We start from the raw sequence: 55,511 nt of genomic DNA on the forward strand, positions 1-55,511 counted from the left end.
ACGACTTCGAACGCGCCCAGGGTCAGGACTTCGTCGTCGACGCGGTCCTGGAGCTGGACCTCGCCCCGGCCTCGGCCAGCGACGACGTCACCGCGACGGTGCACTATGGCGAGCTGGCCGAGCGTCTGGTCGCGGTGGTGACCGGCGAACCGGTCAACCTGATCGAGACCCTGGCGGACCGGCTGCTCGCGGTCTGCCTGGCCGACGAGCGGGTGGACACCGCCACGATCACCGTGCACAAACCGGAGGCCCCGGTGCCGCACACCTTCACCGACGTGGCGGTCACCCTGACCCGGACGCGAGCGAAATGACCCGTGCCGTCCTCTCGCTCGGCAGCAACCTGGGCGACCGTCTGGAGCACCTGCGCACGGCCGTCGCCACGCTCGGCGACGCCGTCCTGGTGGTCTCCGGGGTGTACGAGACTCCACCGTGGGGCGACGCCGACCAGCCCGCGTACCTGAACGCGGTGCTGCTGGCCCAGGACGGGGCCGCGACCCCGCGCGACTGGCTGGAGCGGGCCCGGGCCGCGGAACGCGCGGCCGGCCGGGTCCGTGACCCGCAGCGGCGGTTCGGGCCGCGCACTCTCGACGTGGACGTCATCGCGGTCTGGGGCGACGACGACGAGCCGGTGCTCAGCGACGACCCCGAGCTGACCCTGCCGCACCCCCGGGCGCACCTGCGGGCGTTCGTGCTGCGGCCGTGGATCGACATCCAGCCGTACGGGCGGCTGCCCGGGCACGGCTGGCTGACCGACCTGCTGACCACCGGTCCGGCGGCGGGCGACGTGCTGGATCTGCGTGCCCGGCCGGAGTTGGCGTTAGAGTCGAGCGCATGACCGAGTGGAGCCGGCCGGCATGACGCAGGCGAAGTCCCCACCACCGGGTGGGCCGGGCCCGGACGGGTCGCGGATGGGCCCCACCCGGATCTCGAGTCTGGTCGTGGCCGCTCTGGCCGCCGCGGCCGTGGCCTGGCTGCTGATCAGCACCCTCTACTACAGCGGCATTCCCCGGCTGCCCTGGCTGCCGGTGGTGACGCTGGCCGCGCTGGCCGTGCTGGAGGCGTACGCGGCCGTCAACACCCGGGGCCGGATCGAGCGCAAGCCCGGCCGGGAGCCGGTCAACCCGCTGCTGGTGGCCCGGTTCGTGGTGCTGGCCAAGGCGTCCGCGCTGGCTGCCGCCATCTTCGCCGGCTTCTACGCCGGGCTGACCGGCTGGCTCTTCGTGGAGTCCACTCGGGCGGCCGCGGACGATCGGCCGGCCGCCGGTGGCGGTCTGCTGGCCTCGCTGGCGCTGGTCGGCGCCGCGCTCTGGCTGGAACGCTCCTGCCGGGTGCCGGAGCGCCCGGACGACGAACGTGAGCCCGACCAGCGGGAGAGCCACCCCGGCCAGCGCTGACCATGGGGTTACGCCCGGCTCCGGGCGCGGGTACGGTGCCTGCGATCGGAGAGCAAGGGCCGCCCACGGCCCGTCCGCACGCCGGACGGGGGACGGCCGGCCACTGGGAGGCAGCGTGATGGGGTACGAAGAAGCGGGCCGGGACCGGTCGGCCGAGCCCTCGTCCGGGGTGCCCGCCGCCGTACTGGAGAACGTCTTCGACGACCCCACGCACGGTGAACCGGGCCGGGACCGGGTGGGCGTGCACGTGTGGTGGGAGTTCCTCCTGGTCGTCGGCCTGGTCGCGCTGGGTTGGCTGCTCTGGCGGGAGGACTCGGCGGCCCTGCGCGCCGACAACCTGCGCACGTTGCTGGTCGACGCGGTCGGGCTCGGGCTGCTCGCTCTCGCGGCCGGGCTGAGTCTGCGCACCGCCGCCCCGAACCTGTCCGTCGGGCCGGTCGCGGTCGCGGCCGCCCTGCACTACGCGGAGCAGGGCGATCGGGGCCTGGCGGCGTCCGTCGGCCCGGCCGTCGCGGTCGCCGCGCTGGGTGGGCTCGCGCTCGCCCTGGTCGTGGTGGTGCTGCACGTGCCGGGCTGGGCGGCCAGCCTGGCCGGCGCGGCCGGCGTGGTGGTGTACATCGAGCGCCGGTCCGCGGCGGTGCTGGTGCAGGGCGACTACGAGCCGGGGCGTACGGCCGGCTATCTGTTCGCCGGCTTCGCCGCGGTGGCGGTCCTCGGCGGGCTGTTCGGCGTGATCCGGGCGATCCGTCGCCTGGTCGGCCGGTACCGGCCGATCGCCGATCCGGCCCGTCGGCGGGGGGTGGTGGCCGCCGTGGTCACCGCCGTCGCGCTGGTCGGCTCGACCGTGCTGGCGGCGCTCGGTGGCGTGCTGATCGCCGCGAACGGCTCCGGCTCGGTCACCCCCGACACCGGGCTGGACTGGACCGTCCTGGCGTTCGGGGTGGCGCTGCTCGGCGGCACCAGCGCGTACGGCCGCCGGGGCGGGGTGTTCGGCACCCTGCTGGCGGTCAGCCTGGTCGCCGTCTTCCAGGCGTACGCGCCGGAGCGGGGCTGGACGCTGAGCAACTGGGCGGTCGGCGGCGCGACGCTCGGCGTCGGGCTGCTGGTTACCCGTCTGGTCGAGACGTTCGGGCGTCCCCGGCCGGGCACCACCGACCGACCCGAGCCGGTCGCCGACGGCACGATCAGCGCCGGCTGGACGATGCCGCGGTCGCAGTCGGTCGACAACTGGCCCCCGACGCTGCCGACGCCGGCCGCACCCGAGCCGGCCGACCCGTGGCGGGAGCCGCGGTGGGAGGACAGCCCACGCCGGTGGGACGCCGACGAGCGGTGAGCCGTGTCGCGTCGACGCGCCGGAGCTGATCTCGCCCGTTAGGCTCGGCGGCATGACCGACTCACCTGCCGCCACCCCCGGCGGAACCTCGTTCGAGGCACTCGACGCGCTGTCCACCGAGGAGTTGCGGGAGCGGGCGTTCGCCCTCGCCCGGGAGCGTCGCGACGTGGGCTTCTACTGGTCGGTGCTGCGGCACCTGCCGAACGCGGACGAGGCGACGGTGCTGGACGGCGCACCGAACTCGATCGGCCCGACCATCGACGAGGCGAACGCGTTGTGGCGGGAGCTGACCGGTCACGGCTACGAGGAGTCGGCGCCGCTGCTGCGGGCCGCCTTCATCGACTACCTGATGAAGCACTGAGCCGCTCGGGGCAGCCCAGGTCCGTCCGATCCACCGGTTCGGGGCCTGGGCGGATCACGTCGCTCTTTCACCGCTCCGGCCCGGTCGGCCGCTACGGCACGGCCGCCGGCACCGGCGCTCTCGCCGTACTGCTGCTGGTGGGCATCGGCGGCAGCCCGGCGTACACCGGTTGGGCCGCCGCCCAGACCGACCCGGATTCGGCCGGCGCCTTCTACCTGCGTCTGCTGGCCTGGCCGGCCTGGCGGCTGGACGCGGACGGGCAGGCCGGCGGGTTGTTCGCCGCCGACCTGCGGGCCGTCGCGCTGGTGGTCCTCGCGGTGGCCCTGCTGTATCTGCTGCCCGCCGCGCAGGTGGCCCGGGTGCCCGGCTCGGTCAGCCAGTTCCTCTCCGGCTGGGCCGCGTACGTGCTGGCCGGCGGGCTCGCCGCCGTGCTGGCGGCGCTGCTCGGACCCGACCCGTCGCTGCTGGCCGCCCTGCGGGAGGCCAGCACCGGGGCGGGCTACGGCTTCCTCTCCGGTTGGATCATCGGCACGGCCAGCCTCGGCGGTCGCGCCTGAGGTGCCGGCCGGGCAGTCCCGGCCGGCACCCGGTAAGCCCGTCCGCCGGCACCGGGTCAGCCCGTCGGCCGGCCGAGGTCGAGCAGGCGCTGCCGGCTGAGCGTCCCCATGGGCCGGCCGTCGTCGGTCACCACGAGCCGGTCCCGGCCGGAGGTGAGCAGAACCGCCAACGCGTCGTACGCGGAGCCGTCCAGCGCCACGGTGGGCAGGTCCGCCGCCGCGTCACCGGTCAGCGGCTCCAGTGACTCCCGCGTCAGTGGGGTGACCACCAGCCGACGGATGCCCCGGTCCGCCCCGACGAACTCGCGCACGAACGGCGTGGCGGGTGCGCCGAGCAGGGCGGCCGGCGTGTCGTACTGCTCCAGGTGCCCGCCCTCGGACAGCACCGCGATCCGGTCGCCGAGCCGTACGGCCTCGTCGAGGTCGTGGGTGACCAGCACGATCGTCTTGCGGACCTCGGCCTGGAGGCGGAGGAACTCCTCCTGCAGGCGGGTCCGGACGATCGGGTCGACGGCCGAGAACGGCTCGTCCATCAGCAGCACCACCGGGTCGGCGGCGAGCGCGCGGGCCACCCCCACCCGCTGCCGTTGGCCGCCGGACAACTCCTGCGGGTAGCGGCCGCCGAACTGGGCCGGGTCCAGTCCGACCAGGTCGAGCAGTTCGTCGACGCGGGCCCGGGTCCGGTTGCGGGGCCAGCGCAACAGGCCGGGCACGGTGGCCACGTTCGCGCGGACCGTCTGGTGTGGAAAGAGGCCAACGTTCTGGATCACGTAGCCGATCCGGCGGCGCAGCCGCACCGGGTCGACGTCGGTGACGTCCTCGTCGCCGAGCATGATCCGGCCCGAGGTCGGCTCGATCAGCCGATTGATCATGCGCAGCACCGTCGACTTGCCGCAGCCGGACGGGCCGATCAGGACCACCAGTTCGCCGGCCTTCACCTCCAGGCTGAGCTTCCGGACGGCCTCGGTGCCGTTCGGGTAGCGCTTCTGGATGCCGTCCAGGGAGATCGATGCCGCGCGAGGGGATTCGGCCACGTCGGGGCTCTCCGGGGTAACGTCCACGTATGTCCTTCCGCCTGAGCTACCGGGCCGACCCGGGTAACCCCTGGTTCTCCTGGCAGTACGTGCGGGACAACTCTGACACGATCCTCGCCGCGGTGCGCGAACACGCCTCCCTCACCGGGCGCGCGGTGCTGATCGCGGTGCTGATCGCCCTGCCGTTGTCGGTGCTGGCGTACTGGGTCCGTCCGCTCGCCGGTCCGATCCTCGCGGTCAGCGGGGTGGTCTACACGATCCCGTCGTTGGCGCTCTTCGCGTTCATCGCGCCGTACCTGGGCACCGGGACCACCACCGTGTTGGTCGGGCTGGTCCTGTACGCGTTGCTGCTGATCGTCCGCAACGTGGTGGCGGGGCTCAACCAGGTGCCGCCCGAGGTCGGCGAGGCCGCCGAGGGCATGGGCTACGGCCGGTGGGGCCGGCTGTTCCGGATCGACCTGCCGCTGGCCGTGCCGGGCATCCTGACCGGGCTGCGGTTGGCGACCGTCTCCACGGTGGCGCTGGTCACGGTGGGGGTGCTGGTCGGGCACGGTGGCCTCGGGCAGTTGATCTTCGCGGGTTTCCAGAACAACCTCTACAAGGCCGAGATCATGACCGGCTCGGTGCTGTGCGTGGCGCTCGCCGTCGTCCTCGACCTGCTGCTCGTCCTGGTCGCCCGGCTGGTGACCCCCTGGACCACCCGGAGGGTGCGGTGACCGTCGCGGCGAACCCGATCGGCCAGGCGGTGGTCTGGATCAACGACCCACTGAACTGGACGAACCCCGGCGGCATGCTCGACCGCCTCGGCGAGCACCTCACCATCTCGGCTCTGGCGGTGGCGCTCGGCTGCCTGGTGGCCTGGCCGCTCGGGCTCTGGCTGGGCCACGCCGGGCGGGGTGGCGGCCTGGTGGTGCTGGTGTCCAACGCCACCCTGGCCATTCCGACGCTGGCACTGCTGACCATCCTCCCGGTGGTCTTCTCCAGCGGCTTCGGGCGTACGCCGGTGGTGGTGGCGCTGGCCGTGTTCGCCGTGCCGCCGCTGCTGGCCAACGCGTACACCGGCGTACGCCAGGCGGACGCGGAGGCCCGCGACGCCGCCCGGGGGATGGGTCTGTCCGGCGGGCAGCTGCTGCGGCGGGTGGAGCTGCCGCTCGCGGTGCCCTACCTGGCCGCCGGTTTCCGGACCGCCGCCGTGCAGGTGATCGCGACCGCCGCGCTGGCCTCGTTCGTCAACGGCGGCGGCCTCGGCGAGATCATCCGGACCGGTTTCGGCCTGGGCATCGCCGGCGGTGGCGGTCAGATCGTGGCCGGTGGGGTGCTGGTCGCCGGGCTCGCGCTGCTGGCCGAGGTGGTCCTCGGTGGCGTCGAACGGCTGGTCACGCCCCGTCCGCTGCGGCGCGGGCGGCAGCGCACGGGCCAGCCCCGGCCGGCGGACGCCACCGGCCGCGCCTGACCCGCGTCCGGTTGGTCCGTCCGGGTAAGACGCCGCGAACCACCGACCGGCGGGCGCGTCGGTCGGTGACGATGAGGTGACGAAGTCCATCCCAGGTTGTCGGTCGCTTCCGGAGGATGTTGGGTGGATATTCGCGGGCGACCAACAGTCAGGATCGCCCGTCGGACACGCGGCCGGCCCGGGATGGGCCGCGCCGGGACACGGAAGGCGGGCACATGCGCGCACGTACACGTCTGGCGATCGGCGCTGTCGGCGCCATCGCCGGGGCAGCACTCCTCACCGGATGCGGGGACGCCGGCTCGTCCGGCACCGACGCACCCCAGCAGAGCGCTTCCGGCGCCGGGTGCGCCCCGGTCAAGGGCGAGCAGCTCATCGCCCTGCAGGACGACAAGAAGTTGCAGAACTCCGACAACGTCATTCCCGCGGTCAACAGCAAGGCAGCCAACCCGCAGCTGATCGCCGCACTGGACAAGGTGTCGGCGGCGCTCGACACGCCGAAGCTGATCCAGCTCAACAAGGCCGTGAACGACGACCGCAAGACCCCAAAGGTGGCCGCCGAGGAGTTCGCCACCGCCAACAACCTCACCGCGGGCATCGCGAAGGGCCCGGGCGGCGACATCACGGTCGGCGCCGGCAACTTCGCCGAGAGCCAGATCCTGGGCGAGCTGTACCGGATCACGCTCACCGCCGCCGGCTACCAGGTCAAGGTGCAGCAGATCGGCAACCGGGAGCTGTACGAGCCGGCGTTGGAGAAGGGTGAGATCCAGGTCGTCCCGGAGTACGCGGCGACGATGGCCGAGTTCCTCAACACCAAGGCCAACGGTGCGAACCCGCCGCCGGTCAGCTCGCCCGACATCAACACGACGCTGACCGCCCTCAAGGCCGAGGGCGACAAGGTGGGCATCACCTTCGGCACCCCGGCCGCCGCGCAGGACCAGAACGCCTTCGCGGTGACGCAGGCCTTCGCCGACAAGTACGGCGTTCGTACGCTCTCCGAGCTGGCCGCGAAGTGCTCCGGCAGCGCCACGGTGCTGGGTGGCCCGCCAGAGTGCCAGCAGCGTCCGTTCTGCAAGCCGGGTCTGGAGAAGACGTACGGGCTGTCGGTGGGCTCGTTCTCCTCGCTGGACCAGGGCGGTCCGCTGACCAAGAGCGGTCTGCGTGACGGTTCGATCAGCGTGGGTCTGATCTTCTCCTCGGACGGCGCGTTCGCCACCAGCTGAGCCCCGCCGCACACGCGCTGACGACGCCCCCGCCCGCGCCTCGGGTGGGGGCGTCCACGCGTGACGGCACCCGTTCCCTCTGGTCAGGATCCTCGGTAGGCTGCACAGCCATGCCAGCCCCGGTCACCCCCGACGCCCGGCGTCAACCGCGACTGCTGACCCTGCTCTTCTGGGCGGGCGTGGCGCTCGCCCCGGTGGCGGCGCTGATCCTGCTGGCCGCCGACGGCAGCACCGCACTGCGTTTCGCGGCGGTGCTCGCCATCCTGGCGGTCGTGCTGATCGGCCTGTCCATCGCGCTGCGCCCCGACGGCGACGGTGCCTCGGCGCGGGCCGACGAGCTGCTGGACGAGATCGAGGAGCTGCGCCGGGAGCTGCGTACCGAGATCGTGGCCGCCGCGCAGCGCGGTAACCAGGCTCTCGATCAGGCGCAGCGGGCACAGGAGGGGATCGCCGCGGTCCGACGCCGCCTGGACGCCAGTGGTGCCGCGCTCGCCGGTGCCGCACCCGCCGTCGACCCCGCCGGCGCCGGCCGGGCACGGGTGCCGGCCGCCGAGCCCGTCGACGACGCACCGGCCGCCCGCAACCGGGCACCGGTGCCGACCGACGTTCCGGTGGCCCGCAGCCGGGTGTCCGCGCCCGCCGACGTCGCGACCGGCCGGGGCCGCGTGCCCGGTCCGGAGGACGCCACCCCCCGCCGGGGCCGCGCCGAACGCGTCGACGACGACGAACCCGCGTACCCACGGGCCACCGCCGAGCCCTCCGCCCCCGCAGGCGTGTACGGCGGCGCGGAACGTCCCGCCGCGACCCGGTACGGCTCGGCCCGCCCCCGAGAGCACGACCGCCCCGAACCCGCGCACCGACCGGCCGGCGTGGTCCGGCACACCGAGACCGTGCACGTCACCACCCGACACACCGTGGTGGACGGTGGGCCGCCGGAGACCGCCGCCCGGTACGGCGGCGGGTACGCCGGCCAGTGGACCCCGCCGGCGCAGGAGTGGACCCGGGGTGGTGGCGCGGACGAGCGCCCCCGTCCGGCCGACCGCCCGCGCGGCGAGGCGGAGGACCGCCCCTGGTCCGGGTACGCCGACGACCGGGGCCGCGCCGGCTCCGGTTGGAGCGCCGACCGGGAGGGGGCGGACGTCGCCGCCGAGCCCGGGCGGAGGGCTCGTCGTGACGAGCCGGAGTGGACCGCTCCCCGCGACGCGTACGCCCCACCCGACGAGCCCTCCTGGGGTTCCCGACCGCAGCGCGACGAGCGCGGATGGTCGGAGCAACGCGAGCCGGACCGGGGCAGCGCGGCCGCACCACAGGCCGGGCCGCCGCTGCGGGCCGACGACACCGGCGAGTTCTGGTCCCAGCTGCGCGCCGGTGACCGGTGGGCGGCGGTCCGCGACGACGAGAACGGCCGTGAGCTGCACGTCGGGGAACGCCGGGCCGAGGTGCACGCCGACGCCGCCGGCACCGAGTACCGGATGGCCGACCGCTGGGCCTCCGTCCGACACGACGAGCCGCGCCGTCACGAGGACGCCAGCCGGTACGAGGACGCCGGCCGGTACGACGACGCCGGCCGGTACGACGACGCCGGCCGGTACGACGAGCGCGACCCGTACCACCGGGACGAGCCGGCCCGGCGGCGCGACCACGACGGCGGCTGGCGGGACGAGCGGGGCGAACCGCCGGGCCGGCCGGCGCTGCCCGTGGGCGGCGTGCCGGTGCCCGACGAGTGGCGCCCGCCACGCCAGCGGGGCCACCAGGCGGAGCCGGAGCGGATCGGGCGGCGACGGGTCGACGAGCGGTACGGCTACCCGCCGCAGGACGACGTGCCGCGCGCCGGCGGCACCTCGCCCGGGGACCGCTGGAGCTGACCGCTCAGGCGGCCCGCGTCACTTGTCGATGTCGCCGACCACGAAGAACATCGAGCCGAGGATGGCGATCAGATCCGGCACGAGGCAGCCGGGCAGCAGGGTGGCCAGCGCCTGCACGTTGGCGTACGAGGCGGTGCGCAGCTTCAACCGCCACGGCGTCTTCTCGCCCCGCGACACCAGGTAGTAGCCGTTGATACCGAGCGGGTTCTCCGTCCAGGCGTACGTGTGCCCCTCCGGCGCCTTCAACACCTTCGGCAGCCGGGTGTTGATCGGCCCGGTGAGGCGGTCCACCCGGTCCAGGCACTGCTCGGCGAGGTCCAGCGAGGCGTACACCTGATCCAGCAGGACCTCGAAGCGGGCGTGGCAGTCCCCGGCGGTGCGGGTGACCACCGGCACGTCCAGCTCGTCGTACGCCAGGTACGGGTCGTCGCGGCGCAGATCGAGGTCGAGCCCGGACGCCCGGGCCACCGGCCCGGACGCGCCGAACGCGGCGGCGTCCGCGGCGGAGAGCACGCCCACGCCCACGGTGCGGGCCAGGAAGATCTCGTTACGCCGGATCAGGTGGTCCAGGTCGGGCAGCCGCCGACGTACCTCACCGATCGCCGCCCGCGCCCGCCCGGTCCAGCCGTACGGCACCTCCTCCTTCAGACCACCCACCCGGTTGAACATGTAGTGGATCCGCCCGCCGGAGACCTCCTCCATCACCGCCTGGATCGTCTCCCGTTCCCGGAAGGCGTAGAACACCGGCGTGATCGCGCCGATCTCCAGCGGGTAGGAGCCGAGGAACATCAGGTGGTTGAGCACCCGGTTCAGCTCCGCGAGGGCCATCCGCAGCCAGGTCGCCCGCTCCGGCACCTCCATGCCCATCAGGCGTTCCACCGCGAGCACCACACCCAGCTCGTTGGAGAACGCCGACAACCAGTCGTGCCGGTTGGCCAGCACGATGATCTGCCGGTAGTCGCGTACCTCGAAGAGCTTCTCGGCGCCCCGGTGCATGTAGCCGATGATCGGTTCACAGGCGACCACCCGTTCGCCGTCGAGCACCAGCTTCAGCCGCAGCACACCGTGCGTGGAGGGGTGCTGCGGGCCGATGTTCAACACCATGTCGGTGCCGAGCTGCTGATCGCCGGTGCCGGCGACCAGGCCGGCCCCGGTGCCGACGGTCAGTTCACGGAGGTCCCCGGCGTCGGTGGTCATGCCCGTCATCGTGCCACGGCCGCATCCAGCCCGATGCCGACCGGCTGGCGCAGCCACCAGTGCCCGCCGAGCCCGGCCGGGTCGGTCAGCTCGGCCACCGCCGACGCGGCGGCCAGCGCCCGCACGTAGCCGGCCGGGTCGGTGCCGGCCAGGCTCAGCGGCGGTCGGCCGCCGTCGGCCCCGAGCGCCCGCAGCGCCTCCCGCTGCGAGACCAGGGAGTACGCACACCGGGTGACCGCCGCACCGGCGGAGGCGACCGAATCCATGGCCACGTGTGCGGTCACGTCACTGGACCCGTCCGGCACCGCAGGCACCTGCCGCCCAGCCCGATACCCGGCCAACGTCCCGTCGAACGGCCGGCCCTCCCTGAGGTGGCCGTAGTCCACTGCTACCGCCAGCCCTCGGCTGATCTTCTGGATCGCCTCGGCCCAGGCTTCGTCCCTGGGTCGGCCGATCTCTGCCCGTGGGTGGCCGCTGTCGGGGGTTTCGGGGCTGGGCCACCAGGTCGTCAGCCAGTCGAGGTCGTCGGGGCTTACCGGGTCGCCGATCGTCTCCGCGCCGCTCTCGGGATCGACCAGCACGTATCGCCAGCCATCCTCGGTGTGGACGGCCACGTCGAGTGGAACGTTGTCCAGCCACTCGGTGGCGATCAGCAGACCGGTGATTCCCGCAGGGAGCTCGGGCACCCAGTTGATCTCATCTGGCAGGTCTTCGGGTCGAGGGGCCAGCTCGACAGCCGTGAACCGCACCCGTTCCGCCAGCGACGACCGAACCGCAACCGGCGGTCGAACGGTGACCGGCGACGGATCGTCCGGCGACGGACGGGCGGAAACCCCGACCGCAAGCCCGACGAGAGCCCGCAGCAGCTCCCCACGCCCAGCCCCGACGTCGACCACGTCGAGCCGTGGCGGGTGGCCGAGGGCCGAGTCCACCTGTTCGAGAAGGCGCAGCAGTGCGGTGGCGAAGGCTGGGGATGCGTGCACGCTGGTCCGGAAGTGGTCGGCCGGCCCGGTGCCGGCGACGAAGAAGCCGCCCGGCCCGTAGAGGGCCTGGCTCATGGCGTCCCGCCAGGGCATCGACATCAGTTCACTCCGTGTTCAGGGTGCGTCACCGTGCCGACCCTACGGTCACCGGTTATGAGACGACCCGTGATCCCCGCGCTGGTGGTCGTACCGCTGCTGCTTGCGGGTGCTCCCGCGGACGCCGCGCCGCGCCCTGCCGGGACCGACATCCCACGTCCGGTCCGGGCGGTGACCGAGACCCCCTCGCTCTTCGACGACGAGGCCGGCGGGGACGCCGACGCGGACGACCCGGCGATCTGGGTCGACCCGACCGACCGGGGCGGCAGTCTGGTCATCGCCACCGCGAAGAACGGCGGGCTGCGGGTGTACGACCTGCGGGGCCGGGAGCGGCAGGCGATCGCGACCCCGCCAGCGCCCGGACCGGACGACGAGGCGGGACGGTTCAACAACGTGGACCTGGTCGGCGGGTTCCGGCTGGGTGGGCGGCGCGCGGACCTGGCCGTGGTCACCGACCGTGGGCGGGATCAGCTGCGGTTCTACCGGATCGACCCGCGTACCCGGCTGCTGAGCGACGTGACCGCGCCGGACGTGCCGTTCGCGTTCAACGCCGACCAGGCCGAGGTGAACGAGCAGCGCACCGCGTACGGGTTGGGCACCTGGACGGACGCCGACGGCAGCGTGTACGCCGTGGTGAGCCGGCGCAGCACCCCGGAGGTGGGGGTGTTCCGGCTGGTGGAGCGGGCCGGGAAGGTGAGTTACCGGCCGGTGGACCGGCTGCGGTTGCCCGACTCGTTCACCCTGCCCGACGGCACCGCCTGGTCGCCGTGCACCGATCCGGGTGACGGCCCGCAGGTGGAGGGGACCGTGGTGGACCCGGACAGCGGGGTGGTGCACCTGGCTCAGGAGAAGGTCGGGTTGTGGCGGACGCGGCTGGCGCACGGCCGGTTCGTGGGCACGCCGGTGTCGGTGGAGCGCGTCCGCGAGTACGGCGTCCCGGCGGCGTACGACGACGAGGAGGAGGACTGCGTGACCGACTACGCGGCCGATCCCGGATTCGGCGGCCGGATCGCCCAGGACGTGGAGGGTCTGACTATCTACCGGACCGGTCGGTCCACCGGCACGCTTGTCGTGTCCAGTCAGGGCGACGACACGTTCTACACGTACGACCGGCGCACCGACCGGCCGACGGGCCGGTTCGCGGTGGTCGACGGTCGGGTCGACGGGTCGCAGGAGTGTGACGGCGCGGCGGTGGTCTCCACCGCGCTGCCCGGCTTCCCGGGTGGTCTGCTGGTGGTGCACGACGGCCGGAACACCCCGGACACCACGGACGGGGACGGCGAGGTCCGGACGGACACGAACGTCAAGTTCCTCGACGCCGGTTTCCTGCACCCCGCCCGCTGACTGTTCCAGGGGCCCCTGGTTGCGGCCGGGAACGGCGACGAGGGGCCCTTGGGCGGTGGTGAAGGTTTTCACACATGCTTGTCCCGGTTCGGCGGGCCGGGCGCATACTTGCGATCGACCGGTACCCCTTCTCGAGGACTGGATCGTCGTCATGAGCGCACCGTTGCGCCCGCGTCCGGCCGCCCCACCGGGGCCTGCCGCATCGTGGGATCGCGCCGTTCCCGGCGCCCGCGCCACCTCCCGTCTGCTCACCGTCGGTGTCGTCGGCTCCGGCCGGGTCGGGGCTGTGCTGGGCGCCGCGCTCGCCGCCGCCGGGCATCAGGTGGCCGCCGTCACCGGTGACTCCGGGGCCAGCCGTGCCCGCCTCGCCCTGCTGCTGCCCGAGGTGCCCCGCCGTCCGGCCGCCGCCGTCGCCCACGCCGCCGATCTGCTGCTGATCGCCGTGCCGGACGACGCGCTGGCCGGGGTGGTCGCCGACCTCGCCGAGCGGGGCGCGTTGCACCCGGGTCAGGTGGTCGCGCACACCTCCGGCGCGCATGGTCTGGCCGTCCTGGCACCGGCCGCCGCGGTCGGCGCCCGGCCGCTCGCCCTGCACCCCGCCATGACCTTCACCGGTACGCCGGACGACCTGGCCCGCCTCGACGGCATCTCGTACGGGGTGACCGCCCCGGCGGATTTGCGCGCGCTGGCCGCCCGGCTGGTCGCCGACCTCGGTGGCGTGCCCGAGTGGGTGGCCGAGACGGACCGTCCGCTGTATCACGCGGCGCTGGCGCACGGGGCGAACCACCTGGTGACCCTGGTGAACGAGGCGACCGATCGGCTGCGGGACGCCGGGGTGGCCCGGCCGGAGAAGGTGCTGGCTCCGCTGCTGCGGGCCGCCCTGGAGAACGCGCTGCGCCTCGGCGACGACGCGCTGACCGGCCCGGTGTCCCGTGGCGACGCGGGCACCGTGCAGCGGCATCTGGCCCGGCTGGCGGCCACCGCCCCGGAATCCGTTCCCGCGTATCTGGCGTTGGCCCGTCGTACCGCCGATCGGGCGATCGCGGCCGGTCGGCTGCGGCCGGTGGACGCGCAGTCGCTGCTCGGCGTGCTGGCCGACGGTTCTCGGGAGGTGGCCACATGACGCTGCTGGTGCACACGCGCGCCGAGTTGGCCGAGGCCCGGGCCGGGCTGAAGGGCACGGTCGGCGTGGTGATGACCATGGGTGCCCTGCACTCCGGGCACGAGACGTTGCTGCGCGCGGCCCGGGAACAGGCCGACCACGTGCTGGTGACGATCTTCGTGAACCCGTTGCAGTTCGGGCCGAACGAGGACTTCGACCGCTATCCCCGGACTCTCGACGCGGACCTGGAGGTGTGCCGCCGGGCCGGTGCGGACGTGGTCTTCGCCCCGTCGGTCACCGACATGTACCCCGACGGTCAGCCCCGGGTGCGCCTCGACCCGGGTCCGCTCGGCGCGGAGTTGGAGGGCACGAGCCGCCCGGGCTTCTTCCACGGTGTGCTCACCGTGGTGCTGAAGCTGCTCCAGCTCACCCGGCCGGATCTGACGTTCTTCGGCGAGAAGGACTATCAGCAGCTCACCCTGGTCCGGCGGATGACCCGGGACCTGGACGTGCCGGTCGAGGTGGTCGGCGTGCCGACGGTCCGGGAACCGGACGGGTTGGCGCTGTCCAGCCGCAACCGCTACCTGAGCGAGTCGGAGCGGGCGGCGGCGCTGAGCCTGTCCGCCGCGCTGCGGGCCGGCGCCCAGGCCGCCGACGAGGGCCGGGACGCGGGTGCGGTGCTGACCGCCGCGCACGCCGCGTTCGGCGCGGGTACGCCCGGCGCCCGCCTCGACTACCTGGTGCTCACCGATCCGGAGCTGGAGCCGGGGCCGGTGTCCGGGCCGGCCCGGCTGGTGATCGCCGCGTGGGTCGGCGCCACCCGTCTGATCGACAACGCGGGGATCCACCTCGCGCCCCGCCCCTGACCCGGCTGCTCACCACCTCCACCATTCCCGCGAAAGGCCACCCCGATGCTGCGGACCATGCTCAAGTCGAAGATCCACCGGGCCACGGTGACCCAGGCCGACCTGCACTACGTGGGTTCGGTGACGGTGGACGAGGATCTGCTCGACGCCGCCGATCTGCTCCCCGGCGAGCAGGTCGCGATCGTGGACATCACCAACGGCGCCCGCCTGGAGACGTACGTGATCCCGGGTGCGCGGGGCAGCGGCGTGATCGGCATCAACGGTGCCGCCGCGCACCTGGTGCACCCCGGTGACCTGGTCATCCTGATCTCGTACGGGCAGCTGGACGACGCCGAGGCCCGGTCGTACCGGCCGCGGGTGGTGCACGTGGACGCCGACAACCGGGTGATCGAGCTGGGCACGGACCCGGCCGCGGTGGCCCCCGGCACGGCCGGTGACCCGGTGCCCAGCCCGTTGGCCGTGTCCGCTTTGTGATCCCCCGCGACGCGATTCCGGTCTGTCACCGGAAGGTCATGTGCGGTTACCCTTGGGTACTGGCGTAAGCCGGTCGGTGGCTGGGGGAGGCCGCGATGCGCCGTGCCATGACGACCCTGTTCGCCGCCGCCGTGACGGCGGTGTTGCTGGTCGGCTGCGCCGGTTCCGGCGGCCTGGACGGTGACCTGACCGACGACTGGGCCGCGCTGGCGGCCCCGTCGGCGTTCACACCGGCCGCCGGTGTGTGTCACGCCGCCGATTTCACCGACGTGGTCACCCTGGCCAGCTACGAGCCGGTGGACTGCGCGGGTCCGCATCGGCTGGAGACCGTGCACGTGGGGGCGTTCCCGGCCGAGCGGGCGACCGCTCCGGCGGGTGGCTCCGCCGAGCTGCGGGGAGCGTTCGCCGAGTGCGACACCCGGGCCTCCGGGTACGTGGGGGACGACTGGCGGGCCGGGCGACTACGGCTGTCCGTGGCGCTGCCCTCCGGGCCGGGCTGGGTGGCCGGCTCCCGCTGGTTCCGGTGCGATCTCACCGAGCTGACCACGGTCGAGGCGGCGGCGACCGTGGTGGTCCGCTCGGGCAGCCTGCGGGACGCGTTGAAGGGGGCTGCCTCCGGTCTGCGGCTGGGCTGCCAGCAGACCCGCGGTGCGGCCGGGCGGGTGCAGACGCTGGTCCCGGTGGAGTGCGGCAGGCAGCACGACGCCGAGTTCGTCGGGGTGTGGCGGGCACCGGACACGGCGTACCCGACGCGGGACGCCGACTGGGCTCCGCTCTACTCGGGCTGTCGGAGCGTCCTCGGCCGCTACGCGGGCGTACCGGACGACGCCGAGCTGCGGTTCCGTAGCGGCGTGGTGGTCCGTCCGCCGGGTGCGGGGCGGTGGCGGGTCGGTGACCGGGGCGTCCGCTGCTACCTGTGGCTCAGCGACCGTACGGTGACCGCCTCGCTGAAGGGCGCGGGCCCGGCGGGTCTGCCGGTGCGGACGAAGTGACCACGGCCTGAGGGCGTGCCCGGGACGGGGTAGCCCATACCACTCGTCCCGCCCCCGCCGCCCCCGGCGAGGATCGTTCGGGTTGACTGGGGAGATGGACCTTCCGACCGTCGACCTGCCGGCCCTGCCCTCGTTGCTGGCCGCGCCCGAGCCCGGCTGGGTGGAGACCACCGACGTGATCGTGGTGGGGTCCGGGGTGGCCGGACTGACCGCGGCGCTGCATCTGCGGGAGGCGGGTCTGCACGTCACGGTGGTCACCAAGGTCAACATTGATGACGGCTCTACCCGTTGGGCGCAGGGCGGCATCGCCGCGGTGCTCGACCCGGCGGACACTCCGGCGGCGCACGCCCGGGACACCGAGGTCGCCGGGGTGGGGCTCTGCGACCCGGCGGCCGTGCGGGTGCTGGTCGAGGAGGGGCCGACCCGACTGCGGGAGCTGATGCGGATCGGTGCCGAGTTCGACCGCCATCCGGACGGCTCACTGATGCTGACCCGGGAGGGCGGGCACCGGGCGGACCGGATCGTGCACGCCGGTGGGGACGCCACCGGGGCCGAGGTGCAGCGGGCCCTGCATGCGGCGGTGCAGCGCGACCCGTGGATCCGGCTGGTCGAGCACGCCCTGGTGCTGGATCTGCTGCGGGCGCCCGGTGACGGCCCGGACGGGCTCGGCCCGGCCTGTGGGATCACCCTGCACGTGCTCGGCGAGGGCAGCGAGGACGGTGTCGGCGCGCTGTTGGCCCGTGCGGTGGTGCTGGCCACCGGCGGGATGGGGCAGGTCTTCGCGGCCACCACCAATCCGGCGGTCTCCACCGGCGACGGGGTGGCCCTGGCGATGCGGGCCGGCGCGGCGGTGACCGACGTGGAGTTCGTCCAGTTCCACCCGACCGCCCTGATCACCCCGTCCGGCGCGGGCCTGCCCGGCGCCGGGCACGCGCAGCAGCCGCTGGTCTCCGAGGCGCTGCGCGGCGAGGGCGCGTACCTGGTGGACGCCGACGGCAAGCGTTTCATGGTGGGTCAGCACGAGTTGGCCGAGCTGGCGCCCCGGGACGTGGTGGCCAAGGGCATCCACCGGGTGCTGCTGGCCACCGGCGTGGACCACGTCTTCCTCGACGCCCGGCACCTGGGCGGTGACTTCCTGGCCGCGCGGTTCCCGACCATCGTGGCGTCCTGCCTGGCGATCGGCGTCGACCCGGCGACCGATCTGATCCCGGTGGCCCCGGCCGCGCACTACGCCTCCGGTGGCGTCCGGACCGATCTGCGCGGCCGTACCTCCATCCCCGGCCTGTACGCGTGCGGTGAGGTGGCCTGCACGGGTGTGCACGGCGCGAACCGGCTGGCCAGCAACTCGCTGCTGGAGGGTCTGGTCTTCTCCCGCCGGATCGCCGAGGACATCGCGGCGGGCCTGCCCGAGCAGGCGCAGCCGGCGGACACCGGCGCCTGGCGTGGCGGCGTGGGCTGGGTGCTGCCGGCCGAGGCGACGCCGACCCTGCAACGGGCGATGACCCGGGGGGCCGGGGTGCTGCGTTCGGCCGCGACGCTGGCCGACACGGCCGGGACGCTGACCGATCTGGGCGCTGCCCGGGGCCGGCCACGCACCGCCGACTGGGAGGCGACCAACCTGCTGACCGTGGCGTCCACGCTGGTGGCCGCCGCGTACGCGCGCGGCGAGACCCGGGGGTGCCACTGGCGGGAGGACTTCCCGACGGCCGACGAGCGGTGGCTGGGCCACCTCGTCGGGGCGGTCGGGGCGCAGGGCCGGATGACGCAGCACTGGGAGGGGAACAACTCATGACGGAGTCGACGCGAGCGGCGTTGCGGGCGGCCGGACTGGACCCGGAGCAGGTGCGGCGGGTGATCGAGACCGCGCTGGTCGAGGACCTGGGGCCGGATTTTCTGGACGTCACGAGCGTCGCCACGATTCCCGCGGAGCAGATTGACACCGGCGACCTGGTGGCCCGCGCCGACGGGGTGCTGGCCGGCACGGCCGTGGCCGCCGCCGTGTTCGAGCTGGTGGGCGAGGTGACCGGCTCTGGTCGTACCGTCGAGGTGTCGGTGCTGGCCCGCGACGGTGAGCGGGTGGCCCGCGGCGACGTGCTGGCGACGGTGACCGGCCCGACCCGGTTGTTGCTCACTGCCGAGCGGACGGCGCTCAACCTGCTCTGCCGGATGTCCGGGGTGGCGACCCACACCCGGGCTTGGGCGGACGCGCTGGCCGGCACGAAGGCGATGGTGCTGGACACCCGCAAGACGACGCCGGGCCTGCGGGTGTTGGAGAAGTACGCGGTGCGGGCCGGCGGTGGCACCAACAAGCGGATGGGCCTCTACGACGTGGCCATGATCAAGGACAACCACAAGCTGGCGGCCGGGGGCATCACGGCGGCGTACCGGCGGGTCCGGGAGGCGTTTCCGGAGGTGCCGGTGCAGGTCGAGGTGACCACGGTCGACGAGGCGGTGGAGGCGGTGGAGGCCGGCGCGGACTTCCTGCTCTGCGACAACATGACGCCCGAGGTGCTGGCGCAGGCGGTCGCCGCGGTGGGTGACCGGGCGGAGCTGGAGGCGACCGGTGGGCTGACCCTGGAGGTGGCGGGCCGGTACGCGGCGACCGGCGTCGACTTCCTCTCGGTGGGCGCGTTGACCCACTCGTCGCCGATCCTGGACATCGCGCTGGACCTGTGCACCGAATAGTTGTCTAGGCTGCGTGCGTGCTGCTCTGCATCGACATCGGAAACACCAACACCGTGCTGGCGACCTTCGACGGCGACAAGCTGGTGCACAACTGGCGGATCAAGACCGATGCCCGTTCGACGGCGGACGAGCTGGGTCTGATGTTCAGGGGTCTGCTCGCCGGGGACAACGTCGAGATCACCGGTGTGGCCGCGTGCTCCACGGTGCCCGCCGCCCTGCGGTCGCTGCGGACCATGCTCGGCCGCTACTACGCCGACCTGCCGAGCGTGATCGTCGAGCCGGGCGTGCGGACCGGAGTGCAGTTGGCGATCGACAACCCGAAGGAGGTGGGCGCCGACCGGGTGGTGAACACCCTGGCCGCGTACACCCTCTACGGCGGGCCGTCGATCGTCGTGGACTTCGGCACCACCACCAACTTCGACGTGATCAGCGGGCGGGGCGAGTTCCTCGGCGGCGCGTTCGCCCCGGGCATCGAGATCTCCTTCGACGCGTTGGCTGCGCGGGCGGCCCAGCTGCGCAAGGTCGAGGCCACCAAACCGCGCTCGGTGATCGGCAAGAACACCGTCGAGTGCCTGCAGTCCGGCCTGTACTTCGGCTTCGCCGGGCAGGTGGACCGGATCGTCGAGCGGATGACCGAGGAGTTGGGTGAGGTGCGGGCGGTGATCGCCACCGGCGGCCTCGCCTCCCTGGTGATCAACGAGTGCCGCAGCATCACCCACCACGAGCCGATGATCACGCTGATCGGCCTGCGGATGGTCTACGAGCGCAACCTCTGAGCGTCACCGCCGCCGGGCGCGCAGCACCAGCGTCCGGTACGGCAGCTCGACGGTCTCCCGGCCGGCCAGGTCGGGGTGGGTGGCCAGGAGGTCGGTCAGCTCCCGCTCGACCCGCTGCCGATCGGTGTCCGAGGCGGTGAGCCAGTAGGAACGGGTCCTGATCATGCCGCGTACCTCGTCCGGGGTGAGGGTCGTGCGGTGCGTGAACTCGCGCGCCTCGATCGCGCCGAACGCCGGACCGAAGTCCGCGTACTTCACGATGACGTTGCCCGACTTGTCGTCGAGGTGGGCGATCCGGCCCAGCTCCGCCACCCAGTCCACGCTGTCGTCCCGGATGTTCCAGATGGGGGCGAAGGTGCCGTCGGGGCGGAGCACCCGGGCGATCTCGGCGTGCGCGGGTTCCCGGTCGAACCAGTGGTACGCCGTGCCGGCCAGCACCGCGTCCGCCGCCGCGTCGGGCAGCGGCACGGCCTCGGCGCTGCCCGCCAGCGCCGTCGTGCCCGGGGTGCTGTGGGCGAGCTGCGCCCGCATCGCCGGATCCGGCTCGACGGGTACGACCTGATGGCCCAGCGCCTGCACGGCGCGGGTCAGGATGCCGGTGCCCGCGGCCAGGTCGACGACCTGACCGTTGCTCAGCCCGTCGACCGCCCAACGGACCGCAGCCTCGGGATAACGTGGTCGAAACCGGTCGTAAGCGCTCGCGGCGGCGCCGAACGAGAGGGCATGAGTGTGATCGACCATGACGGGCAGGTTATCCGGTAACAGCCGCCGGAGCGCTTGAGTACGCTCGGGCCTGACCCCCTGTATCTCCCGTGACGAGGAAGCGTGCCGTGAGCGAGCAGAACGCCGTGCCAGTGGACCCCGCCGACGACCTTCCCGAGCAGATGAAGGTCCGCCGGGAGAAGCGGGACCGGATGCTCGCCGAGGGCGTCGAGCCCTACCCGGTGGGTTTCTCCCGCACGACCACCCTGGCCGAGATCCGGGAGCGCTACGCGGAGCTGCCCACCGACACCGCCACCGGCGACCAGGTCTCGGTCACCGGCCGGGTGATCTTCGTACGCAACACCGGCAAGCTCTGCTTCGCGACCCTGCGCGACGGTGACGGCACCGAGCTGCAGGCGATGCTCTCGCTGGACCGGGTCGGCCCGGAGCGCCTGGAGGCGTGGAAGCGCCTCGTCGACCTCGGTGACCACGTCGGCGTCACCGGTGAGGTGATCACCAGCCGTCGGGGTGAGCTGTCGGTGCTGGCGCAGCAGTGGGAGATGACCGCGAAGGCCCTGCGGCCGCTGCCGGTGGCGCACAAGCCGCTCTCCGAGGAGGCGCGGGTCCGTCAGCGCTACGTCGACCTGATCGTCCGGCCCCAGGCCCGACAGATGGTGCGTACCCGGGCGGCGGCGGTCCGCAGCCTGCGTGATTCGCTGCACGGGCAGGGCTTCGTCGAGGTGGAAACGCCGATGTTGCAACTCCTGCACGGCGGCGCCGCCGCTCGACCGTTCGTGACCCACAGCAATGCGTTGAACACCGATCTGTATCTGCGAATCGCGCCGGAACTGTTTCTCAAGCGCGCCGTGGTCGGCGGCGTCGACCGAGTCTTCGAGATCAACCGCAACTTCCGTAATGAGGGTGTCGACTCTTCGCACTCGCCCGAGTTCGCCATGCTGGAGACGTACCAGGCGTACGGCGACTACGACACGATCGGCGAGCTGACCCGTAATCTCGTGCAACAGGCGGCGATCGCGGTCAGCGGTTCGACGGTGGTGACCCACGCCGACGGCCGGGAGTTCGACCTGGGCGGCGAGTGGCGATCGGTCACGCTGTTCGGGGTCCTTTCCGAGGCGCTCGGCGAGGAGGTCACGGTCCGCACCGAACGTTCCCGCCTGGTCGAGTACGCGGACAAGGTGGGATTGGCCGTGGACCCGAAGTGGGGCCCCGGCAAGCTGGCCGAGGAACTGTTCGAGGAACTCGTCGTTCCCGGCCTGCAGGCGCCCACCTTCGTCCGCGACTACCCGGAGGAGACCAGCCCGCTCACCCGGGGGCACCGCAGCGAGCCGGGGCTGGCCGAGAAGTGGGACCTCTACGTGCTCGGTTTCGAGCTGGGCACCGGGTACTCCGAGCTGGTCGACCCCGTGGTGCAGCGGGAACGGCTGGTGGCCCAGGCGCAGCTCGCCGCCCGCGGCGACGACGAGGCGATGCGTCTCGACGAGGACTTTCTCCGGGCGATGGAGTACGGAATGCCACCGGCCGGGGGCATGGGAATGGGAATCGACCGGCTCTTGATGGCCCTGACCGGCCTCGGAATTCGGGAAACGATCCTCTTCCCGTTGGTCCGCCCCGAGTAGTCGCGGCCGGCTCCCACCGAGTCGTAACCGCATCCTATTGACGCGGCGAGCAGCACGGGGGTTATTGTGCTCTCGTTAGCAGGAGCGCCCTGCTCGAAAGGAATGTGGGACGTGGCCAAGCAGATCATTCACAAGCTGGTCGATGACCTGGACGGCGGGGACGCGGACGAGACCGTCAAGTTCGCGCTCGACGGCGTTCAGTACGAGATCGACCTGTCGAGTTCCAACGCCGCTAAATTGCGGGAGGCTTTTGCCTCGTACGTGGGCGCCGGCACGAAGGTGGGCCGGGGTGGCGTCGTGATCGGTGGGCGGGCCGCCCGTGGCCGTGGCGGCGCGACCGCCGACCGCGAGCAGAACAAGGCGATCCGCGAGTGGGCCAAGAAGGCCGGCAAGGACATCTCGGACCGGGGCCGCATCCCCCAGGAGATCGTCGACGAGTTCCACGCGAAGCGCTGAGCCGTCAACAGAGTGGTGGCCAGGTGCCACCGAAGGCGACACCGACGCCGGACCGGAGCATTCCTCCGGGCCGGCGTCGCCGTATCCGGGCTGCGCTCGACGGGTCCGCGGAGCCGGGAAGGTTCCGGCCCGGACCGGCGTTGTCCACAGGCAGTGGAGTAGCTGTCCACAGCCTGTGGACAACCGTCCCCCAGGTTTGCGCGCGGTGCCCGTACGGCGGCGAACCGCCCTTCCGGAGGCTTCCGAAGCCCGGAGAGGGCCTCCACCGCCCCAGTCGGATTTCGCTCTGCGCGTAGCGACAGGGGTACCGGAACACCTCCTGAGCGCGGACGGTTGTGCAAAACGACGTGGAACCGACCCACACCGGAGACACACGACCTCAGCTGAGTCGGTCAGCGACGATAGAGTAAGGAGGCACGGACGTCCGTCCCGGACGTTCGTGCACCGGCCCCGCCAAGATCTTGACCATCAAGGCGCACGGCACGTGAGGAGCACGAGGGCATGTTCGAGCGGTTCACCGACCGAGCGCGACGGGTTGTCGTCCTGGCCCAAGAAGAGGCCCGGATGCTCAACCACAACTACATCGGTACGGAACACATCCTGCTGGGCCTGATCCACGAAGGTGAAGGCGTCGCGGCAAAGGCCCTGGAGAGCCTCGGCATCTCCCTGGAGGGCGTCCGCCAGCAGGTCGAGGAGATCATTGGCCAGGGCCAGCAGGCGCCGAGCGGGCACATCCCGTTCACGCCGCGGGCCAAGAAGGTGCTGGAGCTGTCGCTTCGCGAGGCGCTGCAGCTCGGCCACAACTACATCGGCACGGAGCACATCCTGCTCGGGCTGATCCGCGAGGGCGAGGGCGTCGCTGCCCAGGTGCTGGTCAAGCTCGGCGCCGACCTCAACCGGGTCCGCCAGCAGGTGATCCAGCTGCTTTCCGGCTACCAGGGCAAGGAGCCTGCCGCGGCGGGCGCCGCGCCGGGTGAGGCCGCGCCGTCTACCAGCCTGGTGCTGGACCAGTTCGGCCGCAACCTGACCCAGGCCGCCCGCGAGGGCAAGCTCGACCCGGTCATCGGGCGCGAGAAGGAAATCGAGCGGGTCATGCAGGTGCTCTCCCGCCGTACCAAGAACAACCCGGTCCTGATCGGTGAGCCCGGCGTCGGTAAGACCGCCGTGGTGGAGGGGCTTTCCCAGAAGATCATCAAGGGCGAGGTGCCCGAGACTCTCAAGGACAAGCAGCTCTACACGCTCGACCTCGGTGCGCTGGTCGCCGGTTCCCGCTACCGCGGTGACTTCGAGGAGCGCCTCAAGAAGGTGCTCAAGGAGATCCGCACCCGCGGCGACATCATCCTGTTCATCGACGAGATCCACACCCTCGTGGGTGCGGGTGCCGCCGAGGGCGCGATCGACGCGGCGAGCATCCTCAAGCCGATGCTGGCCCGTGGTGAGCTGCAGACCATCGGCGCCACCACGCTCGACGAATACCGCAAGCACCTGGAGAAGGACGCCGCTCTCGAGCGCCGCTTCCAGCCGATCCAGGTGGGTGAGCCGTCGCTGGCGCACACCATCGAGATCCTCAAGGGCCTGCGCGACCGGTACGAGGCGCACCACCGCGTGAGCATCACCGATGCCGCTCTGGTGGCCGCCGCGACCCTGGCCGACCGGTACATCTCCGACCGCTTCCTTCCGGACAAGGCGATCGACCTGATCGACGAGGCCGGTGCACGGATGCGGATCCGTCGGATGACCGCGCCGCCAGACCTGCGTGACTTCGACGAGCGCATCGCCCAGGTGCGTCGCGACAAGGAGTCCGCGATCGACGCTCAGGACTTCGAGCGCGCCGCCCAGCTGCGCGACAAGGAGAAGCAGCTCCTCGGCCAGAAGGCTCAGCGGGAGAAGGAGTGGAAGGCCGGTGACCTGGACGTCGTCAGCGAGGTTGACGACGAGCAGATCGCCGAGGTGCTCGGCAACTGGACCGGCATCCCGGTCTACAAGCTGACCGAGGAGGAGACCTCGCGCCTGCTGCGCATGGAGGACGAGCTGCACAAGCGCGTCATCGGCCAGGAGGACGCGGTCAAGGCGGTCTCGAAGGCGATCCGGCGTACCCGGGCCGGCCTGAAGGACCCGAAGCGCCCGTCGGGCTCGTTCATCTTCGCCGGCCCGTCCGGTGTGGGTAAGACCGAGCTGTCCAAGGCGCTCGCCGAGTTCCTCTTCGGCAGCGAGGACGCCCTCATCCAGCTGGACATGTCCGAGTTCCACGACCGCTACACGGTCTCCCGGCTCGTGGGTGCCCCTCCCGGCTACGTCGGTTACGACGAGGGCGGGCAGCTGACCGAGAAGGTGCGGCGTCGGCCGTTCTCGGTGGTCCTCTTCGACGAGATCGAGAAGGCCCACCCGGACGTCTTCAACACGCTGCTCCAGATCCTGGAGGACGGTCGGCTCACCGACGGTCAGGGTCGGATCGTGGACTTCAAGAACACGGTCATCATCCTGACCACCAACCTGGGCACCCGTGACGTCGCCAAGGCGGTGTCGCTGGGCTTCCAGGCGTCGGAGGACTCCGAGTCCAACTACGACCGGATGAAGCAGAAGGTCAACGACGAGCTCAAGCAGCACTTCCGGCCTGAGTTCCTCAACCGGATCGACGACACCATCGTCTTCCACCAGCTGCGCCAGACCGAGATCCTCTCGATCGTGGACATCATGATCCAGCGGATCGAGACGCAGCTGCGCAACAAGGACATGGGTCTGGAGCTGACCGACAACGCCAAGAAGTACCTGGCGGCGAAGGGCTTCGACCCGGTGCTCGGTGCCCGTCCGCTTCGTCGCACGATCCAGCGCGACATTGAGGACAACCTGTCCGAGCGGATCCTGTTCAACGAGCTGACCCCGGGTCAGATCGTCGTGGTGGACTGCGAGGGCGACCCGAACGACATCGACAAGTCCAAGCTCGTCTTCCGGGGCGCGGAGAAGCCGGTGGAAGTTCCGGACGCCGTGCCGGCCGACCTCGGTGGCAGCACCGCCACCGCAGGCGCGGACGAGTAGCACTACCAGCAGCAAAGGGCGGGGCCCCGGTGGCACAAGCCACCGGGGCTCCGCCCTTTCTGTGCGCGCTCGTTCATCCCGCTCAGGCTGATGGCGCCGACCAGCCACAGACCGGGGCGGGGTGGGTCAGGGGGTGAGGGTTGCCGCCGGTGGGGTCGGGCCGTCACCGGCCAGGCGGAAGGAATCGGTGCCGACCGGTTCGACCAGCCCGTCCTGGACCAGCCCCGCCAGGGCGCGGGCACGCTGGACGTCGTCGGTCCAGACCTGGTCCAGGCGCTGGTGTGGCACCGGCCCGGTGGTTTCCCGGAGTACCCCGAGCAGCAGTCCGCGCACCTGTCGGTCGGTGCCCGCGTACCGCTGCGGGCGACGGGTCGGTCCGGCCGGTGCCTCCTGGCCGGAGGCCCGCCACGCGCAGACCGACTCGACCGGGCAGGCCGTGCAGCGTGGTGATCGGGCCGTGCAGATCACCGCGCCCAGTTCCATGAACGCGGCGCTGGCCAGTGCCGCGGCGGCCGGCTGCGCCGGCAGCAATTCTTCGGTGGCGACCAGGTCGGCCGGTCGGGTGACCGGTCCGGCGTCCGGTTCACCTGCCACGGCCCGGCACACCACGCGACGTACGTTGGTGTCGACGACGGGGTGCCGCTGCCCGTACGCGAACGCGGCCACCGCGCGCGCCGTGTACGTGCCGACTCCCGGCAGTGCCAGCAGGTGTTCCAGCCGGTCGGGCACCTGGCCGCCGTGCCGGTCGACGATCGCGACGGCGCATTCGCGCAGCCGGACGGCCCGGCGGGGATAGCCGAGGCGTCCCCACATCCGGATCGCCTCGGCGGGGGTGTCCGCCGCCAACGAGGCCGGGTCGGGCCAGCGGGCCAGCCATGCCTGCCAGGCCGGCACCACCCGGACGACGGGCGTCTGCTGGAGCATGACCTCGCTGACGAGGATGGCCCACGGGGTGACGCCGGGTGCACGCCACGGCAGGTCCCGGGCGTTCTGCTGGAACCATCGGCTGACCAGGGTGGCGAAATCGGGTTGAGTCATGGCGTCGTCGATGATGTCACGGGGCGTGTTCCCGCTGGATGGGCGGATCGGGCGGGGTGTCGCGGCGGCGGCGGGCGGATCGGGGAGAATGCGCGGATGAACGAGCTCGCGATCACCGTCATCGGTCGGGACCGGCCGGGCATCGTGGCCGATGTCGCGGAGGTGCTGGCCCGGCTGGGCGCCAACCTCACCGACAGCACGATGACGAGGCTGCGGGGGCATTTCGCGATGACCCTGATCTGCACCGGTCCGGCCGCCGAGGAGGTCGAGGCCGCGTTGGCGCCGCTGGCCGCGGAGGGTCAACTGCTGGCGACGGTACGCGCGGTCACCCCGGACGGCGATGTGCCTCCGGTGGGTGAGCCGTACGTGATGGCGGTGCACGGTTCGGACCGGATGGGCATCGTGGCGGCGATGACCCGGGTGCTGGTGGACGCGGGAGGGAACGTCACCGATCTGAGTACCCGCTTGGCGGGCTCGCTCTATGTGGTGCTGGCCGAAGTCGAGTTGCCGGCGGGGGTGGCCGAGACGCTCGTCGACCGGTTGGATCGGACGGCTGCCGAGTTGGGCGTGGAGGTCACGCTCCGGCCGGCGGACCCGGATCTGCTGTGACCGGCGAGCAGGGCGGGGCGTACGCCGGTCTGGGTGACTGGACGCCGGAGTCGTTGTCCGTCGAGGGCGAGATCCGGGCGGTGGTGTCGGCCCCGCATCCGGTGTTGAGTCGGGCCGGCGGTGTGGTCGATCCGACGTCCGAGGAGACGGTCCGGTTGGCGGCCGATTTGGTGGCGACCATGCGGGTCTCGCCGGGTTGCGTCGGGTTGGCGGCGCCGCAGATCGGGGTGGGCGCCCAGGTTTTCGCGGTCGATGTGACGGGGCATCCGAAGGCGGTCACGGTGCACGGCACCTTCGTGTTGTGCAACGCCCGGGTGGTGGAGGCCACCCGGTGGAAGCCGGGCCGGGAGGGGTGCATGTCGGTGCCGGATCTGACCGGGGACGTGAAGCGGGCCAGCCGGCTGGTGGTGGAGGGTGATCTGCCGGGCAGTGGGGAGTCGGTCCGGTTGGTGACCGACGGCTTCGAGGCGCGGGCCTTGCAGCATGAGATCGACCATTGCGCGGGGCTGCTGTTCCTGGACCGGGTGGCAAGTGCGCACGCGGTCTATCAGCGCAAGGTCTACCTCTGAACGGGGCCCGCGCCGCTGCTGTCCTCAGTGGAGGGTTGGAGTGGCGGGTCGTGGCCTTTCCGGCGCGTCGCGCCGGACTGCTGGGCGTCGCGCGGCTACCGTGGGGGGCATCATGCGTCTGACGGTCGGCCCCCTGCCACCCGCCGTGTACTGGCGGCGTCGCGCCGTCGTACTCGGAGCGGGGCTTCTCTTCCTGATTGTCCTGCTCTACTCGTGCACCGGCTCGGGTCGTTCCGACGGCGGCCGGCCGAAGGCGGGCGGGTCGCCCTCGGCCTCGTCCGCTGCGCCGCCGGGGGCCGGTGGGCCGGTGCTGACTCCGCAGACCGGCGCCCCGTCGGTGCCCGCGTCCGCTGATCCGGCCACGACGGGTCCGAGCCCCGAGATCACCAGCAACAACCCGCCGCCGGGTACGGCCGCCGGCTCGGTGGACGACGGCACCTGCACCGACGCCGAGATCAGCGTGACGTCGGTGGCACGGCCGGTCTCGGTGCAGCGCGGGATGGTCGTCGACCTCCAGCTCAAGATCAAGAACGTTTCCGAGAGGACGTGCAGCCGCAACGTCGGCGCCGACCTTCAGGAGATCTTCATCAAGTCAGGTGCCGAGAAGGTCTGGTCGTCCGACACCTGCGGCAAGGTCCAGGGCTCCGACGTGCAGTCCTTCACGCCCGACTTCGAGCGCTCCTACCAGGTGGGCTGGAACGGGCGCGACACCACCCGCTGCGACGACAACGGCCTGGCGGCCGGGCCGTTCCCGCCCGCGGGCACCTACCAGGTGCTGGCCCGGGTCGGCACGAAGCTCAGCGCTCCCGTGAAGCTCACCATCACCGGCTGAGCCGGATCAGACGTACCGCTCCAGGATGGACGCCTCGGCGAGCCGGGACAGCCCCTCCCGGACGCCCCGGGCACGGGCGTCGCCGACACCCTCGACGGCCTGCAGGTCTTCCACGGTCGCGCCCAGCAGCCGCTGGAGGCTGCCGAAGTGCAGCACCAGCCGGTCGACCACCGCCACCGGCAGCCGCGGCACCTTCGCCAGCAGCCGGAAGCCACGGGGGCTGACGGCGGCGTCCAGCGCGTCCGATGCGGCCGGGTAGCCGATCGCCTTGGCCACCGACACCAGGTCGATCAGCTCGGTGGCGCCGAGCAGGTCCAGTTCGACAAGCGCCTCGTCCAGGGTGCGGGACTTGCGCCCGACCGGCAGGTAGTCGCGGATGACCAGCGTCCGGTCGGCGTCCACGCCGGCCATCAGCTCGTCGAGTTGGAGGGCGAGCAGCCGGCCGTCGGTGCCCAACTCGACCACGTAACCGGCGATCTCGTCGGCGATCCGGCGGACCATCTCCAGCCGCTGCACCACGGCCACCGCGTCCCGGACGGTGACCAGATCCTCGATCTCCAGCGCGGAGAGCGTCCCGGAGACCTCGTCCAGGCGGAGCTTGTAGCGCTCCAGGGTCGCCAGCGCCTGGTTGGCGCGGGACAGGATGGCCGCCGAGTCGTCGAGCACGTGGCGCTGACCGTTGACGTAGAGGCTGATGATCCGCATCGACTGGCTGACCGAGATGACCGGGTAGCCGGTCTGCCGCGCCACCCGCTCGGCGGTGCGGTGCCGGGTGCCGGACTCCTCCGTCGGGATCGACGGGTCGGGCATCAGGTGCACGGCCGCCCGGACGATCCGGGTGCCGTCGCTGGAGAGCACGACCGCGCCGTCCATCTTGCACAGCTCGCGCACCCGGGTCGCGGAGAACTCCACGTCCAGGGGGAAGCCGCCGGTGCACAGACCCTCGACGACCTTGTCGTAGCCGAGGACGATGAGCGCGCCGGTGCGGCCGCGCAGGATGCGCTCCAGACCGTCGCGCAGCGCGGTGCCGGGCGCCATCAGGGCGAGGTTGGCCCGTAGCGGGTCCCCGGCGCTCCCGGTGGCCCCCGCGGTCACGCTCACGCTGATCGGGCGGGCGGGCGAGCCCACGGCGCCGGTGCGGGCGTGGGGCGGCGCGCCGGCTGGCTTGGTGGTATCGCGGTCGATCGGCACGGGCACAGTCTACGGACTGCCGTGCGGTGGGTGCTGTCGTGGTTACTGTGATGTGTCACGATGCCGCCCTTCCAACCGTTGCCCGCTTGCGGCGTGCTGTCCGGTATCGCCCTCCGCGCCGGCACGGTGGGTCACTCGGCGGACGCGCGTGCCGCATGATGCAGTGCGGAACGGACGTCGGTGACCTCGGTCACCCGCATCTGCCCGGGGCCGGCACCGGTGCTCTCCGGGCCACAGCCGGGCGGCACCAGCGCCACCTTGAACCCCAGCCGGGCCGCCTCGGCCAGCCGACGCGGCACCGCACCGACCCGACGCACCTCGCCGGTGAGCCCCACCTCGCCGATCGCCACCAGGTGCGGTGCGATGGCCAGGTTGAGCCCGCCGGAGGCGACCGCCAACGCCACCGCCAGGTCGGCGGCCGGCTCCACCACCCGGATGCCACCCACGGTGGCCGCGAAGACCTCCCGGTCGTGCAGTGTCAACCGCTCCGTACGACGTTGCAGCACCGCGAGCACCATCGCCAGCCGGGCCGAGTCGAGGCCGGAGACGGTGCGGCGGGGTGAACCGGCCACCGTCGCGCCGATCAGTGCCTGCACCTCGGTGACCAGGGCACGACGCCCCTCCATGGCCACGGTCACACAGGTGCCGGGGACCGGCTCCGAGTAGCGGGTCAGGAACAGGCCGGACGGGTCGGCGAGGCTGCTGATGCCGCCCTCGTGCATCTCGAAGCAGCCGACCTCGTCGGCCGCGCCGAATCTGTTCTTGACGCCGCGCACCAGCCGCAACGAGGAGTGCTTGTCGCCCTCGAAGTGCAGCACCACGTCCACCAGGTGCTCCAGCACCCGGGGGCCGGCGACCTGGCCGTCCTTGGTGACGTGCCCGACCAGCACGGTGGCGATGCCCCGCTCCTTGGCGACCGACACCAGGGCCGCGGTGACCGCCCGGACCTGGGTCACCCCGCCCGGCACCCCCTCGGTGCCGGTGGTCGAGATGGTCTGCACCGAGTCGAGCACCAGCAGGCCCGGCTTGACCGCGTCGAGGTGCCCGAGCACGGAGGCCAGGTCGCTCTCGGCCGCGAGGTAGAGCTGGTCGTGCAGCGTGCCCATCCGCTCGGCACGCAACCGCACCTGACTGACCGACTCCTCACCGCTGACCACCAGCGACGGGCTGCCGGCGCCCACCGCCCACTGCTGTGCGACGTCCAGCAGGAGGGTCGACTTGCCCACCCCGGGCTCGCCGGCGAGCAGCACCACCGCGCCCGGGACCAGGCCACCGCCCAGCACCCGGTCGAGCTCGCTCACCCCGGTGGGTCGGGCGCGGGCCGGAGCGGCGCTGATGGTGGCGATCGGTCGGGCCGGCTCGGACGGCATCCGGGAACTGACCACCCGCCCGGAGACGGTCGGCCCGGTCACCGTGGACTCGACCACCGAACCCCACTCGCCGCACTCCGGGCAGCGCCCCACCCACTTGGGTGGCTGGTGCCCGCAGGCGTCGCACTCGTAGGCCGGACGCGGATCGCGTGCGGCGGACCGAGCGCGGGGGGCACCGGCCGTCCCGCCGCGCGGAGAGGTCGATCGGGAGGTGGTCACATCAGGACGCTAGCCCTCTCGTACGACGAAAACACCCCGGCGTGGTGGTCACCACGCCGGGGCGTTCGTCGATGTCGGGGTGCCGGGTCAGTCGTGGGTCGTGCCGCCCTCGTTGCCCTCGTAGCCGCCCTCACGCTCGATGATCGGCGAGGGAGGCGCCGCCGGGGTGAGCGGCACCGCGATCGGCGCCTGGCCGCTGACCGTGTTGCCGTTACCGAAGTCGAAGGTCACGAAGAGGTTCTGGCCGGAGCGCAGCGCCTCGGTCAGGCCGATCAGCCGGAGCTGCGTGGTGGCCTCGGAGTTGAGCTGGAGGTAGCTCAGCGGGGCCAGCTCGATGCGGGCCGGCTGACCCGGCGCGGCGGGGCTGGCCGAACCCGACGCCCGCGCCGACTCCGGGGCGGACGGGGTGGCCGAGGACGACCCGGTCTCGGAGGGGGTCGCCGACGGGCTGGCCGAGCGGGACCCGGAGGTCGACGGGCTGGACGAATCGGACGGGGTCGCGCTGGGCGACGCGGACTCCGAGGCGGACGGCGACGGGCTCGCCGAACCGCTGCTGATCACCAGCTCGCGGGCGCTGTCGGTGGTGACGGTGACCGTCACCGTCTCCTTGGAGTCGTTGTAGATCACGGCGTTGAGCAGGGCGTCCTGACCGGCCCGGTAGCCCTCGGGGCCCGGATAGTCGACCAGCAGGCCGCGCACCGAGTACGAGCCGTTGCTGGTCGTGAGGTTGACGCCCTGGATCGACGGCTCCTTCAAAGCGGTCTCGGCGATCTGACCGGTGCCGCAGCCGGACGCCAGCAGGCTGGCCGCCGCGATCCCGGACAGCAACAGGGCCGCCCGCCGGGATCCCCTGATCGAGCGCGTCACGTCGGTCCTCCTCGTCACAATCCCCACCCGGCCTCCACGCCGGGCACGGTGGCCATACCCGCGCAGACCGCGCTCCAGGGTAGTTGGGGCTGATCGAGGCCCGCACGCGGACCCGGCAATGCCACCTTCCCGGGTGCCGGTCACACCACCCGACCGCTCGCCACCAGCAGGACCACGTCGATGAGGGCGATCAGCATGACCCCCCGGAAGGCCGCCACCGGCCGCCGGCCGGCCCGGAGCGCCGAGCGACCGGCGTACCAGCTCAGCGGCGGTACCACGGCGGCCGCGCCGACCGCCGCGACGCCGACCGCCGACGGCGGCCCGGGTGGCCCGAGGACCAGGGCGGCGGTCGCCGCGAGCAGGAGCGTGGCGGCGGCGAGCCGGCTGCCGGTCGCGCCCAGCCGGTGCGGCAGCCCGCGCACACCCGTGCGGGCGTCGTCGGCCAGGTCGGGGAGCACGTTGGCGAAGTGCGCGCCGGCGCCGAGGCACGCCGCAGCGGTGAGCAGCCACGCCGGCGGGGTCGGCTGGCCGGGCAGGGCCAGCACCACGAAGGCGGGCAGTGCCCCGAACGAGACCGCGTAGGGCAGCACCGAGAACGCGGTGGCCTTGAGCGGCCAGTCGTAGAGCAGCGCGGAGACCAGGGCGACGGTGAGCCAGAACGCCGCCGTGGGGTTCGTGGTCAGCGCCAGCAGCGGGCAGGCCACCGCGGCCACCGCGGCGGCCCAGGCCGTGGTGCGCCGGCCGACCGCGCCGGCGGCGACCGGTTTGTCGGTACGCCCCACGGTGGCGTCCCGCTCGGCGTCCAGCGCGTCGTTGGTCCACCCGACGGCCAGCTGGCTGGCCAGCACGGCGAGCACCACCGAGGCGATTCCGGACGGTCTGTGCCCCACTCCCCAGGCCAGCAGACCGGCCACCGTGGTCACCGCTGCGGCCGGTTCCGGATGGCTCGCCCTGACCAGCCCTAACACCCTCGACGACATAAGGGAAGTCTGGTCGTTACCGAGCAGTCGTGCCACGCTCGTGCCATGCGAGACGTGGCTGCGGCCCCGGCGTCCACCGGCCCCCGGGTGCTGCCGCGCAACGATCCGCGCCAGTACGACGACCTGGCCGGTGAGTGGTGGCGGCCAGATGGCGCGTTCGCGATGCTGCACTGGCTGGCGGAGGCCCGCGCGGCGCTGGTGCCGCCGGCGAGTCGGCCCGACGCGCTCCTCGTCGACCTGGGTTGTGGCGCCGGCCTGCTCGCGCCACACCTGGCTGGTAAGGGTTACCGGCATGTCGGGGTGGACCTGACCCGGTCGGCGCTGGTCCAGGCCGCCGAGCACGGGGTACGCGTCGTGCAGGCCGACGCCACGTCGGTCCCGCTGCCGGACGGCTGCGCCGACGTGGTCTCCGCCGGCGAGCTGCTGGAACATGTGCCGGCGTGGCCGCGTGTGGTAGCCGAGGCGTGTCGGTTGCTGCGCCCCGGTGGCCTGCTGGTGCTGGACACCCTGAACGACACGGCGCTGGCGCGGCTCGTCGCGGTACGCATCGCCGAGCGTCTGCCGACGGTGCCGCGCGGCATCCACGATCCACGGTTGTTTGTGGACGCTCGCGAGCTGGTGGCCGAGTGCGCCCGGCACGGCGTCGACCTGCGGCTGCGGGGCATTCGGCCGCAGGTGGGCGGCCTGCTTGCCTGGTTGGTGCGGCGGGCCCGCGCGTCCCGGTCCTCCGGTGCGGTGGCGGTCGGCCGCGCCCCGCGCATCGTGCCGACCCGTTCCACGGCCGTGCTTTACCAGGGCCGGGGGGTCCGCAAGGGATAGTCGGCCGTGGCGGGGGTATGGACGCCGAGAAGGGGGCGAATATGACGGTGCGCGCGCTGGAGGCGGCCCGCCGGTTGGCGCCGCGGTTCGCCGCGCGGGCGGCGGAGCACGACCGGGACGGCTCCTTCCCGGTCGAGGATTTTCGTGACCTGCGGGAGGCCGGCCTGTTCGGGCTGATGGTGCCCCGGGCGCTGGGTGGTCTCGGCGCCAGCTTCGCCGAGTACTCCGCCGTGGCCACCGAGCTTGCCCGGGGCAACGGCGCGACGGCCCTGGTGTTCAACATGCACGCGTCGGTCACCGGGGCGCTGGGTGCCGTCACCGAGGAGTTGGCCGAGGCGCTGGGTGTGCCGGACGAGGCGTTAGCCGCCCGGGATCGGCTGCTCACCGCGGCGGCGCAGGGTTCGTGGTACGCGGTCGCGATGAGCGAACGCGGTGCCGGCGCGCGGCTCTCGCAACTGAGTACGGTCTACGAGGCGACCGACGGCGGCTGGCATCTCAAGGGCAGCAAGACCTTCTGTTCGGGGGCGGGGCACGCCGACGGCTACCTGGTGGCCGCGCGCAGTGCCGCCGACCAGTCGGTGGTGTCCCAGTTCCTGGTGCCGGCCGGCGACGGGTTGACCGTCGAGCCGACCTGGGACGCGCTCGGCATGCGTGCCACCTCCTCGCATGACCTGCACCTGGACGTCACCGTGCCGGCCGACCGGCTGCTCGGTGGGGTGGAGGGGTTGGCCCTGGTGGTCGCCCAGCTGATGCCGCACTGGCTGGTGGCGAGTTACGCGGCGGTCTACGTGGGGGTGGCCCAGGCGGCGATCGACGCGGCGGCCGAGCACCTCAACGCCCGCAACCTGGCCGGCCTGCCGGCGGTGCGGGCGCGGTTGGGGCGGGCGGACGCGGCGACCGCGGCGGCCCGGCTGGTGGTCGCCGAGGCGGCCCGCCGGGTGGACGATGCGCCGGGCGACGCGGAGACCAACCGGTGGGTGTGGCGGGCCAAGCTGCTCGCTGGCACCACGGCCGCCGAGGTGGCGGCGTCGGTGCTGGAGGCGGCGGGCACCTCGGCGACGCGGCGCGGCCATCCGTTGGAGCGGCTCTACCGGGACGCCCGTTGCGGGTCGTTGCACCCGGCGACGTCGGATGTCTGCGCCGACTGGCTGGGCATCGCCGCGCTGGGCGGCGACCCGGACCGCGACGGATCGACTCCGCGTTGGTGAGCCGGCGCGGCTCGGGTGAGGTGGTGCGACGGCCGGGCACGATGGCCGGGGGGACGGACCGGGGGAGGACAGCTTCGGACGAGAGGTGGGGATCGTGCCCGTACCAGTGATCGCGGGGCTCGGAACGGCGCAGCCGCCGTCGGCCTCGCAGGACGAGTTGTGGGAGGGCTTCTTCTCCCGGCACTTCTCCGGCACCACCCGGTCGTTGGCTCAGCGGATCTTCGCCAACTCGGGGGTGACCCGGCGGCAGGCGGCCGTCAATCCCCTGTTGGAGGACGTCTCGGACTGGCCGACCGAACGCCGGATGCGCCGCTACCAGGTGGAGGCGTTGCCGCTGGGTAAGGAGGCGGTCGGTCGTGCGTTGACGGCGGCCGGACTCGGTGCCGGCGACGTGGGGTTGTTCATCGTCTGTTCCTGCACCGGGTACGCCACCCCGGGGCTGGACATCCTGCTGGCCCGGGATCTTGGCATGGCTCCGGACACGCAGCGGATGTTCGTGGGTCACATGGGCTGCTACGCAGCACTGCCAGGGCTGGGCGCGGCGAGCGACTTCGTCACCGCCCGGGGGCGTCCGGCGCTGCTGCTCTGCGCGGAGTTGACCAGCCTGCACATCCAGCCGTCCAGCGCCCGGGTGGACACTCAGCAGATCGTCTCGCACGCGCTCTTCTCGGACGCCGCGGTCGCCGCCGTGGTGGTGCCGGATGGTCGGGGGTACGCGCTGCGTGAGGTCACGTCGGTCACCGACACCTCGACGGCGGACCACATGACCTGGGACGTGACCGACGCCGGTTTCCGGATGGGGTTGTCGCCGAAGGTGCCGCAGGTGCTGTCCCGGCATGTGCGTGCTCTGGTCGACGACCTGCTGGCCCGGCACGGCACGACCGGTTCCGAGGTGGACGGTTGGGCGGTGCACCCGGGTGGGCCGCGGATCCTCAACGTGGTGGAGCGGGAGTTGGCTCTGCCGCCGCAGGCGTTGGCGGCGTCCCGGGCGACGCTCGACGAGCACGGCAACTGTTCCTCGCCGACGGTGCTGCTGATCGTGGATCGGCTCAGCCGCGCGGCCACGGCGCCCCGCCGGATCGTCATGCTGGCGTTCGGCCCCGGCCTCACCCTGTACGCGGCCCTTCTCGATCGACAGGAGTGATCTCCGCGCGGCCCGGCGGTACGCTCAGCACCATGGACACGGCGGACGACCGGCTGCGGTCGGTGGTGCTGGTCGGGGTGACCCTGGCCGTGCTGGCGGTGGGCGGCTGGTGGTGGCGGGCCGCCGCCCCTGCCCCGACGGCCGGGTCGGCCGGCCCGCCGACGGCCGCGTCGAGCGTCAGCACCGACCTGGACCGGGTCGTCGCCTCCGGTGCGCCCGATGAGCGGGTGACGATGCGGGTGGATCCGCAGACCGGCGACATCATCAGCTTCCAGCGCCGCCCGTCGCTGATCGACCCCACGACGGGCGCGCTCACCGGCATCGACAGCGACGAGGGGGTGCTCTCCCCGGGGAGTGACCTGCCGTCGTTCCACCAGACGATCTGGCGGGAGGACCGGGAACTCGCGCCGGGCCAGGGGCTGACCAGGCAGGCGTCCGACGACGGCTCCCGCTATCTGCTGCAGTACCGGTGCACCCGACCGGGCGTCATGGCGGTGACGGGCACCGGGGCCGAGATCGCCGGCCCGCCGCGCATCGACTGCGACGGCTCGGTCGCCTCGGCCGAGGTGCTGCCCGGTGGCGGGCCGTTCCGGGTGTCCCTGTCGGCCGTCGGCGACCAGCCCATCGACGTCGAGGTGCAGCTCGTCGCCCTGCCTCCGCGCTAGGCAGGCCCCTCAGACGGCGCGGGCCGGTCGGGCGGCGAGGGCAGGTCAGGCGGCGAGGGCGCTCAGGTCGTCCCGGTACGCGTCGACCGGCCCGAGGTCGGGCAGCACCCGGGTGACCACGCCGGTGCGGTCGACCAGCAGTGCGGTCGCGGCGCCGGGCCCCAGGAACGAGCGCAGCCCGCCGGCGGGGTCGGCAAGTGCCCGGACGCCGTTGATCGGCGGTGGGGTGCTGACCGCCCGCCCTTCGGTCACGGTGACCACGGTGACCCCGGCGGGCGCTGCGGCGACGGCCTCGGCGACGACGTCCGGGCACGCGCAGTCGTCCACCAGGATGATCATGGCGGGCAGCAGGCCGCGCAGCGGCACCGGCGCCTGGCCGGCGTCGACCAGGTCCAGCGCGGGCAACGCCCGGCCAGTGAGGGACGCGGGTGGTGAGGACGGTGTCGGTGTCGGCCGGTCGGTGCCGCGGGTGGCGCGAGGCCAGGTGACGGCGAGCAGGCCGGCCAGCGTGGTGAGCACCGCGATCAGCAGGACCAGCATCGGCAGGGCCAGCGCCCGGTGTGGGCCGGCGGCGCGGCGTAGCTCACGGCGGAGCTGTGCGGCCTCGCTGGCGAGCGCCGAGGCGTCGTCGGGGATGACCACGCGACCCCATTCGGGTGGCAGGTCGGGCAGGCCGTCGGACGGCCCGTGGCCCTCTGCGTCCGGCTTGCCCATCGGACCCCCTGAAGCGTCTCGAGAGCGGAATGCTGTTCGGCCTCCAGCGTCCCCCACCGGGGGCACCTCTCGCTACACCTGGGCGCGGTCCCGCTGCCCGGGATACCATGAGGTGAGCGCATAGCCCTTGATCTCGACGTTCTGTTCACCCGTACCGGGCAGTCATCCGTGCGTTACGGAGCGTGTTCGAACCATCGGTTTGACCGCCTGTCAAGCTGAAGAAAGACCTCTCACAGGGCCCCTGAGCTGCGCCAACGGTCAGGACATCGGTGAGACATCGGTGCCTGACCGTGTTACCCTAGACACAGCGAAAGGGGTTTCGAACCTATGGTTTTCAGTGTCGGCGAGACCGTTGTTTACCCCCACCACGGGGCCGCACTCATCGAGGCAATCGAGACTCGGGTCATCAAGGGCGAGCCTAAGCAATATCTCGTCCTGAGGGTCGCGCAGGGTGACCTGACGGTCCGGGTGCCCGCCGAGAACGCCGAGATCGTGGGCGTGCGCGAGGTGGTTGGCGAAGAGGGCCTCGGTAAGGTCTTCGACGTTCTTCGGGCTCCGCACACCGAAGAGCCGACCAACTGGTCGCGGCGTTACAAGGCCAACCTGGAAAAGCTGGCCTCCGGCAACCCGCTGAAGGTCGCCGAGGTCGTGCGTGACCTGTGGCGCCGGGAGCGGGAGCGGGGACTGTCCGCGGGTGAGAAGCGGATGCTCGCCAAGGCCCGCGACATTCTCGTCGGCGAGGTCGCGCTGGCGGAGAAGAGCACCAAGGACGAGGCGGAGACGCTGCTCGACAAGGTGCTCACCGAGGCCTAGTCCGCACAGCATCGTCGTACCCGATTCGTAGCGAAGAAACCACCGAGGACCGCGACGTGACCGCGCAGCTCAATCCGCGCGGTGACGTCGCGGTCCTCGTGCCTGCGGCGGGTGCCGGTGTACGACTCGGCCCCGGCCGACCCAAGGCGCTGCGGCTGCTCGCCGGTGAACCGCTGCTGGTGCACGCCGTACGGCGGTTGGCGGCGGCACCCTCGGTGCACACGATCGTGGTGGCGGCGCCGGCCGCCGAGGTGACGGCCGTCCGCGAGCTGCTCGCCCCGGTGGCACCGGTGACCGTGGTGCCCGGCGGGGCGGAGCGGCAGGCGTCGGTGGCCGCCGCGCTGGCCGCGGTGCCCGCCGGCCCGACGATCATCCTCGTGCACGACGCCGCCCGCGCGCTCACCCCTGCCGAGCTGGTCGAGTCCGTCGCGGCGGCGGTCCGGTCCGGCCGGGACGCGGTGATCCCGGTGCTGCCGGTCGTCGACACGATCAAGGAGGTCGGTGCCGGCGAGGTGGTGCTCGGCACCGTCGACCGGTCGGCCCTGCGCGCGGTGCAGACCCCGCAGGGTTTCCGCCGGGCCGTGCTTGCCGCGGCGCACGCCGCAGCGGGCGACCCGCTCACCGACGACGCCGGTCTCGTCGAGAAGCAGGGCATCACCGTGAGCTGTGTGCCCGGCTCCGAGTACGCCCTGAAGATCACCCGGCCCTTCGACCTGGCGCTCGCGGAGCATCTGCTCGCCGCCGGCGGCTGACGCGTACCCTCGGGTCATGATCGTTCCCCGGGTGGCCATCGGCACCGACGTGCACGCGTTCGAGCCCGGCCGGCCCTGCTGGGTCGCGGGCCTGCTCTGGCCCGACCAGGATGGCCTGGCCGGGCACTCGGACGCCGACGTGGCCGCGCACGCCGCCTGCAACGCGCTGCTCTCCGCCGCCGGCCTCGGTGATCTCGGCTCCGTCTTCGGGGTGGGTCAGCCGGAGTGGGCCGGCGCGTCGGGGGTGGCCCTGCTGACCGAGACGGCCCGGCGGGTGCGTGCGGCCGGCCTGGAGATCGGCAACGTGTCCGTGCAGGTCGTCGGCAACCGACCCAAGATCAGTCGCCGCCGGGAGGAGGCCCAGCAGGTGCTCTCCGCCGCCGTCGACGCCCCGGTGACCATCTCGGCCGCGACCACCGACGGCCTCGGTTTCACCGGCCGGGAGGAAGGCTTGGCCGGCATCGCGGTGGCGCTGGTGTACGATGCTCCGGCCGCCTAGGCTCGCCGCGATGTCCACCGATCCCACCCCCGACCAGTCCGCCGCCGACGGCTACGTCCAGCGCGCCCAGCTCCTCGCCGAACTCGGCCGCCACGACGAGGCGGCCGGTGAGTTGACCTACGGGCTCGCCCTGCGCCCCGACGCCCCGGACGCCCTCACCATGCTGGCCCGGGTGCACCTGGCCGCCGGCCGGCCGGCGGACGCGCTCACCGCCGCCGACGCGGCCGTGGCCGCCGCACCGGATGCTCTTCCGCCACTGGTCACCCGTGCCATGGCGCTGGCCGACCTGGGGCGGTACCCGGAGTCGGCCGCCACCGCCGACCGGCTCCTCGCGCTCGGTGCCGACGACGCGTACGCCCAGCGCAGCGCGGCGGCGATCCTGGCCGACTCGCGCAACGGCCAGCCGGCGCTCAACGCGGCCTGGCGCGGGGTCGAGCTGGCGCCGGACGAACCGCAGGCGCATCTCGTGCTCGGTCTGGTCGCCGCCCGGCTGGAGCTGTTCGACCTGGCCGAGCGGGCCTACCGGGAGGCGTTGCGGCTCGACCCTCTCCTCGCTGACGCCCCCCACGACGTGGGTGTCATCCGTCTCGAGCAGCGCCGCTGGTCGCAGGCGTTGGAACACGTCGCCGAGGCGGTCACCATCAGCCCGAGCCGGATGGACTCCGGGCGGACCATCGCGTACGGCCTGCACCGCCTGGTGCTCTGGGGCGCGGGCTGGTCGCTGGTGGCGGCGGTGCTGGTGGCGTTCGCGGCCTCGGCCAACGACGGGCTCTCCCGCGTCGTCGCGCTGCTCGCCGCGCTGACCGGTGGGGTCGTGGTGTGGCAGCTCGCCGCACGCCTGCCGGGGCTGACCCGGACGGTGCTGCCCGCCCTGGTGCACTCGGATCGGGCGATGGCGCTGGCGATCTACGCGGTGGGAGCCGCGCCCGTGCTGCTCCTGGTGTACGCGGTGGTCGGCTCGCCGTGGCCGCTGGTGCTGGCCATCGCCGCCACCGCGATCGCCGAGTTCGCCGTCTTCACCCGTACCGCGATCCGCTAGACGAGTTGTTCCGAATTCCGGTTAGTGGTCGTAGGCGATCAGTGACCGGGTGACGGGCGCGCTGGTCTTGTTGTTGTGCCAGATCGCCGCTGTCATGGCAAGCAGGCGTTGGGCGACACGGACGGCCACACCGGCGAAGGTCCGTCCGCCGTGTTGTTCCAGGTCAAGCTGGCCCTTGAGGGTGTCGTTCACCGACTCGATCAGTTGTCGGACCTTCTTGAGCATCGGCTCGCCGTAGCGGGTCTTCTCCTTCTTGCGGGACGGGCGCAGTAGTTCGATGCCCTGTTCGGCCAACTGCCGCTCGAACGGCGTGGAGGCGAATCCCTTGTCGCTGATCAGCAGGATCCCGTCGTGCTCGGCCACCACGGCGGCCTCGACGTCGAGCATCGCGGCGAGGACCTCTCGCTCGCCGATCTTCGGGTTCGCCAGGGCCCACAGGATCGGCATCCCGGTCGGGGTGCAGACCAGGTAGAGCCGGAGGCCCCAGAAGAAGCGGGAATGGGAGGCGCAGTAGCCGTATCCGGCCCAGCCGGCCAGGTCCGAACGCTGCGCCGTCGGGCGCGACATGCCGCAGGGTATCGGGGTGGAATCGACGATCCAGTGGTTGTCGAACCAGAAGTCACTGTCGCGCGCCAGGTCCCGGATCACCTTCTTGACCAGCGGAAGCGCCGCACGGAGCCGCTTGTTGTAGCCCGGCCGCTGCGGCAGGTAGGCAAACATGCCGGCGAGATGAATACGGGCGTAGCGGATCCAATGCGCTTCCGAGCGGGCGCCGAGCAGGACCTGCGCCACCGCGAGGCATACCAGTTCGGAGTCGGTCAACAGCGGCGGCCGGCCCCGCCACCGGGGCGTGCGGATGCTGTCGTCGATCTTCACGTACAGTGCGGTCAAGAGGGTATCCAGGTCTTGCGTCACAACATGATCTTGGATGCCCTCTCTTCATGCCCAGACATCGACCCCTGACTTCGGAACTACTCGTCTAGGCCCGTCGCGCCCAGGTCCAGGCGTACGCGTCGTCCTCGCAGGTGCGGGCCGCGTCGCAGAGATCCAGCGGGCGGAAGGTGTCGACCATGACGGCCAGCTCGTCGAAGTAGTCCGCGCCGATGGAGCGTTCGGCGGCGCCCGGCTGGGGGCCGTGGGTGAAGCCGGACGGGTGCAGCGAGATCGACCCCTGCTCGATGCCGGAGCCGCGCCGGGCCTCGTAGTTGCCGCCGGTGTAGAAGAGCATCTCGTCGGAGTCGACGTTGTGGTGGTTGTACGGCACCGGGATCGAGTCCGGGTGGTAGTCGACCTTGCGGGGCACGAAGGAGCAGATGACGAAGTTGGGCCCCTGGAAGGTCTGGTGCACGGGCGGGGGCTGGTGGATGCGGCCGGTGATCGGCTCGAAGTCGTGGATGGAGAACGCCCACGGGTAGAGGTGCCCGTCCCAGCCGACCACGTCGAACGGGTGGTTGGCATAGGTGTGACGAGTCCACGCAGTGCCGCTGCCACCGGGGCCTGCGGCCCGGGACCGGTGGCGGACCAGCACCTCGACCTCCTCGCCGTCGACGAGCAGCGGCGCGTCCGGCCCCCGGACGTCGCGCTCGCAGTACGGCGAGTGCTCCAGGAACTGGCCGCGGACGGAGAGGTAGCGCTTGGGCGGGCCGATGTGCCCGGACGCCTCGACGGTGAGCAGCCGGACGGGCTGGTCGCCGGTGGGCACGAGCCGGTGGATGGTCGAGGTGGGGATGACGACGTAGTCGCCGGCGACCGCATCCAGTGCCCCGAACGGCGACTCGACCCGCATCGTGCCCGCCTCGACGTAGAGGCAGTGGTCGCCGGTGGCGTCGCGGAACAGCGGCGAGGGCCGGTCGGCGAGCACGTACCCGATCCGTACGTCGTCGTTGGCGAGCAGGTACTGCCGGCCGAGGATCGGGTCGGCGCCGCCGGTGTCCAGCTTGTGGGTGCGCAGGTGGCGGGGCTTGAGCGGCAGGTTTGGTGCCCGGGTGAACGCGGGCGGGGTGAACTCGTCGGCGGCGAGGATCGCGGTGGGCGCGTGCCGGTGGTAGAGCAGGGACGAGTCGGAGGAGAAGCCCTCCTGGCCCATCAGCTCCTCGGCGTAGAGGCTGCCGTCGTGCTGGCGGAACTGGGTGTGGCGCTTGCGGGGCACCTCGCCGACGCTGCGGTAGTACGGCATCTCGCCTCCCGATAAGTCCCGTTCACCGGCCGGTGGCGTCCGATAATCGGACACTGTTGTCCGTTCCTCGTAGCGTCCCGTACATTCTTGTTCCGTGTCAACGCAGGTGCCCGCACTCCTCGACGGCCTGGTGGACGACGCCGCCGTCTTCCCTCCGGGCAGCGCCACGCTCGCCGACGCGCTGACCGCCCACCGCCGACACCGCACCGCCTGGTACGCCGACCTGGTCGGCCCGCTGCTCCTGCCCGCCTCGACCGTCGCGTCCGGCGAGCTGAGCGGTCTCGTCGATCCCGGCGAGGGCCTGGTGGTCGGCCTGATCGGCGACACCGGGATCAGCGGCCTGCCCCTCGCGCACTCCTTTCTGGCCCCGGACGGCGTCACGGCACGCCAGATCGAGGTGGCCGTCGCCAAGCGGGGCGAGGACCCGCTGCCCGGCATCGCCGAACTGCTGGCGCTGACCGGCACGCTGCCGGGCGTCGAGACCGTCTACGCCGAGCTGCCGCTGACCTTCGGGCTGATGGGTGCGCTGGACGCGCTCGCCGCCGCCCGCGCGGACGGGGTGCCGATCGCCGCCAAGTTCCGCACCGGCGGTCTCGCCGCCGAGCTGTTCCCCACCCCGGCCGAGCTGGCCGCCGTGATCTGCGCCTGCCGCGACCGGGACCTGCCGTTCAAGCTCACCGCCGGGCTGCACGAGGCGGTCCGGCACCTCGACCCGGAGACCGGCTTCACCCACCACGGCTACGCCAACGTGCTGGCCGCGACGGTGGCGGCCGCCCACGGCGAGGGCGTGGGGGCGGTCACCGAGCTGCTCACCGTGCTCGACCCGCGTCCCCTGCTGGAACGCGCGAACGCGGGGCTGGACGCGCCGCGCCCCCTGTGGGTCGGCTTCGGCTCGTGCAGCATCCTGGAACCACTGACCGATCTGATCCGGCTGGGGCTGGTGAACGGGGGCTACGACGCATGACCTGGGTGACCGGCGCTGACGGGTCGCCGTACGGGGTGACGAACCTGCCGTACGGAGTGTTCCGGTCGGACGGGGGCGAGCCGCGGATCGGCGTACGGATCGGGTCATGGGTGTTCGACCTGGCCGGGGCGGAGGCCGCCGATCTGGTGCTGGCCGCCGGCACGCTGTGTCGGCCCACCCTGAACGGCTTCATGGCGCTGGGCCGTCCCCAGTGGACGTCGGTACGGCAGCGGATCACGGAGTTGCTGACCGACCCGGCGCACCGGGCCGCGGTGGAGCCGCTGCTGGTGCCCCTGGCCGACGTGGAGCTGCTGCTCCCGGTGGAGGTGGCCGACTACGTCGACTTCTACTCGTCGGAGCACCACGCGTCGAACGTCGGGCAGATCTTCCGCCCCGGTCAGCCGCCGCTGCTGCCGAACTGGAAGCACCTGCCGATCGGCTACCACGGGCGGGCCGGCACCGTCGTCGTCTCCGGCACGCCGGTGACCCGGCCGACCGGGCAGCGGGCCTCCGCCGAGGGTCCGGTCACCGGCCCGTCGGTACGCCTGGACATCGAGGCCGAGGTGGGCTTCGTGGTGGGCGTACCCAGCACGTTGGGCGACCGGGTGTCCGTCGACGACTTCGCCGACCACGTCTTCGGTGTGGTGCTGGTCAACGACTGGTCGGCCCGGGACATCCAGGCGTGGGAGTACCAGCCGCTCGGCCCGTTCCTCGGCAAGTCCTTCGCCACCTCCGTCTCGGCCTGGGTGACGCCGCTGGACGCGCTCGCCGACGCATTCGTGCCGGCCCCCGACCAGGACCCGCCGGTGGTCGACTACCTGCGCGACGTGCCGCACCTCGGGCTCGACCTCCGGCTGGCGGTCGAGTGGAACGGCGAACGCGTCAGCGAGCCGCCGTTCGCCACTATGTACTGGACGCCGGCGCAGCAGTTGGCGCACCTCACCGTAAACGGCGCGTCCCTGCGTACCGGCGACCTGTACGCCTCGGGCACCGTCTCCGGACCCGACCGGGGGCAGGTCGGGTCGTTCCTGGAGCTGACCTGGGGCGGCGCCGAGCCGGTGCGGCTCGGCGACGAGACCCGCACCTTCCTGGCCGACGGAGACACGGTGACCATCACCGCCACCGCGCCCGGCCCGGACGGCACCTCCATCGCCCTCGGCGAGGTCACCGGCACGGTCCGCCCGGCCCGTTGAGCGCAGTGCCGTGCAGGGGCCGGCTCCTGTCTCGTCGACGGGACTCTTGATCGCACCGACTGTGCGATGGCCAGGCCGCGTTGCCGCGTTGATCGTCGCGGATTCCGTCGCCCCACCGGCGGTACGCGCCGGGCCCTCGCCCGGGTGTCAGCGGTGGGGCAACCCATCGCACACGGAGGTAGACGATGCACGATCTCGCGCGCGCGGTCTGGCGTACCAGTAGCCGCTCCAACGATCAAGGGCTCTGCGTGGAAGTGGCGGACAACCTGGTCGACGTCCTCGGTCTGGTCGCGGTCCGCGACTCCAAGGATCAGGCCGGCCCCACACTGGCCGTCAGCCCGCCGGGATGGACAGCGTTCATCGGAGCGATTCAGGCCGGTCGCTTCGAACGCTGAGCGGCACCCGCACCGGTCAACCGGTGCGATGTGGCCGCCGAAAAGGACAGCGGGGCCTCCGGGTGGTGGAAATTCCGTCCCGGGGGCCCCGTCCGGCGCTCACGCCGCGTACCGTCGACGACACGGGAGGGTGGCATGTCGACGGTGGCGGTTACCGGGTTCATCGAGGCACACGCCGTCGATGTCTGGCGTCTGCTGACCGACCTGCCCGGCCGTGCCGCCCGGATGACCACCGCCGGCCCCACCGAGTTGCTCACACCCGGTCCGTTCGGGCCGGGCACCGCGTGGCGCGAGGAACGCGCCCAGCCGGGCGGCGGCACCCTGATCGAGGAGTTCCTGGTGGTGGAGGCCCTCGCCCCCCATCGGCTGGTGCTCTGCTCGTCCGGCGCCAACGTGGACTACCGGATCACCTGGAGTCTGCGGCCGGTCCGGCGTCGCCGCCGGGGGTGCACGGCGGTCACCGTCACCCAGGAGGCGGTGCCGACCGGTCCGTACCCTCGGGTGGTCGCGTTGCTGCTCGGTGGGCTCGCCGCCCGGGCGGTCGAGGTGGCCCTCCGGCGTGATCTCGCCGACCTGACCGTCGCGGCGGCCACCGCCGTCGGTTCCGTCGACGCCGCCTGACACCCTCGCCGCCGCCCCGGACCGCGGGTCACGTGACCTCAGCCGGGGTGCGGCCGCTTGCGCTGGGTAGGGTGCCGGGCGGAGGTGCGGCATGGGGTTCCCGAAGGGCCGGCGACGGCTCGTGATGGCGGTCGCGGCGGTGCTCGCCGTCGCGGTCGTCGCGCTCGTCGTCCACCGGGTGCTCGCGCCGGCCGAGGTGAGCACGGTGGCCCGGGGTGAGTACCCGGCCGCGGCCCAGCCGGCCGCCGGTGTGATCGGCCGGCTCCCCGCCGCACCGTTGATCGTTGATGCCCGGCTGCGGGTGTACGCGGCGCACCGTCAGGTCTACGCCGACCGGCCCGTCACCGGGCGGTACCGGACCAGCCCGTTCTGGTCGTACCGGCGCTGGCCGGCGGAGCTGATCGGGGTGGTGGCCAGCGGTCGTACCGTGGTCAGCCGCTGGTCCGACGGTCAGGTGGTCGCGCTCGACGCGTCGACCGGTCGGGTGCGGTGGCGGGCCGGAGGGCCGGCGCCGGCCGAGGGTGGCGCGGTGCCGCGACGCACCGGTGCGGCCACCGTCTGGGATCCGCGCGGGCTCTACCTCACCGACCTCGCGGACGGCCGGGCGGTGCTGGTGGTCACCGGGGAGTCCCAGGCGCGCGGGGTGGAGCTGGCCGGCGGCCGGGAGCTGTGGCGGGTCGACCTGCCCGGCCCGTGCCGCAGCGACGTCGGCACCACCGTGTCGGGGCAGTTGATCGGCCTGGACACCTGCGCCGGGCCCGCCACGGTCGAGTTCCGGGACGCGGCCACGGGTGCGGTGCGCGAGCGCTGGCGACCGCCGGGCGGCCCCGATCAGCTGGTGGTGACCCCGCTCGGCTGCCGCGCCGGCCGGTCGGACTGCCCGGGGCTGCGGACCTCCGGGCCGGGCGACGCGGATGGCCGGGGTTGGCTGCTGGGCACCGGCGAGCCGATCCCCGCGTCGGCGCTCGATCCGACCGGTGCGACCCTGGCCGGCGAGCAGGCCGTCGCGGTGCGCGACGGGGTGGCGGTGGGCCGGTCGGCGCGTACGGGTGCCGAGCTGTGGCGTTTCGGCGGCCTGGGCCCGGCGCGGGTGCTCGCCGTGCAGGCTGGCCGGGTACATCTGCTGACCGAGGCGAACGAGCTGGTGACGCTCGACCCGGTGACCGGCGCGCAGCTGTCCCGCTTCACGCTCAACGTCGGCTCGGACGGTACGGGCTGGGCGCCGGGTGCGGTGGCCGCCACGGACGGCTATGTCGCGGTGGAACGACTCCGCGAGCCGGTCGACCCGGACGGAGACGACCAGCGGTACTACCTGACCGCCGAGGCGCTCATCCTGGCCGCCACCTGATCGGGGCACTGAGCCGACAAACTTTCACCGCTTCTGACCGGAAAGGTACGTTTCTCACGGTTCAGGTTGGCGATGGAAGGGGTCGGCACATGGGTCGGATGGCAGCCAGGTGGCTCGCCGGCGGTGTCCTCGTCGCGGCCGCGAGCCTCACGCCGGCGGTGACGCCGGCGTTCGCCCCGCACGCCGTGGCGAGTGTGGTCACCGCCGTCCGGGCCGAGCCGTCGGCGGACACCGGCGTCACCTTCGAGGTCGTACCGGCCCGGCCCACACAGGACCCGACGCAGCCCCCGCCCGCCCCGACGCAGCCCCCGCCCACGCCGACGCAGCCCGCACCCACCAGTTCCGGCGGTGAGCTGCCGGTGACCGGGTCGGGATCGTCGGCGGCCGGTGCGCTGGCGTTGCTGGGGCTGGCCCTGGTGTTCCTCGGCTGGGCGGTGGCCCGTCGCCGACGAGCGGCGTGAACCGGCCGGCGGGCGGCGTGGCCCGTCGCCGGCGGGCGGCGTGAAGCGGCCGGCGACCGACGGCTCACCGCGCAGCCGAGAGCCGTTTGCGGTGCCGGCGGGCCAGCCAGATCAGGCCGGCGACGACCAGCAGACCCGCGGCGGTCATCGCCAGGTTCCAGCCGGCAGCCATCCGGGACAGGAGCGTCCCGGGCTTGCCGACCTTGCCCGGGGCGGGGAACTCGATCTGCCGGGTCGCGTCCTTCTTCACCAGGCCGCTCTCCAGGTTGACCTGGATCGTCCACGGCCCGTTCGCCAGCTCGTTCGGAAACCGGACGGTGACCTGGCCGGACGCGCCCGGTGCCAAGGTGGTGCCCTGCACGACGTCGAACGGGCCGGCCCGGCTGCCAGCCGGTCCCTCGGAGAGGCTCACCTTGCCGGTGAGGTCCAGGGCCCGCCCCCCGGTGTTGGAGACCTCGATGGCGACCGATGGCTCGCCCTGCGGGCTCCGTGCCGGCAGCATCTCGCCGATGGTGAAGTCGGAGGCGGGTTCACCACCGGGGCCGATGTCCAGATAGATCCGGATGCCGACCCGGTGGATCTGGGTGACGCTGCCGCTGGGCCGCGGTGCGGAGACCGCCGAAGCCCAGATCACCCCGTACCGTTCACCGGCGGAGGCCTTCTCCGGCACCGTGATGGTCGCCCTGATCCGAGCCTCCTCCGACGGTTCGAGCTCGACCACCTCGTGGTCGAGCGTGATCCACGAGGTCAGCTCGTTGCTCGCGTGTCCCTCGCCGAAGGCGAACTTCTCCTTCTCCAGGCTCGCCGCCGCCGGATAGACGTCGATCTTCTGCCGCTCGTCGGTCCGGTTGACGATCAGCACCTGTCTATTGATGGTGGTGCCCGGCGGCAGGTGGTCGACGATGTAGCGCAACGCCCGGGGGTCGTCGCGGCGATTGCTCGGCGCCTCCAGGAGCCGGATCCCGAGGCGGTCGTCGGCGTCCGGCTCGGCCGCGCCGGCCCGGGTCGACAGACCCGGACCGGCGAGGCAGAACAGGGCGAGCGCGACCGCGATGGTCGACCGCCCCCGGCGGTCACGCCACCGAATGTGTCACCGTGCCGGTGTAGACGCCCGCGATGCTGTCCAGCGGGACGTTGACCACCAGGGTGGGGTTCCAGGCGGCGGTGTTGCCGCCGGTGCCGCCAGCGTGAGTGAACGCGGTGAGCGGCGTGACACTGTCCAGCGGGTCCGCGTCGCCGGCGGTGGCCTGACCCGGGGTGAAAGTGCCGTCGCCCGTCGTCGCGGTTGCCGGACCGGACCAGTAGTCGATCTCGGTGGGCAGCACCGTCTCGGGCGGGGAGCCACCGCCGGTCTGGAACACCGTCGCTGTCACCGAGGCGACCCAGGAGGCGTCGGCGGAGCCTCGGGAGTCGGTGACGGTCACCGTGCCGAGTTGCCCGGTGATGGTGCCACCGGGCGCGCCGGTGCCGAGGTCAGCGGTGGCCGGCGCGACGATGTCGAGGGTGCCGGCGAGCACCTCGAACGTGGTGGCCGTGTCGTCGGTGGGCGCGGCGGCGGCTGGCGCGGCGAGGAAGCCCACCATCGCGGCGGCCGCCGCTCCGGCGAGGCAGATCTTGGCAGTACGCACTGTTCGTTACCCCGTTTTCTCGAAGTGAGCCGGCGCGGGTCCGCGCTGCACCGGCTACTTCGGAAGATAGGGCAAATAAAGCTCAAAACAAGACAAACCAGACTTATGTCACCGTTTGGTCATACTGTGGTCGCTCAGATCAGCGCCGCCTCCGCAGCGGCCAGGAACGCGTCGTTCTCGGCCGGTGTGCCGATGGTGACCCGGACGCCGTCCCCGGCGAACGGCCGCACGATCACCCCGCGCGCCTCGCACGCCTTGCCGAACGCCACCGCCCGGTCGCCCAGCGGCATCCAGACGAAGTTGGCCTGGCTGGTCGGCACGTCGGGCACGAACTTGCGCAGCGCCTCGGTGACCCGGTCCCGTTCGGCCACGACCAGCGCGCAGCGACGCTCCATCTCGGCGGCCTGGGCCAACGCCGCGAGCGCGCCGGCCTGAGCCGCCGAGCTCGTGGAGAACGGCGTCACCACCTTGCGGATCGCCGCCGCCACCACCGGCTGCGCGACGAGCCAGCCGATCCGCAGCCCGGCCAGACCCCACGCCTTGGACAGGGTGCGCAGCACCGCCACGTTCGGCCGGTCCAGGTAGTCGAGCCCGTCCGGCACCTCCGGATCGGTGACGAACTCCCGGTACGCCTCGTCGATGACCACCAGCACGTCGTCCGGAACCGCGTCGAGGAAGCGGTCCAGCTCGGCACGGCGTACCGCGGTGCCGGTGGGGTTGTTCGGGTTGCAGACCAGGATCATCCGGGTCCGGTCGGTCACCGCGGCGGCCAACGCCGCCAGGTCGTGACCGTGCCCGGCGTCGTTGGGCACCCGCACGCTCGTCGCACCGCTGGTCGCCGCGATGATCGGGTACGCCTCGAAGGACCGCCACGAGTGGAGCAGCTCGTCGCCGGGCAGGCAGGTGGCCCGGACCAGGTGCTCGGCGAGCGCCACCGACCCGCAGCCGGTGGCGATCCGCTCGGCGCCCACCCCGTAGCGCTCGGCCAGCGCGTCGCGCAGCGCGACCACGCCCATGTCCGGGTACCGGTGCGAGGCGGTGACCGCCTCGGCGACCGCCTCGACCACGCCGGGCAGCGGGCCGTACGGGACCTCGTTGCTGGCCAGCTTGATCGCCTCGGCCAGGCCCAGCTCCCGGGCCAGGTCGGCGGGGCTACGCCCCGGCACGTAGCTGGGCAGCGCGTCCAGGTCGGCGCGGGTCAGCCGCAGGGCCGGCTGGTGACGTCCGGAGTCGGTCATGGGGTGTCTCCCGAAGGTTGGTCGCGGTCGTTCGTGGGGGTGGGATCGGTGCTGACAGGAACTTCGACGACGACCGTCTGTACGCGCTTGTCGTGCAGCGCCTGACGCAGCGGGTGGTCGAAGAGTGGGGAGAGGGCGTCGACCAGTTGCAGCACCAGGCCGAGGCCGGCGCAGTACCAGAGCAGGGTGGGCAGACCCATCGTGGTCCACCGCCCGAACGCCCGGGCGAAGCCCAGCGGCTGGTCGGCGGCGAGCGGCACGGCGCGGATCCGCATCACCCGCTTGCCGAAGGTTTGCCCGCGGGCCGCCAACCCGGGCACCTCGTACGCCGCCCAGAGCGCCGTGGCGATCAGGAGGATGACCACCTGGAGCAGTCCGGCCTGCTCGCCGATCTGCGGCAGGTTCTCGGTGGAGGTGTCGCCCGCGAACGCCCGCCGGAACACCTCCCGCCAGTACGGCAGCATGTCCTCGATCAGCCGCCAGACGAACCAGCCGTTGACCAGGGCGTTCAGTGCGAAAACGACGGTGAAGTCGATCAGCCGGGCGACGAAGCGGCGGCCGTACCCGGCCAGCCTCAGGCCGTGCGGGCGTGGCTCGGACGGCCGTCCGGGCCAGCCCGGCGGTACGCCCTGCGGTGCCCACCCGGGGGGAGCGCCCTGCGGCGGCCAACCCGGTGGGCCGGCCTGCGGTGTCCAACCCGGGCCGCCCTGGCCCGGCTGCGGGCCGTGCCCCGGCTGTGGGCGGTACCCCGGGGGAGGGCCGGATCCGGGGTGGGGTGCCCAGCCCGGTGCGGCGGTCGTCGCGGCGGGGACCGCCGGGGTGACCGGGACGGGCGGCGGCTCGGCCGGTGGTGGCCCGTCCGGTGGGGTGGCGTCGACGGGGATGGGCGCACCGAGCCAGCCCTCGCCGTCCCAGTACCGCCGGGTCTCAGGATCGGCGGGGTCGACGTACCAGCCGGCTTCAACGCTCACGCAGACACCTTAACGACGACCGTCCCGGCGAACTTGTCGTGGAGGCACTGCTGCCAGGGCTTGTCCCACAGCTGCCACAGCCCGTCGGCGTAGCTCAGGCCCGGCACCAGTGAGCACGCCAGGTACTGCACCAGCCACCGCCGGCCGGCCATCCGCCGGTCGAGCGTGCCGGTCGGGTCGAGCGGCACCACTCGCAGCTTCATGAGCTTCTTGCCGAGCGTCTGGCCGCCGCGCTTGAGGTACTCCACGTGGTAGAGCCAGTAGAGCCCGAGCAGCACCACGAGCAGCCCGAGTTGGAACAGCAGCATCGGCAGGAAGAACTGGGTGAAGAAGGTGGCCGGGTCGGGCTCCACGAGGGTGCCGTCCGGGTTGGTCCGGGTCATCTCGCTGAACATCCGCCACCAGAGGACCAGGAAGACCGGCATGAACAGCACCAGCGAGACGATGCTCGCCAGTGCCGTGTCGATGAGCCAGGCCAGCAGCCGGTCGCCGAAGCTGGCCAGCGGCTGCCCGCCCGGGCTCAGCGCCGGCGGCGGGGTCACCGGCCAGGGCGGCGGCGGGTATCCGGGTGGGGCGTACTGCGGCGGCACGGCGTACCCCTGGGGGTGTGGTCCGGGCGGCGCGAAGCCGCCGGCGGCGGGCGGGAGCCCACCGGCCGGCGGCATCGGGTACGACGGAGGCTGCGTCACGCTCGCAAGTGTTACAGGTTGCCGCGCGCTTCCTGCTCCCGCTCGATGGCCTGGAAGAGCGCCTTGAAGTTGCCCTTGCCGAAGCCGAGCGAGCCATGCCGCTCGATCAGCTCGAAGAAGACGGTCGGGCGGTCCTGCACCGGCTTGGTGAAGATCTGCAGCAGGTAGCCGTCCTCGTCGCGGTCGACCAGGATCTTGCGGGCCTTCAGCTCCTCGATCGGCACCCGCACGTTGCCGATCCGCTCGCGCAGCTCCGGGTCGTCGTAGTACGAGTCCGGGGTGTCCAGGAACTCGACCCCGGCGGCCCGCATCGCGTCGACGCTGGCCAGGATGTCGTTGGTGGCGACCGCGATGTGCTGGGCGCCCGGGCCCTGGTAGAACTCCAGGTACTCGTCGATCTGCGACTTCTTGCGGGCGATCGCCGGCTCGTTGAGCGGGAACTTCACCTTGCGGGTGCCGTTCGCCACGACCTTGCTCATCAGGGCCGAGTAATCGGTGGCGATGTCGTCGCCGATGAACTCCGCCATGTTGGAGAAGCCCATCACCCGCTTGTAGAACTCGACCCACTCGTCCATCCGACCCAACTCCACGTTGCCGACCACGTGGTCGACGGCCTGGAAGAAGCGCTTCGGCTGGATGCCGGCGTCGATCATCGGCTGGCGGTCCACGATCGGGCCGCGGGCCACGAAGCCGGGCAGGAACGGGCCGGTGTAGCGGGACCGGTCGACCAGCGTGTGCCGGGTGTCGCCGTACGCGGCGATGGCGGCCATCCGGACGGTGCCGTGCTCGTCGCTCACCTCGTGCGGCTCGACGACGCTGGCGGCGCCCTGCGCGATGGCGTGCGCGTACGCGGCGTCGACGTCCGGCACCTCCAGCGCGATGTCGCTGACCCCGTCGCTGTGCTTCGCCACGTGCTCGCTGCCGTGGGCGTCGGGGCGTACCGCACCGGTCAGGACGAACCGGGCCGAGCCGCTGGTCAGCACGTACTGGGCGTGGTCGCGGTAGCCCTGCTCGGGGCCGCGGTACGCCACGCAGGTCATGCCGAACGCGGTGGAGTAGTAGTGCGCGGCCTGCTTGGCGTTGCCGACCAGGAAGTGCACGTGGTCGAGGCCCTTGACCGGGAACGGGTCGTGGCTGATGTCGTGGTTGACAGCGCCGACGAGCTGGTCGACGTCGACGTCCTCGGTCGACTGGGGTCGGTCGATCGCCTGGGTCATGGTGGCCTCCCTCGCGTACCGGCCGGCCTCGTGGGCCGGTTCTTGACCGAAGGATCGTCGTGCCGGCATCGAGTGGGCAACCGTCGGTGTAAATGCTGGTCAGGTTGCGCATTCAGTATGGTCTGAACCCATGAAGGGTGAGCAGGCTGTACAGCTCGACGCGCTCGACGTTCGCTTGATCGAACTACTCGCCGAGGAGCCACGGATCGGCGTGCTGGAGTGCTCCCGGCGGCTCGGCGTGGCCCGGGGCACCGTGCAGGCCCGCCTCGACAAGCTGGTCGACCGGGGGGTCATCGGTGGCTTCGGCCCGGAGATCTCGCCGGCCGCGATCGGCTTCGGGGTGACCAGCTTCGTCACCCTGGAGATCAGCCAACGGCACGGCCACGACCCGGTCACCGCCCACCTCGCGGCGATCCCCGAGGTGCTGGAGGCGCACACCATCACCGGCTCCAGTGACCTGCTCTGCCGGATCGTGGCCCGCTCCAACACCGACCTGCAGCGGGTCATCGACCAGATCGTCTCCTCCGCCGGCATCACCCGGGCGTCGACGATCATCGCGTTGGCCGAGCAGATCCCCTACCGCACGCTTCCCCTGGTGCGTAGTGCCGTGCGAGCGTCCTCGTAACACCTCCGGGCCCAGAAAGCGCGGCGACACGGCGGCGCGGGCGTACGAAAGATCCGTGATCGTGGCTACGGTGTGCGGGTGGCGAAGGGGAGCGTGCGCGTCGGCCTGCTGGCCGGCCTCGCCGTGGTCGTGGCCCTCGCCGCCACCGGCGTCTGGAATCCCTTCCCCGGTCTGTGGGACTGGGTCGACCGCAGCGAACCCATCTCCGAGCCGGACGTGGTCTGGCAGCAGCGGATCGGCGGCACCCCGCGCAGCGTGACCATCGCCGGTGACACGGTGGTGGTGGAGCAGCGCACCCGGGTCGAGGCCCGCAGCCTGGCCACCGGCACCCAGCTGTGGGAGCGCAAGGCGGACTGGTCGGCGGTCGCCGGCGGTGACCGCGACCCGGTCGTCGCCGTGGGCAAGCTGCTGGTCAAGGGGTACGAGCTGCTCGACCCGACCACCGGTGCGACCCGGCGGCGCGACGACGACGCGGTGGCCGTGTGGACGTACCGCAACCTGCTGCTGGACGCCCGTTGCACGGACGCCACCGACTGCACCCTGAGCGCCTGGGACCCACGCGGCACCACCCCACTGTGGACGGCGTTCCTGCCCGGGGTGCACAGTGGCCTGCTCGCCGACAACCCGGGCCTGCGCGGCACCCGCCGGCTCACCGCCACCCGGATCGACGACGGGGTGGCCGGTCCGGAACCGGTGCCGCCGCTGCTCGGCTTCCCGGTCGACGGGCGGGTGCACGTGGTCGACACCGCGACCGGCCGGGTCGTGCAGAACGTCGAGCCCGGGCAGGACGAGCGGCTCTCGGTGGTGGGCGGCCGGATGCTGCGGATCGCCGCCCGCTCCCAGGACGGCAGCTGCTACTTCGCCATCTCCGCCCGCGACCCGGCGACCGGGCAGGAGGCCTGGCAGCGGGCCGGAGTCAACCTGCGTACCGCCGACAACGCCGGCTGCGCGCAGCGCGAGGACCCGCAGGGCGCGCGGAACGTCCTGATCGGCGTCGGCGCGGACGGCCGCGAGGCGGTGATCGACGGGTACGACGGACGGCTGCTCTGGGTCGGCGAGCCCAGCACGAAGCTGATCGCCGTCGACGACCGTTA

The 55,511-nt window shown here is 72.6% G+C and carries 58 protein-coding genes (2 of these 58 only partly in view); 40 read left to right on the top strand and 18 right to left on the bottom strand.

Going from position 1 to position 55,511, the window contains the following annotated elements; genetic code table 11:
• The 6 genes from folB to O7620_RS27295 form a co-directional block, all read left to right on the top strand.
• A protein-coding gene (gene folB / locus O7620_RS27270) for a dihydroneopterin aldolase (RefSeq protein ID WP_278125971.1) crosses the window boundary here: on the top strand, nt 1-311 show its 3' portion. Its footprint begins 58 nt before the window's first position; 311 of the gene's 369 nt are visible here — the last part of the coding sequence; its start codon lies off the left edge, out of view; the stop codon is at nt 309-311.
• A complete protein-coding gene (gene folK / locus O7620_RS27275) occupies nt 308-835 on the top strand; it encodes a 2-amino-4-hydroxy-6-hydroxymethyldihydropteridine diphosphokinase (RefSeq protein ID WP_151488073.1) in 528 nt (175 codons plus the stop codon). The genes folB and folK overlap by 4 nt, the downstream gene beginning before the upstream one ends.
• Nucleotides 836-854: 19 nt before the next feature.
• Nucleotides 855-1,394, top strand: coding sequence for a DUF3180 domain-containing protein (locus tag O7620_RS27280; RefSeq protein ID WP_278125973.1), 540 nt, complete (start codon nt 855-857; stop codon nt 1,392-1,394).
• Nucleotides 1,395-1,497: 103 nt separating this feature from the next.
• Nucleotides 1,498-2,727: an ABC transporter permease gene (locus tag O7620_RS27285; RefSeq protein WP_278127168.1), complete on the top strand. Its 1,230-nt coding sequence runs from the start codon at nt 1,498-1,500 to the stop codon at nt 2,725-2,727.
• Nucleotides 2,728-2,779: 52 nt separating this feature from the next.
• Nucleotides 2,780-3,088 carry a hypothetical protein gene (locus O7620_RS27290; RefSeq protein ID WP_151488076.1) on the top strand — a complete coding sequence of 103 codons (309 nt, stop codon included), beginning with the start codon at nt 2,780-2,782 and terminating at the stop codon, nt 3,086-3,088.
• A gap of 137 nt (nt 3,089-3,225) precedes the next feature.
• The gene (locus O7620_RS27295; RefSeq protein ID WP_347403783.1) at nt 3,226-3,645 is read left to right on the top strand and encodes a hypothetical protein; all 420 of its coding nucleotides are present in this window, start codon (nt 3,226-3,228) and stop codon (nt 3,643-3,645) included.
• 56 nt (nt 3,646-3,701) lie between these two features.
• Here the strand turns inward: O7620_RS27295 and O7620_RS27300 are convergent, their stop codons facing one another.
• A complete protein-coding gene (locus tag O7620_RS27300) occupies nt 3,702-4,679 on the bottom strand; it encodes an ABC transporter ATP-binding protein (protein ID WP_151488085.1) in 978 nt (325 codons plus the stop codon).
• 29 nt (nt 4,680-4,708) lie between these two features.
• Between O7620_RS27300 and O7620_RS27305 the strand changes: the two genes are divergently transcribed.
• From O7620_RS27305 to O7620_RS27320, 4 genes are all read left to right on the top strand, one after another.
• Nucleotides 4,709-5,395 carry an ABC transporter permease gene (locus O7620_RS27305; RefSeq protein ID WP_151488077.1) on the top strand — a complete coding sequence of 229 codons (687 nt, stop codon included), beginning with the start codon at nt 4,709-4,711 and terminating at the stop codon, nt 5,393-5,395.
• Entirely contained in the window at nt 5,392-6,132 is a 741-nt protein-coding gene (locus tag O7620_RS27310) for an ABC transporter permease subunit (RefSeq protein ID WP_278125975.1), read from the top strand. Before O7620_RS27305 ends, O7620_RS27310 begins: the two co-directional genes overlap by 4 nt.
• Nucleotides 6,133-6,347: 215 nt before the next feature.
• Complete coding sequence (locus tag O7620_RS27315; protein WP_278125977.1) at nt 6,348-7,352, top strand: glycine betaine ABC transporter substrate-binding protein; 1,005 nt, start codon at nt 6,348-6,350, stop codon at nt 7,350-7,352.
• 110 nt (nt 7,353-7,462) lie between these two features.
• On the top strand, nt 7,463-9,217 hold the full coding sequence (locus O7620_RS27320) for a hypothetical protein (protein WP_278125978.1): 1,755 nt from the start codon (nt 7,463-7,465) through the stop codon (nt 9,215-9,217).
• A gap of 18 nt (nt 9,218-9,235) precedes the next feature.
• On the opposite strand, the gene O7620_RS27325 is transcribed toward O7620_RS27320, so the two are convergent.
• Together O7620_RS27325 and O7620_RS27330 are read right to left on the bottom strand one after the other, a co-directional pair.
• Nucleotides 9,236-10,423: an NADH-quinone oxidoreductase subunit D gene (locus tag O7620_RS27325; RefSeq protein WP_278125979.1), complete on the bottom strand. Its 1,188-nt coding sequence runs from the start codon at nt 10,421-10,423 to the stop codon at nt 9,236-9,238.
• The gene (locus tag O7620_RS27330) at nt 10,420-11,496 is read right to left on the bottom strand and encodes an SAM-dependent methyltransferase (protein WP_278125980.1); all 1,077 of its coding nucleotides are present in this window, start codon (nt 11,494-11,496) and stop codon (nt 10,420-10,422) included. Before O7620_RS27330 ends, O7620_RS27325 begins: the two co-directional genes overlap by 4 nt.
• A 54-nt stretch (nt 11,497-11,550) precedes the next feature.
• Between O7620_RS27330 and O7620_RS27335 the strand changes: the two genes are divergently transcribed.
• The 8 genes from O7620_RS27335 (at nt 11,551) to O7620_RS27370 (ending at nt 19,732) form a co-directional block, all read left to right on the top strand.
• Nucleotides 11,551-12,837 (top strand): phytase, encoded by a 1,287-nt coding sequence (locus O7620_RS27335; protein ID WP_278125982.1) that lies wholly within the window; start codon nt 11,551-11,553, stop codon nt 12,835-12,837.
• Nucleotides 12,838-12,988: 151 nt separating this feature from the next.
• On the top strand, nt 12,989-13,960 hold the full coding sequence (locus O7620_RS27340) for a Rossmann-like and DUF2520 domain-containing protein (RefSeq protein ID WP_278125984.1): 972 nt from the start codon (nt 12,989-12,991) through the stop codon (nt 13,958-13,960).
• Nucleotides 13,957-14,805 carry a pantoate--beta-alanine ligase gene (panC, locus tag O7620_RS27345; protein ID WP_151491863.1) on the top strand — a complete coding sequence of 283 codons (849 nt, stop codon included), beginning with the start codon at nt 13,957-13,959 and terminating at the stop codon, nt 14,803-14,805. The genes O7620_RS27340 and panC overlap by 4 nt, the downstream gene beginning before the upstream one ends.
• Before the next feature lie 45 nt (nt 14,806-14,850).
• On the top strand, nt 14,851-15,279 hold the full coding sequence (gene panD / locus O7620_RS27350) for an aspartate 1-decarboxylase (RefSeq protein ID WP_278125985.1): 429 nt from the start codon (nt 14,851-14,853) through the stop codon (nt 15,277-15,279).
• Nucleotides 15,280-15,374: 95 nt separating this feature from the next.
• Nucleotides 15,375-16,271, top strand: a complete 897-nt coding sequence (locus tag O7620_RS27355) for a septum formation family protein (RefSeq protein WP_278125987.1) — start codon at nt 15,375-15,377, stop codon at nt 16,269-16,271.
• 94 nt (nt 16,272-16,365) lie between these two features.
• Nucleotides 16,366-18,063, top strand: coding sequence for an L-aspartate oxidase (locus O7620_RS27360; protein WP_278125988.1), 1,698 nt, complete (start codon nt 16,366-16,368; stop codon nt 18,061-18,063).
• Nucleotides 18,060-18,956, top strand: coding sequence for a carboxylating nicotinate-nucleotide diphosphorylase (gene nadC, locus O7620_RS27365; protein WP_278125990.1), 897 nt, complete (start codon nt 18,060-18,062; stop codon nt 18,954-18,956). The genes O7620_RS27360 and nadC overlap by 4 nt, the downstream gene beginning before the upstream one ends.
• A 17-nt stretch (nt 18,957-18,973) precedes the next feature.
• A complete protein-coding gene (locus O7620_RS27370; RefSeq protein WP_278125991.1) occupies nt 18,974-19,732 on the top strand; it encodes a type III pantothenate kinase in 759 nt (252 codons plus the stop codon).
• A gap of 3 nt (nt 19,733-19,735) precedes the next feature.
• Here the strand turns inward: O7620_RS27370 and O7620_RS27375 are convergent, their stop codons facing one another.
• Complete coding sequence (locus O7620_RS27375) at nt 19,736-20,473, bottom strand: class I SAM-dependent methyltransferase (protein ID WP_278125993.1); 738 nt, start codon at nt 20,471-20,473, stop codon at nt 19,736-19,738.
• An 89-nt stretch (nt 20,474-20,562) separates the two neighbouring features.
• Between O7620_RS27375 and lysS the strand changes: the two genes are divergently transcribed.
• The 3 genes from lysS (at nt 20,563) to O7620_RS27390 (ending at nt 25,563) form a co-directional block, all read left to right on the top strand.
• Nucleotides 20,563-22,071 carry a lysine--tRNA ligase gene (gene lysS / locus O7620_RS27380; protein ID WP_151491870.1) on the top strand — a complete coding sequence of 503 codons (1,509 nt, stop codon included), beginning with the start codon at nt 20,563-20,565 and terminating at the stop codon, nt 22,069-22,071.
• A gap of 111 nt (nt 22,072-22,182) precedes the next feature.
• Nucleotides 22,183-22,527 (top strand): Lsr2 family protein, encoded by a 345-nt coding sequence (locus O7620_RS27385; RefSeq protein ID WP_151491871.1) that lies wholly within the window; start codon nt 22,183-22,185, stop codon nt 22,525-22,527.
• Nucleotides 22,528-23,028: 501 nt separating this feature from the next.
• Entirely contained in the window at nt 23,029-25,563 is a 2,535-nt protein-coding gene (locus tag O7620_RS27390; protein ID WP_139582959.1) for an ATP-dependent Clp protease ATP-binding subunit, read from the top strand.
• A 126-nt stretch (nt 25,564-25,689) separates the two neighbouring features.
• Here O7620_RS27390 and O7620_RS27395 read toward each other — a convergent pair whose 3' ends face one another.
• The gene (locus tag O7620_RS27395; RefSeq protein WP_278125997.1) at nt 25,690-26,601 is read right to left on the bottom strand and encodes an A/G-specific adenine glycosylase; all 912 of its coding nucleotides are present in this window, start codon (nt 26,599-26,601) and stop codon (nt 25,690-25,692) included.
• A 96-nt stretch (nt 26,602-26,697) separates the two neighbouring features.
• Here O7620_RS27395 and O7620_RS27400 point away from each other — a divergent pair, with 96 nt between their 5' ends.
• The 3 genes from O7620_RS27400 to O7620_RS27410 all read left to right on the top strand — a co-directional run bounded on the left by O7620_RS27400 (nt 26,698) and on the right by O7620_RS27410 (nt 28,611).
• Nucleotides 26,698-27,210 (top strand): ACT domain-containing protein, encoded by a 513-nt coding sequence (locus tag O7620_RS27400; RefSeq protein ID WP_278125998.1) that lies wholly within the window; start codon nt 26,698-26,700, stop codon nt 27,208-27,210.
• The gene (locus tag O7620_RS27405; RefSeq protein WP_278125999.1) at nt 27,207-27,779 is read left to right on the top strand and encodes a peptide deformylase; all 573 of its coding nucleotides are present in this window, start codon (nt 27,207-27,209) and stop codon (nt 27,777-27,779) included. The genes O7620_RS27400 and O7620_RS27405 overlap by 4 nt, the downstream gene beginning before the upstream one ends.
• Nucleotides 27,780-27,891: 112 nt before the next feature.
• Complete coding sequence (locus O7620_RS27410) at nt 27,892-28,611, top strand: hypothetical protein (protein WP_151489208.1); 720 nt, start codon at nt 27,892-27,894, stop codon at nt 28,609-28,611.
• 6 nt (nt 28,612-28,617) lie between these two features.
• Here the strand turns inward: O7620_RS27410 and disA are convergent, their stop codons facing one another.
• The 4 genes from disA to O7620_RS27430 form a co-directional block, all read right to left on the bottom strand.
• Entirely contained in the window at nt 28,618-29,802 is a 1,185-nt protein-coding gene (disA, locus tag O7620_RS27415) for a DNA integrity scanning diadenylate cyclase DisA (protein WP_151489209.1), read from the bottom strand.
• 131 nt (nt 29,803-29,933) lie between these two features.
• Nucleotides 29,934-31,391: a DNA repair protein RadA gene (gene radA, locus O7620_RS27420; protein WP_278126000.1), complete on the bottom strand. Its 1,458-nt coding sequence runs from the start codon at nt 31,389-31,391 to the stop codon at nt 29,934-29,936.
• A gap of 87 nt (nt 31,392-31,478) precedes the next feature.
• Nucleotides 31,479-32,258: a hypothetical protein gene (locus O7620_RS27425; protein WP_278126002.1), complete on the bottom strand. Its 780-nt coding sequence runs from the start codon at nt 32,256-32,258 to the stop codon at nt 31,479-31,481.
• 140 nt (nt 32,259-32,398) lie between these two features.
• Nucleotides 32,399-33,238, bottom strand: coding sequence for a UbiA family prenyltransferase (locus tag O7620_RS27430; protein ID WP_151489212.1), 840 nt, complete (start codon nt 33,236-33,238; stop codon nt 32,399-32,401).
• 45 nt (nt 33,239-33,283) lie between these two features.
• Between O7620_RS27430 and O7620_RS27435 the strand changes: the two genes are divergently transcribed.
• The 4 genes from O7620_RS27435 to O7620_RS27450 all read left to right on the top strand — a co-directional run bounded on the left by O7620_RS27435 (nt 33,284) and on the right by O7620_RS27450 (nt 37,074).
• Nucleotides 33,284-34,057: a methyltransferase domain-containing protein gene (locus O7620_RS27435; RefSeq protein ID WP_278126003.1), complete on the top strand. Its 774-nt coding sequence runs from the start codon at nt 33,284-33,286 to the stop codon at nt 34,055-34,057.
• Nucleotides 34,058-34,098: 41 nt separating this feature from the next.
• Entirely contained in the window at nt 34,099-35,265 is a 1,167-nt protein-coding gene (locus tag O7620_RS27440) for an acyl-CoA dehydrogenase family protein (RefSeq protein WP_278126005.1), read from the top strand.
• Nucleotides 35,266-35,350: 85 nt separating this feature from the next.
• Nucleotides 35,351-36,409, top strand: a complete 1,059-nt coding sequence (locus tag O7620_RS27445; RefSeq protein ID WP_151489215.1) for a type III polyketide synthase — start codon at nt 35,351-35,353, stop codon at nt 36,407-36,409.
• A gap of 32 nt (nt 36,410-36,441) precedes the next feature.
• On the top strand, nt 36,442-37,074 hold the full coding sequence (locus O7620_RS27450) for a hypothetical protein (RefSeq protein ID WP_278126006.1): 633 nt from the start codon (nt 36,442-36,444) through the stop codon (nt 37,072-37,074).
• A 45-nt stretch (nt 37,075-37,119) separates the two neighbouring features.
• On the opposite strand, the gene O7620_RS27455 is transcribed toward O7620_RS27450, so the two are convergent.
• Entirely contained in the window at nt 37,120-37,788 is a 669-nt protein-coding gene (locus tag O7620_RS27455) for a hypothetical protein (protein WP_151489217.1), read from the bottom strand.
• Nucleotides 37,789-38,115: 327 nt separating this feature from the next.
• Here O7620_RS27455 and O7620_RS27460 point away from each other — a divergent pair, with 327 nt between their 5' ends.
• From O7620_RS27460 to O7620_RS27475, 4 genes are read left to right on the top strand one after another with little or no spacing between them, the layout of a single operon-like run.
• A complete protein-coding gene (locus O7620_RS27460) occupies nt 38,116-38,601 on the top strand; it encodes a CarD family transcriptional regulator (protein ID WP_007073334.1) in 486 nt (161 codons plus the stop codon).
• 56 nt (nt 38,602-38,657) lie between these two features.
• Nucleotides 38,658-39,353 (top strand): 2-C-methyl-D-erythritol 4-phosphate cytidylyltransferase, encoded by a 696-nt coding sequence (gene ispD, locus O7620_RS27465; RefSeq protein WP_278126007.1) that lies wholly within the window; start codon nt 38,658-38,660, stop codon nt 39,351-39,353.
• Nucleotides 39,354-39,369: 16 nt separating this feature from the next.
• On the top strand, nt 39,370-39,852 hold the full coding sequence (gene ispF, locus O7620_RS27470) for a 2-C-methyl-D-erythritol 2,4-cyclodiphosphate synthase (RefSeq protein WP_151489219.1): 483 nt from the start codon (nt 39,370-39,372) through the stop codon (nt 39,850-39,852).
• Between the two features lie 10 nt (nt 39,853-39,862).
• Nucleotides 39,863-40,891: a tetratricopeptide repeat protein gene (locus O7620_RS27475; protein WP_278126008.1), complete on the top strand. Its 1,029-nt coding sequence runs from the start codon at nt 39,863-39,865 to the stop codon at nt 40,889-40,891.
• Nucleotides 40,892-40,912: 21 nt separating this feature from the next.
• On the opposite strand, the gene O7620_RS27480 is transcribed toward O7620_RS27475, so the two are convergent.
• Complete coding sequence (locus O7620_RS27480) at nt 40,913-41,806, bottom strand: IS982 family transposase (protein WP_278125338.1); 894 nt, start codon at nt 41,804-41,806, stop codon at nt 40,913-40,915.
• Nucleotides 41,807-41,870: 64 nt separating this feature from the next.
• Complete coding sequence (locus O7620_RS27485; RefSeq protein WP_278126009.1) at nt 41,871-43,067, bottom strand: homogentisate 1,2-dioxygenase domain-containing protein; 1,197 nt, start codon at nt 43,065-43,067, stop codon at nt 41,871-41,873.
• Nucleotides 43,068-43,161: 94 nt separating this feature from the next.
• On the opposite strand from O7620_RS27485, the gene O7620_RS27490 reads away from it, so the two are divergent.
• From O7620_RS27490 to O7620_RS27515, 6 genes are all read left to right on the top strand, one after another.
• Nucleotides 43,162-44,031, top strand: a complete 870-nt coding sequence (locus tag O7620_RS27490; protein ID WP_278126010.1) for a hypothetical protein — start codon at nt 43,162-43,164, stop codon at nt 44,029-44,031.
• Entirely contained in the window at nt 44,028-45,224 is a 1,197-nt protein-coding gene (gene fahA / locus O7620_RS27495; protein WP_278126012.1) for a fumarylacetoacetase, read from the top strand. The genes O7620_RS27490 and fahA overlap by 4 nt, the downstream gene beginning before the upstream one ends.
• A gap of 185 nt (nt 45,225-45,409) precedes the next feature.
• Entirely contained in the window at nt 45,410-45,619 is a 210-nt protein-coding gene (locus O7620_RS27500) for a DUF397 domain-containing protein (RefSeq protein WP_151489224.1), read from the top strand.
• 135 nt (nt 45,620-45,754) lie between these two features.
• The gene (locus tag O7620_RS27505) at nt 45,755-46,240 is read left to right on the top strand and encodes an SRPBCC family protein (protein WP_278126013.1); all 486 of its coding nucleotides are present in this window, start codon (nt 45,755-45,757) and stop codon (nt 46,238-46,240) included.
• 91 nt (nt 46,241-46,331) lie between these two features.
• Nucleotides 46,332-47,588, top strand: a complete 1,257-nt coding sequence (locus tag O7620_RS27510; RefSeq protein ID WP_278126014.1) for a PQQ-binding-like beta-propeller repeat protein — start codon at nt 46,332-46,334, stop codon at nt 47,586-47,588.
• A gap of 89 nt (nt 47,589-47,677) precedes the next feature.
• Nucleotides 47,678-48,049, top strand: coding sequence for an LPXTG cell wall anchor domain-containing protein (locus O7620_RS27515; RefSeq protein WP_278126015.1), 372 nt, complete (start codon nt 47,678-47,680; stop codon nt 48,047-48,049).
• 64 nt (nt 48,050-48,113) lie between these two features.
• Here the strand turns inward: O7620_RS27515 and O7620_RS27520 are convergent, their stop codons facing one another.
• From O7620_RS27520 to hppD, 6 genes are all read right to left on the bottom strand, one after another.
• Nucleotides 48,114-48,962: a hypothetical protein gene (locus tag O7620_RS27520; protein WP_278126016.1), complete on the bottom strand. Its 849-nt coding sequence runs from the start codon at nt 48,960-48,962 to the stop codon at nt 48,114-48,116.
• Nucleotides 48,963-49,122: 160 nt separating this feature from the next.
• Nucleotides 49,123-49,677 carry a hypothetical protein gene (locus O7620_RS27525; RefSeq protein ID WP_278126017.1) on the bottom strand — a complete coding sequence of 185 codons (555 nt, stop codon included), beginning with the start codon at nt 49,675-49,677 and terminating at the stop codon, nt 49,123-49,125.
• 134 nt (nt 49,678-49,811) lie between these two features.
• Nucleotides 49,812-50,915, bottom strand: a complete 1,104-nt coding sequence (hisC, locus tag O7620_RS27530; protein WP_278126018.1) for a histidinol-phosphate transaminase — start codon at nt 50,913-50,915, stop codon at nt 49,812-49,814.
• Nucleotides 50,912-51,886 (bottom strand): RDD family protein, encoded by a 975-nt coding sequence (locus O7620_RS27535; protein WP_278126019.1) that lies wholly within the window; start codon nt 51,884-51,886, stop codon nt 50,912-50,914. Before O7620_RS27535 ends, hisC begins: the two co-directional genes overlap by 4 nt.
• Nucleotides 51,883-52,575: an RDD family protein gene (locus O7620_RS27540; RefSeq protein ID WP_225854290.1), complete on the bottom strand. Its 693-nt coding sequence runs from the start codon at nt 52,573-52,575 to the stop codon at nt 51,883-51,885. Before O7620_RS27540 ends, O7620_RS27535 begins: the two co-directional genes overlap by 4 nt.
• A gap of 11 nt (nt 52,576-52,586) precedes the next feature.
• Nucleotides 52,587-53,792: a 4-hydroxyphenylpyruvate dioxygenase gene (gene hppD / locus O7620_RS27545; RefSeq protein WP_151489231.1), complete on the bottom strand. Its 1,206-nt coding sequence runs from the start codon at nt 53,790-53,792 to the stop codon at nt 52,587-52,589.
• 130 nt (nt 53,793-53,922) lie between these two features.
• Here hppD and O7620_RS27550 point away from each other — a divergent pair, with 130 nt between their 5' ends.
• Together O7620_RS27550 and O7620_RS27555 are read left to right on the top strand one after the other, a co-directional pair.
• Nucleotides 53,923-54,417: an Lrp/AsnC family transcriptional regulator gene (locus tag O7620_RS27550; RefSeq protein ID WP_151489232.1), complete on the top strand. Its 495-nt coding sequence runs from the start codon at nt 53,923-53,925 to the stop codon at nt 54,415-54,417.
• 78 nt (nt 54,418-54,495) lie between these two features.
• On the top strand, nt 54,496-55,511 hold the 5' portion of the coding sequence (locus O7620_RS27555) for a PQQ-binding-like beta-propeller repeat protein (protein ID WP_278126022.1). 421 nt of this gene lie beyond the right edge of the window; the window shows 1,016 of its 1,437 coding nt (coding positions 1-1,016); its start codon is at nt 54,496-54,498; the stop codon falls past the right edge of the window.

Origin of the sequence: Micromonospora sp. WMMD710, from assembly GCF_029626045.1 — a bacterium.
In the GTDB taxonomy this organism is placed as follows: Bacteria; Actinomycetota; Actinomycetes; order Mycobacteriales; family Micromonosporaceae; genus Micromonospora.

Coding starts and splice junctions, on each gene's coding strand:
- folK (WP_151488073.1), top strand. CDS start 308: ATGACCCGTGCCGTCCTCTCGCTCGGCAGCAACCTGGGCGACCGTCTG.
- O7620_RS27280 (WP_278125973.1), top strand. CDS start 855: ATGACGCAGGCGAAGTCCCCACCACCGGGTGGGCCGGGCCCGGACGGG.
- O7620_RS27290 (WP_151488076.1), top strand. CDS start 2,780: ATGACCGACTCACCTGCCGCCACCCCCGGCGGAACCTCGTTCGAGGCA.
- O7620_RS27305 (WP_151488077.1), top strand. CDS start 4,709: ATGTCCTTCCGCCTGAGCTACCGGGCCGACCCGGGTAACCCCTGGTTC.
- O7620_RS27315 (WP_278125977.1), top strand. CDS start 6,348: ATGCGCGCACGTACACGTCTGGCGATCGGCGCTGTCGGCGCCATCGCC.
- O7620_RS27320 (WP_278125978.1), top strand. CDS start 7,463: ATGCCAGCCCCGGTCACCCCCGACGCCCGGCGTCAACCGCGACTGCTG.
- O7620_RS27325 (WP_278125979.1), bottom strand. CDS start 10,423: ATGACGGGCATGACCACCGACGCCGGGGACCTCCGTGAACTGACCGTC.
- O7620_RS27330 (WP_278125980.1), bottom strand. CDS start 11,496: ATGTCGATGCCCTGGCGGGACGCCATGAGCCAGGCCCTCTACGGGCCG.
- O7620_RS27335 (WP_278125982.1), top strand. CDS start 11,551: ATGAGACGACCCGTGATCCCCGCGCTGGTGGTCGTACCGCTGCTGCTT.
- O7620_RS27340 (WP_278125984.1), top strand. CDS start 12,989: ATGAGCGCACCGTTGCGCCCGCGTCCGGCCGCCCCACCGGGGCCTGCC.
- panC (WP_151491863.1), top strand. CDS start 13,957: ATGACGCTGCTGGTGCACACGCGCGCCGAGTTGGCCGAGGCCCGGGCC.
- panD (WP_278125985.1), top strand. CDS start 14,851: ATGCTGCGGACCATGCTCAAGTCGAAGATCCACCGGGCCACGGTGACC.
- O7620_RS27355 (WP_278125987.1), top strand. CDS start 15,375: ATGCGCCGTGCCATGACGACCCTGTTCGCCGCCGCCGTGACGGCGGTG.
- O7620_RS27360 (WP_278125988.1), top strand. CDS start 16,366: ATGGACCTTCCGACCGTCGACCTGCCGGCCCTGCCCTCGTTGCTGGCC.
- nadC (WP_278125990.1), top strand. CDS start 18,060: ATGACGGAGTCGACGCGAGCGGCGTTGCGGGCGGCCGGACTGGACCCG.
- O7620_RS27375 (WP_278125993.1), bottom strand. CDS start 20,473: ATGGTCGATCACACTCATGCCCTCTCGTTCGGCGCCGCCGCGAGCGCT.
- O7620_RS27390 (WP_139582959.1), top strand. CDS start 23,029: ATGTTCGAGCGGTTCACCGACCGAGCGCGACGGGTTGTCGTCCTGGCC.
- O7620_RS27395 (WP_278125997.1), bottom strand. CDS start 26,601: ATGACTCAACCCGATTTCGCCACCCTGGTCAGCCGATGGTTCCAGCAG.
- O7620_RS27400 (WP_278125998.1), top strand. CDS start 26,698: ATGAACGAGCTCGCGATCACCGTCATCGGTCGGGACCGGCCGGGCATC.
- O7620_RS27410 (WP_151489208.1), top strand. CDS start 27,892: ATGCGTCTGACGGTCGGCCCCCTGCCACCCGCCGTGTACTGGCGGCGT.
- O7620_RS27430 (WP_151489212.1), bottom strand. CDS start 33,238: ATGTCGTCGAGGGTGTTAGGGCTGGTCAGGGCGAGCCATCCGGAACCG.
- O7620_RS27435 (WP_278126003.1), top strand. CDS start 33,284: ATGCGAGACGTGGCTGCGGCCCCGGCGTCCACCGGCCCCCGGGTGCTG.
- O7620_RS27440 (WP_278126005.1), top strand. CDS start 34,099: ATGACGGTGCGCGCGCTGGAGGCGGCCCGCCGGTTGGCGCCGCGGTTC.
- O7620_RS27450 (WP_278126006.1), top strand. CDS start 36,442: ATGGACACGGCGGACGACCGGCTGCGGTCGGTGGTGCTGGTCGGGGTG.
- O7620_RS27455 (WP_151489217.1), bottom strand. CDS start 37,788: ATGGGCAAGCCGGACGCAGAGGGCCACGGGCCGTCCGACGGCCTGCCC.
- O7620_RS27460 (WP_007073334.1), top strand. CDS start 38,116: ATGGTTTTCAGTGTCGGCGAGACCGTTGTTTACCCCCACCACGGGGCC.
- ispF (WP_151489219.1), top strand. CDS start 39,370: ATGATCGTTCCCCGGGTGGCCATCGGCACCGACGTGCACGCGTTCGAG.
- O7620_RS27475 (WP_278126008.1), top strand. CDS start 39,863: ATGTCCACCGATCCCACCCCCGACCAGTCCGCCGCCGACGGCTACGTC.
- O7620_RS27485 (WP_278126009.1), bottom strand. CDS start 43,067: ATGCCGTACTACCGCAGCGTCGGCGAGGTGCCCCGCAAGCGCCACACC.
- fahA (WP_278126012.1), top strand. CDS start 44,028: ATGACCTGGGTGACCGGCGCTGACGGGTCGCCGTACGGGGTGACGAAC.
- O7620_RS27500 (WP_151489224.1), top strand. CDS start 45,410: ATGCACGATCTCGCGCGCGCGGTCTGGCGTACCAGTAGCCGCTCCAAC.
- O7620_RS27505 (WP_278126013.1), top strand. CDS start 45,755: ATGTCGACGGTGGCGGTTACCGGGTTCATCGAGGCACACGCCGTCGAT.
- O7620_RS27510 (WP_278126014.1), top strand. CDS start 46,332: ATGGGGTTCCCGAAGGGCCGGCGACGGCTCGTGATGGCGGTCGCGGCG.
- O7620_RS27515 (WP_278126015.1), top strand. CDS start 47,678: ATGGGTCGGATGGCAGCCAGGTGGCTCGCCGGCGGTGTCCTCGTCGCG.
- hisC (WP_278126018.1), bottom strand. CDS start 50,915: ATGACCGACTCCGGACGTCACCAGCCGGCCCTGCGGCTGACCCGCGCC.
- hppD (WP_151489231.1), bottom strand. CDS start 53,792: ATGACCCAGGCGATCGACCGACCCCAGTCGACCGAGGACGTCGACGTC.
- O7620_RS27550 (WP_151489232.1), top strand. CDS start 53,923: ATGAAGGGTGAGCAGGCTGTACAGCTCGACGCGCTCGACGTTCGCTTG.